This window comes from Enterobacter cloacae complex sp. HYC080_NIDB, from assembly GCF_056673325.1.
The window spans coordinates 858,978-916,648 of sequence record NZ_CP114212.1 but is presented as its reverse complement, the minus strand read 5'-3'; the positions used below and the strand labels follow the sequence as shown (position 1 = coordinate 916,648).

57 protein-coding genes, 1 tRNA gene and 1 pseudogene (2 of these 59 cut by a window edge) are annotated in these 57,671 nt (G+C 54.5%); 20 read left to right on the top strand and 39 right to left on the bottom strand.

The features are described 5' to 3' along the window. From recC to rppH, 9 genes are all read right to left on the bottom strand, one after another. A protein-coding gene (gene recC, locus O1723_RS04390) for an exodeoxyribonuclease V subunit gamma (protein WP_014885076.1) crosses the window boundary here: on the bottom strand, positions 1-1,165 show its 5' portion. Its footprint begins 2,210 nt before the window's first position; only the first 1,165 of its 3,375 coding nucleotides appear in the window; the start codon lies at positions 1,163-1,165; its stop codon lies beyond the left edge, outside the window. A 12-nt stretch (positions 1,166-1,177) separates the two neighbouring features. Beyond that, the gene (locus O1723_RS04385) at positions 1,178-1,501 is read right to left on the bottom strand and encodes a prepilin-type N-terminal cleavage/methylation domain-containing protein (protein ID WP_014885077.1); all 324 of its coding nucleotides are present in this window, start codon (positions 1,499-1,501) and stop codon (positions 1,178-1,180) included. Continuing rightward, positions 1,486-1,887, bottom strand: a complete 402-nt coding sequence (locus tag O1723_RS04380; protein WP_014885078.1) for a DUF2509 family protein — start codon at positions 1,885-1,887, stop codon at positions 1,486-1,488. Before O1723_RS04380 ends, O1723_RS04385 begins: the two co-directional genes overlap by 16 nt. Next, on the bottom strand, positions 1,884-2,444 hold the full coding sequence (locus tag O1723_RS04375; RefSeq protein ID WP_014885079.1) for a prepilin peptidase-dependent protein: 561 nt from the start codon (positions 2,442-2,444) through the stop codon (positions 1,884-1,886). Before O1723_RS04375 ends, O1723_RS04380 begins: the two co-directional genes overlap by 4 nt. After that, positions 2,438-2,899 (bottom strand): prepilin peptidase-dependent protein, encoded by a 462-nt coding sequence (locus tag O1723_RS04370; protein WP_248190689.1) that lies wholly within the window; start codon positions 2,897-2,899, stop codon positions 2,438-2,440. The genes O1723_RS04375 and O1723_RS04370 overlap by 7 nt, the downstream gene beginning before the upstream one ends. Positions 2,900-3,083: 184 nt before the next feature. Beyond that, positions 3,084-3,878, bottom strand: a complete 795-nt coding sequence (gene thyA / locus O1723_RS04365) for a thymidylate synthase (protein WP_014885081.1) — start codon at positions 3,876-3,878, stop codon at positions 3,084-3,086. 6 nt (positions 3,879-3,884) lie between these two features. Beyond that, the gene (gene lgt / locus O1723_RS04360; protein ID WP_014885082.1) at positions 3,885-4,760 is read right to left on the bottom strand and encodes a prolipoprotein diacylglyceryl transferase; all 876 of its coding nucleotides are present in this window, start codon (positions 4,758-4,760) and stop codon (positions 3,885-3,887) included. Positions 4,761-4,954: 194 nt separating this feature from the next. Beyond that, positions 4,955-7,201, bottom strand: a complete 2,247-nt coding sequence (ptsP, locus tag O1723_RS04355) for a phosphoenolpyruvate--protein phosphotransferase (RefSeq protein ID WP_023337714.1) — start codon at positions 7,199-7,201, stop codon at positions 4,955-4,957. Positions 7,202-7,213: 12 nt separating this feature from the next. Further along, positions 7,214-7,744 (bottom strand): RNA pyrophosphohydrolase, encoded by a 531-nt coding sequence (rppH, locus tag O1723_RS04350; protein WP_013098553.1) that lies wholly within the window; start codon positions 7,742-7,744, stop codon positions 7,214-7,216. 463 nt (positions 7,745-8,207) lie between these two features. Here rppH and O1723_RS04345 point away from each other — a divergent pair. The 4 genes and pseudogenes from O1723_RS04345 to O1723_RS04330 all read left to right on the top strand — a co-directional run. Then, a pseudogene (locus O1723_RS04345) lies at positions 8,208-8,273 on the top strand (hypothetical protein); the annotation flags it as partial. 154 nt (positions 8,274-8,427) lie between these two features. Continuing rightward, the gene (gene mutH / locus O1723_RS04340) at positions 8,428-9,120 is read left to right on the top strand and encodes a DNA mismatch repair endonuclease MutH (RefSeq protein ID WP_014885084.1); all 693 of its coding nucleotides are present in this window, start codon (positions 8,428-8,430) and stop codon (positions 9,118-9,120) included. Between the two features lie 128 nt (positions 9,121-9,248). Continuing rightward, entirely contained in the window at positions 9,249-9,467 is a 219-nt protein-coding gene (locus O1723_RS04335; RefSeq protein ID WP_014885085.1) for a YgdI/YgdR family lipoprotein, read from the top strand. Positions 9,468-9,598: 131 nt separating this feature from the next. Continuing rightward, positions 9,599-10,639 (top strand): NADP(H)-dependent aldo-keto reductase, encoded by a 1,041-nt coding sequence (locus O1723_RS04330; protein WP_014885086.1) that lies wholly within the window; start codon positions 9,599-9,601, stop codon positions 10,637-10,639. Between the two features lie 92 nt (positions 10,640-10,731). Here the strand turns inward: O1723_RS04330 and lplT are convergent, their stop codons facing one another. Continuing rightward, positions 10,732-11,925: a lysophospholipid transporter LplT gene (gene lplT / locus O1723_RS04325; RefSeq protein ID WP_023331222.1), complete on the bottom strand. Its 1,194-nt coding sequence runs from the start codon at positions 11,923-11,925 to the stop codon at positions 10,732-10,734. Continuing rightward, positions 11,918-14,077, bottom strand: a complete 2,160-nt coding sequence (aas, locus tag O1723_RS04320) for a bifunctional acyl-ACP--phospholipid O-acyltransferase/long-chain-fatty-acid--ACP ligase (protein ID WP_023331223.1) — start codon at positions 14,075-14,077, stop codon at positions 11,918-11,920. Before aas ends, lplT begins: the two co-directional genes overlap by 8 nt. A gap of 624 nt (positions 14,078-14,701) precedes the next feature. Between aas and galR the strand changes: the two genes are divergently transcribed. Further along, the gene (galR, locus tag O1723_RS04315) at positions 14,702-15,718 is read left to right on the top strand and encodes an HTH-type transcriptional regulator GalR (protein WP_014885089.1); all 1,017 of its coding nucleotides are present in this window, start codon (positions 14,702-14,704) and stop codon (positions 15,716-15,718) included. Here galR and O1723_RS04310 read toward each other — a convergent pair. Continuing rightward, complete coding sequence (locus O1723_RS04310; protein ID WP_014885090.1) at positions 15,679-16,164, bottom strand: GNAT family N-acetyltransferase; 486 nt, start codon at positions 16,162-16,164, stop codon at positions 15,679-15,681. The genes galR and O1723_RS04310 overlap by 40 nt on opposite strands. Before the next feature lie 221 nt (positions 16,165-16,385). Here O1723_RS04310 and O1723_RS04305 point away from each other — a divergent pair, with 221 nt between their 5' ends. Further along, the gene (locus tag O1723_RS04305; RefSeq protein WP_014885091.1) at positions 16,386-17,423 is read left to right on the top strand and encodes a LacI family DNA-binding transcriptional regulator; all 1,038 of its coding nucleotides are present in this window, start codon (positions 16,386-16,388) and stop codon (positions 17,421-17,423) included. Here the strand turns inward: O1723_RS04305 and lysA are convergent. Beyond that, entirely contained in the window at positions 17,393-18,655 is a 1,263-nt protein-coding gene (lysA, locus tag O1723_RS04300; RefSeq protein WP_014885092.1) for a diaminopimelate decarboxylase, read from the bottom strand. The two genes, O1723_RS04305 and lysA, sit on opposite strands and share 31 nt — an antisense overlap. Positions 18,656-18,777: 122 nt before the next feature. Between lysA and O1723_RS04295 the strand changes: the two genes are divergently transcribed. After that, positions 18,778-19,704, top strand: coding sequence for a LysR family transcriptional regulator (locus O1723_RS04295; RefSeq protein WP_014885093.1), 927 nt, complete (start codon positions 18,778-18,780; stop codon positions 19,702-19,704). On the opposite strand, the gene O1723_RS04290 is transcribed toward O1723_RS04295, so the two are convergent. The 7 genes from O1723_RS04290 to O1723_RS04260 form a co-directional block, all read right to left on the bottom strand. Beyond that, positions 19,699-20,391 carry an aspartate/glutamate racemase gene (locus tag O1723_RS04290; RefSeq protein WP_014885094.1) on the bottom strand — a complete coding sequence of 231 codons (693 nt, stop codon included), beginning with the start codon at positions 20,389-20,391 and terminating at the stop codon, positions 19,699-19,701. The two genes, O1723_RS04295 and O1723_RS04290, sit on opposite strands and share 6 nt — an antisense overlap. A gap of 88 nt (positions 20,392-20,479) precedes the next feature. Beyond that, positions 20,480-21,610 carry an LPS O-antigen length regulator Wzz(fepE) gene (gene wzz(fepE) / locus O1723_RS04285; RefSeq protein WP_248190690.1) on the bottom strand — a complete coding sequence of 377 codons (1,131 nt, stop codon included), beginning with the start codon at positions 21,608-21,610 and terminating at the stop codon, positions 20,480-20,482. Between the two features lie 249 nt (positions 21,611-21,859). Beyond that, positions 21,860-23,275, bottom strand: coding sequence for an arabinose-proton symporter AraE (gene araE, locus O1723_RS04280; protein WP_014885096.1), 1,416 nt, complete (start codon positions 23,273-23,275; stop codon positions 21,860-21,862). A 313-nt stretch (positions 23,276-23,588) separates the two neighbouring features. Continuing rightward, positions 23,589-24,350, bottom strand: coding sequence for a 2-dehydro-3-deoxy-D-gluconate 5-dehydrogenase KduD (kduD, locus tag O1723_RS04275; protein WP_014885097.1), 762 nt, complete (start codon positions 24,348-24,350; stop codon positions 23,589-23,591). Positions 24,351-24,412: 62 nt separating this feature from the next. Beyond that, positions 24,413-25,249 carry a 5-dehydro-4-deoxy-D-glucuronate isomerase gene (gene kduI / locus O1723_RS04270; RefSeq protein WP_014885098.1) on the bottom strand — a complete coding sequence of 279 codons (837 nt, stop codon included), beginning with the start codon at positions 25,247-25,249 and terminating at the stop codon, positions 24,413-24,415. 234 nt (positions 25,250-25,483) lie between these two features. Then, positions 25,484-26,662, bottom strand: a complete 1,179-nt coding sequence (locus O1723_RS04265) for an acetyl-CoA C-acetyltransferase (protein ID WP_014885099.1) — start codon at positions 26,660-26,662, stop codon at positions 25,484-25,486. 93 nt (positions 26,663-26,755) lie between these two features. Then, complete coding sequence (locus O1723_RS04260) at positions 26,756-27,622, bottom strand: LysR family transcriptional regulator (protein WP_014885100.1); 867 nt, start codon at positions 27,620-27,622, stop codon at positions 26,756-26,758. Positions 27,623-27,725: 103 nt separating this feature from the next. Here O1723_RS04260 and O1723_RS04255 point away from each other — a divergent pair, with 103 nt between their 5' ends. Together O1723_RS04255 and O1723_RS04250 are read left to right on the top strand one after the other, a co-directional pair. Continuing rightward, complete coding sequence (locus tag O1723_RS04255) at positions 27,726-28,187, top strand: multidrug/biocide efflux PACE transporter (protein ID WP_014885101.1); 462 nt, start codon at positions 27,726-27,728, stop codon at positions 28,185-28,187. Between the two features lie 119 nt (positions 28,188-28,306). Then, positions 28,307-29,536, top strand: coding sequence for an amino acid permease (locus O1723_RS04250; protein ID WP_014885102.1), 1,230 nt, complete (start codon positions 28,307-28,309; stop codon positions 29,534-29,536). A gap of 63 nt (positions 29,537-29,599) precedes the next feature. Here the strand turns inward: O1723_RS04250 and O1723_RS04245 are convergent, their stop codons facing one another. Together O1723_RS04245 and yjdI are read right to left on the bottom strand one after the other, a co-directional pair. Next, positions 29,600-29,872: a GNAT family N-acetyltransferase gene (locus tag O1723_RS04245; protein WP_014071634.1), complete on the bottom strand. Its 273-nt coding sequence runs from the start codon at positions 29,870-29,872 to the stop codon at positions 29,600-29,602. Positions 29,873-29,882: 10 nt separating this feature from the next. After that, positions 29,883-30,113 (bottom strand): 4Fe-4S mono-cluster protein YjdI, encoded by a 231-nt coding sequence (yjdI, locus tag O1723_RS04240; RefSeq protein WP_008499689.1) that lies wholly within the window; start codon positions 30,111-30,113, stop codon positions 29,883-29,885. A 177-nt stretch (positions 30,114-30,290) separates the two neighbouring features. On the opposite strand from yjdI, the gene O1723_RS04235 reads away from it, so the two are divergent. The 5 genes from O1723_RS04235 (at position 30,291) to O1723_RS04215 (ending at position 36,786) form a co-directional block, all read left to right on the top strand. Then, positions 30,291-31,931, top strand: coding sequence for an ATP-binding protein (locus O1723_RS04235; RefSeq protein WP_014885103.1), 1,641 nt, complete (start codon positions 30,291-30,293; stop codon positions 31,929-31,931). Further along, on the top strand, positions 31,915-32,610 hold the full coding sequence (locus O1723_RS04230; RefSeq protein WP_014885104.1) for a response regulator: 696 nt from the start codon (positions 31,915-31,917) through the stop codon (positions 32,608-32,610). The genes O1723_RS04235 and O1723_RS04230 overlap by 17 nt, the downstream gene beginning before the upstream one ends. Positions 32,611-32,778: 168 nt before the next feature. Further along, positions 32,779-33,867: an ABC transporter substrate-binding protein gene (locus O1723_RS04225; RefSeq protein ID WP_014885105.1), complete on the top strand. Its 1,089-nt coding sequence runs from the start codon at positions 32,779-32,781 to the stop codon at positions 33,865-33,867. 86 nt (positions 33,868-33,953) lie between these two features. After that, entirely contained in the window at positions 33,954-35,723 is a 1,770-nt protein-coding gene (locus tag O1723_RS04220; RefSeq protein WP_038421025.1) for an ABC transporter permease, read from the top strand. Then, positions 35,716-36,786, top strand: coding sequence for an ABC transporter ATP-binding protein (locus O1723_RS04215; protein WP_023337721.1), 1,071 nt, complete (start codon positions 35,716-35,718; stop codon positions 36,784-36,786). The genes O1723_RS04220 and O1723_RS04215 overlap by 8 nt, the downstream gene beginning before the upstream one ends. 75 nt (positions 36,787-36,861) lie before the next feature. Here the strand turns inward: O1723_RS04215 and arsC are convergent, their stop codons facing one another. From arsC to arsR, 5 genes are read right to left on the bottom strand one after another with little or no spacing between them, the layout of a single operon-like run. Further along, entirely contained in the window at positions 36,862-37,287 is a 426-nt protein-coding gene (arsC, locus tag O1723_RS04210; RefSeq protein WP_014885108.1) for a glutaredoxin-dependent arsenate reductase, read from the bottom strand. Positions 37,288-37,299: 12 nt separating this feature from the next. Beyond that, the gene (gene arsB, locus O1723_RS04205) at positions 37,300-38,589 is read right to left on the bottom strand and encodes an arsenite efflux transporter membrane subunit ArsB (protein ID WP_014885109.1); all 1,290 of its coding nucleotides are present in this window, start codon (positions 38,587-38,589) and stop codon (positions 37,300-37,302) included. Between the two features lie 47 nt (positions 38,590-38,636). Then, a complete protein-coding gene (gene arsA / locus O1723_RS04200; RefSeq protein WP_479983860.1) occupies positions 38,637-40,388 on the bottom strand; it encodes an arsenite efflux transporter ATPase subunit ArsA in 1,752 nt (583 codons plus the stop codon). 17 nt (positions 40,389-40,405) lie between these two features. After that, positions 40,406-40,768: an arsenite efflux transporter metallochaperone ArsD gene (gene arsD / locus O1723_RS04195; RefSeq protein WP_014885111.1), complete on the bottom strand. Its 363-nt coding sequence runs from the start codon at positions 40,766-40,768 to the stop codon at positions 40,406-40,408. Positions 40,769-40,817: 49 nt separating this feature from the next. After that, the gene (gene arsR, locus O1723_RS04190) at positions 40,818-41,168 is read right to left on the bottom strand and encodes an As(III)-sensing metalloregulatory transcriptional repressor ArsR (RefSeq protein WP_014885112.1); all 351 of its coding nucleotides are present in this window, start codon (positions 41,166-41,168) and stop codon (positions 40,818-40,820) included. Positions 41,169-41,996: 828 nt separating this feature from the next. Between arsR and yecR the strand changes: the two genes are divergently transcribed. Further along, on the top strand, positions 41,997-42,317 hold the full coding sequence (yecR, locus tag O1723_RS04185; protein ID WP_023338763.1) for a YecR family lipoprotein: 321 nt from the start codon (positions 41,997-41,999) through the stop codon (positions 42,315-42,317). 563 nt (positions 42,318-42,880) lie between these two features. Here the strand turns inward: yecR and O1723_RS04180 are convergent. Both O1723_RS04180 and actS read right to left on the bottom strand, forming a co-directional pair. After that, a tRNA-Gly gene (locus tag O1723_RS04180) sits at positions 42,881-42,954 on the bottom strand. Between the two features lie 80 nt (positions 42,955-43,034). Then, entirely contained in the window at positions 43,035-43,778 is a 744-nt protein-coding gene (gene actS, locus O1723_RS04175) for an amidase activator ActS (RefSeq protein WP_023338764.1), read from the bottom strand. 164 nt (positions 43,779-43,942) lie between these two features. Here actS and idi point away from each other — a divergent pair, with 164 nt between their 5' ends. After that, positions 43,943-44,485: an isopentenyl-diphosphate Delta-isomerase gene (idi, locus tag O1723_RS04170; RefSeq protein ID WP_248190694.1), complete on the top strand. Its 543-nt coding sequence runs from the start codon at positions 43,943-43,945 to the stop codon at positions 44,483-44,485. Between the two features lie 38 nt (positions 44,486-44,523). Here the strand turns inward: idi and lysS are convergent, their stop codons facing one another. The 5 genes from lysS to xerD form a co-directional block, all read right to left on the bottom strand. Then, complete coding sequence (lysS, locus tag O1723_RS04165) at positions 44,524-46,041, bottom strand: lysine--tRNA ligase (protein ID WP_014885130.1); 1,518 nt, start codon at positions 46,039-46,041, stop codon at positions 44,524-44,526. A gap of 9 nt (positions 46,042-46,050) precedes the next feature. After that, a protein-coding gene (gene prfB, locus O1723_RS04160; protein WP_096059326.1) for a peptide chain release factor 2 occupies positions 46,051-47,149 on the bottom strand; the annotation gives its coding sequence in 2 pieces (ribosomal slippage) (positions 46,051-47,073 and positions 47,075-47,149; 1,098 coding nt in all). A 90-nt stretch (positions 47,150-47,239) separates the two neighbouring features. After that, positions 47,240-48,973 (bottom strand): single-stranded-DNA-specific exonuclease RecJ, encoded by a 1,734-nt coding sequence (recJ, locus tag O1723_RS04155; RefSeq protein WP_248190696.1) that lies wholly within the window; start codon positions 48,971-48,973, stop codon positions 47,240-47,242. Between the two features lie 5 nt (positions 48,974-48,978). Further along, positions 48,979-49,692, bottom strand: coding sequence for a bifunctional protein-disulfide isomerase/oxidoreductase DsbC (gene dsbC / locus O1723_RS04150; RefSeq protein ID WP_014885133.1), 714 nt, complete (start codon positions 49,690-49,692; stop codon positions 48,979-48,981). 28 nt (positions 49,693-49,720) lie between these two features. Then, a complete protein-coding gene (gene xerD, locus O1723_RS04145) occupies positions 49,721-50,617 on the bottom strand; it encodes a site-specific tyrosine recombinase XerD (RefSeq protein ID WP_023337727.1) in 897 nt (298 codons plus the stop codon). 101 nt (positions 50,618-50,718) lie between these two features. Between xerD and fldB the strand changes: the two genes are divergently transcribed. Then, positions 50,719-51,240, top strand: coding sequence for a flavodoxin FldB (gene fldB, locus O1723_RS04140; RefSeq protein ID WP_014885135.1), 522 nt, complete (start codon positions 50,719-50,721; stop codon positions 51,238-51,240). Between the two features lie 5 nt (positions 51,241-51,245). Here fldB and O1723_RS04135 read toward each other — a convergent pair whose 3' ends face one another. Together O1723_RS04135 and sdhE are read right to left on the bottom strand one after the other, a co-directional pair. Beyond that, complete coding sequence (locus O1723_RS04135) at positions 51,246-51,656, bottom strand: protein YgfX (protein WP_014885136.1); 411 nt, start codon at positions 51,654-51,656, stop codon at positions 51,246-51,248. Continuing rightward, complete coding sequence (gene sdhE, locus O1723_RS04130; protein WP_010435322.1) at positions 51,637-51,903, bottom strand: FAD assembly factor SdhE; 267 nt, start codon at positions 51,901-51,903, stop codon at positions 51,637-51,639. The genes O1723_RS04135 and sdhE overlap by 20 nt, the downstream gene beginning before the upstream one ends. A 294-nt stretch (positions 51,904-52,197) precedes the next feature. Between sdhE and ygfZ the strand changes: the two genes are divergently transcribed. Beyond that, entirely contained in the window at positions 52,198-53,178 is a 981-nt protein-coding gene (ygfZ, locus tag O1723_RS04125) for a tRNA-modifying protein YgfZ (RefSeq protein ID WP_023337728.1), read from the top strand. Between the two features lie 84 nt (positions 53,179-53,262). On the opposite strand, the gene trhA is transcribed toward ygfZ, so the two are convergent. Next, positions 53,263-53,922 (bottom strand): PAQR family membrane homeostasis protein TrhA, encoded by a 660-nt coding sequence (gene trhA / locus O1723_RS04120; protein WP_023331242.1) that lies wholly within the window; start codon positions 53,920-53,922, stop codon positions 53,263-53,265. Between the two features lie 265 nt (positions 53,923-54,187). Between trhA and O1723_RS04115 the strand changes: the two genes are divergently transcribed. After that, positions 54,188-54,919, top strand: coding sequence for a MurR/RpiR family transcriptional regulator (locus O1723_RS04115; protein WP_248190706.1), 732 nt, complete (start codon positions 54,188-54,190; stop codon positions 54,917-54,919). Positions 54,920-55,035: 116 nt separating this feature from the next. Beyond that, complete coding sequence (gene bglA / locus O1723_RS04110) at positions 55,036-56,469, top strand: 6-phospho-beta-glucosidase BglA (RefSeq protein ID WP_038421024.1); 1,434 nt, start codon at positions 55,036-55,038, stop codon at positions 56,467-56,469. An 88-nt stretch (positions 56,470-56,557) separates the two neighbouring features. Here bglA and O1723_RS04105 read toward each other — a convergent pair whose 3' ends face one another. Both O1723_RS04105 and gcvP read right to left on the bottom strand, forming a co-directional pair. Beyond that, entirely contained in the window at positions 56,558-57,301 is a 744-nt protein-coding gene (locus O1723_RS04105) for an SDR family oxidoreductase (protein WP_023337730.1), read from the bottom strand. 70 nt (positions 57,302-57,371) lie between these two features. Then, positions 57,372-57,671: the final stretch of an aminomethyl-transferring glycine dehydrogenase gene (gene gcvP, locus O1723_RS04100; RefSeq protein ID WP_023331246.1), read on the bottom strand. 2,574 nt of this gene lie beyond the right edge of the window; only the last 300 of its 2,874 coding nucleotides appear in the window; its start codon lies beyond the right edge, outside the window — the gene reads right to left on this strand; it ends in the stop codon at positions 57,372-57,374.

Genomic DNA, 57,671 nt, shown 5'->3' with positions numbered 1-57,671 from the left:
CGACCTCACGCTGCGGGCTATGGCACACATGGATCGTGATACTACGATCGTCAGCATCCAGATTCCGCTTGCTGTCGCTGCGTTCAAACTCTTTCGCCGTCACACCCATAACGGCACGGTTTTCCAGATCAAGAATATCGAGCTGAATGTTATGCAGCAGGTTATCCGGGGCGATCTCGACAAAAGCATCCACATCGCCTTCACCCGATGAAGTGATATCAGAGAGCATGTGAATGTAATCACGTCCCAGCTTCCCCCATGAGGCAAGCAGCGGATTGGGCAGGTTCTGAATACCGTCTTCATCGAAAAGCTGCGCGGCGGTGGAGCCGTCTTTAAACAAAGGGACGGATCGCTCTTCAAAAAGGCGCTTTCTTTGGCGGGTTACCAGTCGTGAAAGCCAGCGTTCATCGAGGATATCCCCCCAATAGTGCCGGCAGGGGTTGGTAAACAAAATATGAATATCAATATGTTTACCCAGCGCATTCAGCGCCTTCAGATAGACAGGGGGTAATGCGGATATCCCACAGATAAAGACGCGTGACGGCAGACGGGCCGGGCGCTCCGACGCATTTTCGAGTATCGAGATAAACCGATCGTACAAATTGGCACGGTGCCACTTAGGCTGGCCCAGTTTCTCCGTATGCTCAACCAGCGCTTTCCACAGCGGCGCCTGCCAGATTTGCGCCTCCGGTAGCCCTTCAACCCGCTCACCCGCTTCCCAGCGAATTAACCAGTCAGCACGGTAAACCAGATATTGGTCGTAGAGATCGGCGGTACGGGACGCCAGCTGGAACAGCTTGCGCTTATCGGTATCGTCATTGAGATAGTGGCGCAGCATGGCGAATTCATCGTGCTGCAGCATTTCCGGCAGCAGCGCCATCAGCTTCCAGCTCATGCTCTGCTTGTTGAAGGCGCTCTGCTCGGGAATGTCTGGCAATACGCGAACAAACATTTCCCAGATAAAGCTCGCCGGCAGCGGAAAATCAATGTTCGCGGCAATGCCAAATTTACGGGAAAGCGACATTTGCAGCCACTGCGCCATACCGGTGCTTTGCACCAGCACCATTTCAGGCTCAAAAGGGTCGTCCAGCCGCTCGCGCTCAACGATAAATTCCATCAGCGCTTCCAGCACATCCAGACGATTTGAGTGGTAGACCCTTAACATAGACGCTCCCGACTACTGGCTAACAGGGCAATGCAGACGCGTTATCTCACCGCGCCGCCCCAGAGGCGAAAAAAGTGTAACCGTGATGCTGACACATCCTGAGTACGTTGTCTGCACCCGACTCACCTGCCAGCCTGCGGGCAGCGCAGTCGTTGAGAGCTGAGCCTGGTTCCAGGCATAATGCCAGAGCTGGCGGTACTGGTTAAACAGGGTAAACCGCGCCGCCAGTGCCCTGTGATAACCGGCCAGTGCGGTTACGATCATCACCAGCAGCATCATCGCCAGCAGAACCTCAACCATGCTAAATCCATTCTCTTTGTTTACGGTAGCTGGCATAACGCGCGCTCCTTAAGGGGACAAAAATCACTCCAGCCGTGGGGTGAAAAGTGAATTTTACCGTCGATTATCTCTCCTGAGCGCCAGAGCAGCAGGTCATTGCCTCCGGCAATCAGCAGCACACGCGTCTCACTCAGCCGCCGTAAACACACTCGCCACGCTGATGCCTGTTTGCACTGCGCCAGAGGCTCCGATGACCAACGCTGAACGCGTCCCCACTCAAGCGCAGATTGCACCGCGGCCTGCTGCTGAAATGAACGGCTTTCTCCGCCAACGAGCGCACTAAACGTAGTGAGTTGCTGGTTGAGACCGGTGAGGATCAGGGTACCAAGCACCAGTAAAAGCAGAACCAGCGCCAGGGAAGACATACCACGTTGACGGTTCACAAGTTGTACCCCGTGACCGTATACACCGCCTGATAAGGCTTCCCCTGATCGCCCTTGCGGATAGCGGCCAGTTCGATAGTGAACTCAGGCGCAAACCTGGCGTGTTCAACTTTACTCACCATAAAGTGCGTGATCACCAGCCTGTCCGGATCCGTGAGCTTTTCCCATCCTTTGCCTTCACACGAGGTTGCACCACGCAGGGTTTCCAGTGCACCCGACTCCAGACGAAAACCGGTGCTGTCGTTTTCTGATGCACTGTTATCCCAGCTGCCGTTACTGTTGGCATCCCATCGCACAATGACACAGCTACCTTGCCTGCCCGTTAACAACCCTTGTCCCGGGCAGTTACCCGCACAGTAGCCTGCCCGCTGGAGCTGTTTGCCGAGGGAAAACAGTCTCTGCCAGACCTCCTCTTCCTGTTCTCGCTGGCCGGATTGCAGCAACACCGCTCGCTGCAAACCGGGTAAAAAGCGCGATGCGCCGATCAATAACAGGCTGCTGATGGCCGTAGCAATCAGAACTTCAGTAAGGGAAAATCCCTGCTGACGCTTCAACATTGTCCCCCCTGCGAGACCTGACACATCCTGATGCGCCCTCCATCTGAGACAATAATCAGCCACGATCCTGCACGGCTTTGCACTCTTATCCGACCTGCCCATGCCGTATCCCTCAATCCATAGAACCCGAGTGACGGCGTTACCTCGCTGACCGCGACTTCTGGCCAGAGTGGAATCAGTGCAAAGGGGCTGCCCTGCTCATAGCCTTTTACGGCAGAACTCACCAGGCATGCCCTTTCCCCCACCTGCTGCAAGGTAATGCGGTGCTCGCGGTTGTACCGGTTGGCATGGTTGCGCAGAAACACCAGGTAGTCGCGCACCTGGCTGGCGGTTTGCCACAGCCGCTGCTGCCCCAGCCAACTGCTCCAGCCGTACAGGCCTGAAGCACTGAGAATGACGACCAGCGACACAGCCACCAGCGTTTCGATAAGCGTAAAACCGTTCTCTTTTTTCATACGGGGAGTGTGGCGATGCGCCGATAAAGTGGCGAGCAGCGAATTAACGTTTTACGAGGCGTTATCCAGGGGATTAAGCGAGTTGCAGCGCGTTGCACGCTTTCTGGATAACGCCTCGGGAAACGGGATAAAGACGAAAAAAAACCGGCGCTAAATAGCACCGGTTGTGTCACGCTTTACCGCATCAGATAGCGACGGGCGCTTTGATGCCAGGGTGCGGGTCGTAGCCCTCAATCTCAAAATCATCGAAGCGGTAGTCAAAGATTGACGCCGGTTTGCGCTTGATGATGAGCTTCGGCAGTGCGCGCGGTTCGCGGGTCAGCTGGAGATGGGTCTGCTCCATATGGTTGCTGTAGAGATGGGTGTCCCCACCGGTCCAGACAAAATCCCCCACTTCCAGGTCACACTGCTGCGCCATCATATGGACTAACAGCGCATAGCTGGCAATGTTAAACGGCAGGCCGAGGAACACGTCACAGGAACGCTGGTAGAGCTGGCAGGAGAGCTTTCCGTCAGCGACGTAGAACTGGAAGAACGCGTGGCACGGAGCCAGCGCCATTTTGTCCAGCTCGCCCACGTTCCAGGCGGAAACAATGATTCGGCGCGAGTCCGGATCGTTTTTCAGCTGGTTCATCACGGTGGTGATCTGGTCAATATGGCGGCCATCAGGCGTTGGCCATGCGCGCCACTGCTTGCCGTAAACCGGGCCCAGGTTGCCGTTTTCATCTGCCCATTCGTCCCAGATGGAGACGTTGTTTTCGTGCAGATACGCAACGTTGGTATCGCCTTGCAGGAACCAGAGCAGTTCATGAATGATCGAGCGCAGATGGCAGCGCTTGGTCGTCACCAGAGGGAAGCCTTCCTGTAAATTGAAGCGCATCTGGTGGCCAAAAATGGAGAGCGTACCGGTGCCGGTACGGTCGTTTTTCGGCGTGCCCTCATCGAGCACTTTTTTCATCAATTCAAGATACTGTTTCATGGTTCCTCAGGAAAGTTGTTGCTGTGGACGACGACGATACGCCCAAATCATCATAATGGCACCCGCGACAATCATCGGAATGGAGAGGATCTGCCCCATGCTGATGTACTGTACCCATTCACCGGTGAACTGTGCATCCGGCTGGCGGAAGAATTCAACAATGATGCGGAACGCGCCGTAGCCAATCAGGAACAGGCCGGAGACAGACCCCATCGGGCGCGGTTTGCGAATAAACAGGTTCAGGATGATGAACAGCACGACGCCTTCCAGTGCCAGCTCATAAAGCTGGGACATATGACGCGGCAGCACGCCGTAGGTATCGAAAATGGATTGCCACTCTGGATGCGACGGCAGCAACGCCATGTCTTCTGCACGCGAGCCGGGGAACAGCATGGTGAAAGAGACGCTCGGGTCAACACGCCCCCACAGCTCACCGTTGATAAAGTTGCCCAGACGGCCAGCCCCCAGCCCAAATGGGATCAGTGGTGCGATAAAATCTGATACCTGGAAGAAGTTGCGTTTGGTGCGTTTGGCAAAAATCACCATCACCAGGATCACCCCAATCAGGCCGCCGTGGAAGGACATGCCGCCGTCCCAGACGCGGAACAGGTAGAGGGGATCGTTCAGGAATACCGGGAGGTTATAGAACAGCACATACCCAATACGGCCACCGAGGAACACGCCGAGGAAGCCCGCGTACAGCAGGTTTTCCACTTCGTTTTTGGTCCAGCCGCTGCCAGGACGGCTGGCGCGACGACCAGCAAGCCACATGGCAAAAATGAAGCCCACCAGGTACATCAAACCGTACCAGTGAAGCGAAACAGGTCCTACTGAGAAAATGACCGGATCAAATTCCGGAAAATGCAGATAACCACTGTTCATCTGTCACCACAAGATGTTGTTATTCCGCTGAAAGTGGACAGCGGTAGAAATGCGATTCTGCCTTAAGCAGAGGCTCCAAAGTTGCGAATCATAGCATAAGGCGGGCGTGGAGGATGCGCCAGAGATGTAAAAGATGTGTATAGGGTTTTATCCGCACTGGTGCCCTCTCACCACAGGGAGAGGGAGTAAGAGGATTAGCGGCCGCCGCGAATCAGGCCACCCATACCGCGTCGTTCCATAAACGCCGCCACCTGGTGCCGTACCTCCGCGGACAGCTGCGCTTCAAGACTGCGCTCAGCCAGCTCGCGAGCATCACTGATGTCGATATGTCGCAACAAATACTTCACGCGTGCGACGGCACGGCCGTTCATCGACAGGTGGCGATAGCCCAGACCAATCAGGATCGCGACGCACATTGAATCCCCGGCCATTTCGCCGCACAGGCGTAAATCAATGCCGTACTGCTCCGCCTCACGGGCAATCATCGCTAACGCGCGAATGATCGCCGGATGCAGACTGTCGTAGATACTGGCGACGCGGGTGTTGTTACGATCGACGGCCAGAATATATTGCGTCAGGTCGTTCGTACCGACAGAGATAAAATCAACGCGGTTAGCCAGCTGCGGCAACATAAAGACCATCGACGGCACTTCGAGCATGACACCGATCCGTGGTTTAGGGATCGCATAGCCAATCATCTCTTCCACTTCCCGGCCAGCACGTTCAATCAGGCGCCGCGCTTCGTCGATCTCATCAATACTGGTCACCATCGGCAGTAAGATGCTGAGATTCCCCGTCGCCGCGTTGGCGCGCAGCATGGCGCGCACCTGAATCAGAAAGATCTCCGGCTGATCGAGCGTAATACGGATCCCGCGCCAGCCCAGGCATGGGTTCTCTTCGCTGATCGGCATATACGGCAGCTGTTTATCCGCCCCGACGTCCAGGGTACGCAGGGTGACGGGCTTATCGTTAAACATCTGCAACATGCCCTGATACTGCGCCACCTGCTCCTCTTCGGAGGGGAAACCACTTTGCAACATGAACGGGATTTCAGTGCGGTATAAACCGATGCCGTCGATGCGGCTGCCAAGCTTCTCCTCGTGCTCCGGGCTTAAGCCCGCGTTGAGCATGACTTTGATCCGCTCGCCGCTTTTGAGTTGCGCAGGCAGGTTAACGTCATCTTCCGCCAGCTTGCTTAATTCATTCTCTTCGCTGATGAGACGCTGATATTCCTGAAGCAGAACCGGCTCAGGATCGACCAGCAGTTCACCGCGGTAACCATCAACCACCAGCGTGCGTCGGTGCAGTACCGACGGCTGGATATCCGCCCCCATAACGGTAGGAATACCCAGCGCACGTACCATAATGGCGGCATGTGAGTTGGCGGCACCATCGCGCACCACGACGCCGGCCAGCCGGTCCTGAGGCAGTTCAGCCAGCGTGGTTGCCGAGAGTTCATCGGCAACCAGGACAAACCGTTTTGGCCAGGCATTTGGCCCTTGAATGGTGTCATCCAGATGGAACAGCAGACGTTGGCCCAGCGCGCGTAAATCTCCGGCGCGCTCCTTCAGATAACCGTCAGTTAATACTGCAAACTGTTCAGCAAACTTTTCGATAACCTTTTTAACGGCCCATTCTGCTACCGAACCTTTATCCACCTCGGCAAAAAGCTCACGACGCAAACGCGCGTCTGAGAGCAGGTGCGAATAGAGGTCAAAGATAGCCGCCGTCTCTTTTTGCGCACCCGCCGCAAAGCGTTTGCTGTAGCGACGAAATTCATTCGCCGCCTCTTCCAGGGCGGCGGTAAGACGCTCGCGCTCCAGCGCTTCATCAAGCGTGGAGGCTTCGTACACCTGCTCCATTAACGGCAGCGTGGCGTCCATCCAGCCTTCAGCAATCGCCACGCCTGGCGAGGCCGGAAGAGCACGGATACGCGTATGACGATACTGACCAAAAAGCGCAGCAAGCTGAGACTGTGAGAGGATCGCCGCCATCTGTGTGGCAAGCGTAACGAGGAATGACTCTTCGCTTTCATCGTACTGACGCAGCTCACGCTGCTGGACGACCAGAACGCCGAGCAGCTGACGACGCTGGATAATTGGCACACCAAGGAAAGCGCGGAAGCGCTCTTCTTTTACGGAAGGAATGTATTTAAAACTGGGGTGTTTTTGCGCATCGGCAAGGTTGATGGGTTCCGCCAGCCGTCCAACCAGACCGACAATCCCTTCATCGAATGCGAGCGTTACGGTTCGTCCCCGTGGTTTTTTCAAACCACGGGTCGCCATCAGGTAATAGCAGCGCCGATCGTGGTCGGCCAGATACACCGAACAGACCTCGGTCTCCATCGCAAGACAGATGTCAGTAACCAGAATATTCAACGCCTCGTTCAGACGCGGAGCACTGGCCACCTTCTCGACTATTTCTCGCAAGCGGGTGAGCATGATTTGCGTAGCTTAACCTCTTTTACGTCGCCAGGCAGGTGCGCTTTGCGGCTTAGGCGGGATCTCCTGAAGCTGCATAACCACACTTGCAAACTCTTTCATCACCCTACGGTAAACATCGCGTTTAAATGACACGACCTGACGAACAGGATACCAATAGCTTACCCAGCGCCAGCCATCGAACTCCGGCGTACTGCTGGTTTGCATATTGATGTCCGAATCGTTGCCCACCAACTGCAGAAGAAACCACTTCTGTTTCTGGCCGATACAAACCGGCTTTGTGTCCCAACGCACCAAACGTTTCGGTAACTTGTAACGCAACCAGTTGCGGGTCGAGGCCAGGATGCGAACATCTTTACGGCTTAAACCGACCTCTTCAAAAAGCTCCCGGTACATCGCTTGTTCTGGGGACTCTCCCGGATTAATCCCACCTTGCGGGAACTGCCAGGAGTGCTGACCATATCGCCTTGCCCACATGACCTGGCCCTGACGATTACAAATTACTATTCCTACGTTCGGGCGGTAGCCATCGTCATCAATCACCGGACTACCCCAATCTAAACCTTATATATGAATGATTGTTTCACACTACAGGGAGGCGGTAAACCACTCTCTTACAGGCCTGCAACCTAATAACATTTGAATAACTCACAAATAAGGGCAGAGTTATAAACAGAAGTGCAGCTGCGAAGGGAATTTTATTCACCTTTTCTGTGGATATAGTTGTGAAGAAGTGTCTGATTACCCATGAACAACCTGAATCACCGTCAGGCTCCCTTTTTTAATGAAATTATATAAGATTATTATTTTCATATAGTTAAGCATGAAACCATCAACAAAAAAGAGAATAGCGTGACGATCATCACATCAGGGATCATCGTGCTGATGAAAGATCGAACAGCGTCGGTTTTATCCACAGATTGTGCCAATAAGTTAAACACAATTTGTCTGAAATTTGGATTTTCGTCGCACGTCAAGGCTGTAAATTGAAACAGTAGTCAGGGTTATGCCCAGTTATCCCACTTTTCTGTGGATAACATGGTGTAAGATCCTGTTTATTGTCAGTGACCAGATTTGAACAACCCATTTTACGTTTCAGATCTGGTGCTAAATTTTCGATAAAAAAACCTATAAATCATAGACATGGAATATTGGTACAGAAAAAGTTAAACTCTATCCACAAGGGACAATTTCTTCGTTTGTTTTTTAATCAAAAGGTTACCTTCATGCATCCGCTTACCCCCTTGCTCACACCGCCGTCAAGCGAGCGTCAGTTGCTGCAGCAGGCTCAGCGTCTGGCGGGTTTCTCGCTGGGCGAACTGGCGGCGATGGCAGGGCTTCCGATCCCGAAGGATCTGAAACGAGATAAAGGCTGGATCGGCATGCTGCTGGAACTGTGGCTGGGTGCCAGCGCCGGGAGCAAACCAGAGCAAGATTTTGCCGCCCTTGGCGTAGAGTTAAAAACCATTCCCATCGACAGCCAGGGCAAGCCTCTGGAGACCACGTTTGTCTGCGTTGCGCCTTTGACCGGTAATACCGGCGTGACGTGGGAGACCAGCCACGTGCGCCATAAGCTGAAGCGCGTGCTGTGGGTTCCGGTTGAAGGTGAACGTCAGATCCCACTGGCTGAGCGTCGCGTTGGCGCGCCGCTGCTCTGGAGCCCGGATGAAGAGGAAGAGCATCAGCTGCGTCTGGACTGGGAAGAGCTGATGGACATGATCGTGCTCGGGCAGGTGGAGCGCATCACCGCCCGACACGGAGAAGTGTTACAGCTGCGCCCAAAGGCGGCTAACAGCAAAGCGCTGACCGAGGCGATCGGCGCAATGGGCGAGCCGATACTGACGTTGCCGCGCGGTTTTTATCTCAAAAAGAATTTCACCGGCGCACTGCTTGCTCGTCATTTCTTACTAAAAACATAGTTTTTTACTTATTTTGCGAGCTAACAAACATAATCGCCTGGTTTTTAAGATTTTACTGCTTCTCCCTGTTTTCATAACGGGTTAATACTACACTATGATTTGATACGAGCCAGATGAGGACGATAACGATGAAAAAATGGGCGGTGTTAATTTCAGCAGTCGGGTTGGCGTTTGCTGTATCGGGCTGTAGCAGCGATTACGTTATGGCGACAAAAGATGGCCGGATGATCCTGACCGACGGCAAACCCGAAGTCGACGACGATACCGGTCTGGTCAGCTACCACGACCAGGCAGGCAATAAAATGCAGATCAATCGCGACGAAGTTTCGCAAATTATTGAGCGATAACAGTCAGAGGTCAGTAGCGTACTGGCCTTTTTGATTTTTTTCTTCCCCTTTTGCTTCCCCTCTGCCATGTTTATCTTCCTTTGTCGGGAGGTTCCTGACGCGGTCTACATGTCTATTGAAGGAAGCCGGCTATGCATTATCACCGTATCCCCCACAGCGCTCTGGAGATAAGTCAACTGGGGTTGGGCACGATGACATTTGGTGAACAAAACAGCGAAGCCGATGCCCATGCACAACTCGATTATGCCGTCAGCCAGGGCATTAACCTGATTGATGTCGCAGAGATGTACCCTGTGCCGCCACGCCCTGAAACCCAGGGACTTACCGAAACCTACGTCGGTAACTGGCTGGCAAAACGCGGCAACCGTGAAAAGCTGGTTATCGCCTCGAAAGTCAGCGGCCCCTCGCGCAATAACGATGCCGGGATCCGCCCAAACCAAATCCTCGATCGCAAAAATATCCGCGCCGCGCTGGATGCCAGCCTGAAGCGCCTGCAAACCGACTATCTTGATCTGTACCAGGTCCACTGGCCACAGCGTCCAACCAACTGTTTCGGTAAGCTTGGCTACAGCTGGAATGAGAGCGCTCCCGCCGTTACGCTGCTGGAAACGCTGGAAGCGCTGACCGAATGCCAGCGCGCGGGGAAAATCCGCTACATTGGCGTGTCTAACGAAACGGCCTTTGGCGTGATGCGCTATCTGCACCTGGCGGATAAACACGATCTGCCGCGCATCGTCACCATTCAAAACCCCTACAGCCTGCTTAACCGCAGCTACGAAGTTGGCCTGGCGGAAGTGACACAATATGAAGAGGTGGAACTGCTCGCCTATTCCTGCCTCGGTTTTGGCACGCTGACGGGGAAATACCTGAACGGCGCAAAACCGGCTGGGGCGCGTAATACCCTCTTTAGCCGCTTTACCCGCTACAGCGGCGAGCAGACACAGAAAGCCGTTGCGGCCTATGTGGATATCGCAAAGCGTCACGGTCTTGACCCCGCACAGATGGCGCTGGCCTTCGTGCGCCGTCAGCCGTTTGTGGCCAGTACTCTGCTGGGGGCTACCACTCTGGAACAGCTGAAAACCAATATTGAGAGTTTCCATCTGGACCTGAGTGAAGAGGTATTAGCGGAGATTGAAGCGGTGCATCAGGTTTATACGTATCCTGCACCGTAATAAATGCAAAACGGCAACGCACGTTGCCGTTTTTAGTGTTCGCACCCTCTCCCGTGGGAGAGGGCCGGGGTGAGGGCATCAGACCGCATAAATCAACGGCGACGCTGCCAAAGCCATAATGCGGCAATCGCCAGCGCAAACAGCGCACCAAACCCGACGCCAATTCCCACCACTGGCACACCGACTTTCACCGCCAGCGAGTAGAGCCCCAGCATTAACAGCATCGCCAGGTTTTCACCCAGATTTTGCACCGCAATGGCATTTCCCGCCCCAACAGTCTGCTTGCCGCGCTCCTGCAGTAACGCGTTGAGCGGTACCACGAAGAAACCACCCAGAATACCAATCAGGATCAGTAGAGCATAAGCAGGCAATAACGCATGCTGTAGCGAGAAAAGGAGCACCGCGACGCCAATGAGGATCCCCGCAGGCATGCAGCGTGCCACCGTTTCGAGCGTCACCAGCTTCGCCGCCGCGCCCGCGCCAACAACAATGCCGATCGCCACCATCGCGTTAAGATAGGTCGGCGTCGCATTGTCGGTAATGCCCAGCGCCACCGGCACCCACAGCACCAGCAGGAAGCGCAGCGTGACGCCTGCGCCCCAGAACATACTAGTGCCCATCAGAGAGAAACGTGTTTCACCGTTACGCCAGAGCACGCGGCAGGCATTAAAGAAACTGCCGGTCATCGGTTTGAAGCGCCAGGATTGTCCCGGACGGGCTACCGGCAGCTTTGGAATGAACAGGTTAGCCACGACCGCACCGCCATACACCACCGCACAAACGCCCAGCGCCGCCAGGACATGCCAGTCGGCCAGTACACCGCCCGCGACGGAGCCGAGCAGGATAGCGGCGATAGTAGACGACTCCATCAGGCCGTTGGCTTTCACCAGCTTATCACCCGTGGTCAGCTCTCCGAGGATGCCATATTTCGCCGGTGAGTAGGCGGCAGCACCAATGCCCACCAGCGTGTAGCCAATAAACGGATTGAAACCAAAGCAAATGCTGGCGGCCCCCAGCAGCTTCAGACCGTTAGCAAACATCATCACCCGGCCTTTCGGGAAACTGTCCGCCACCTGCCCCACAAACGGCGCGAAGATAATGTAAGCGCCCACAAACACCATCTGCAGGATCGGCTGGCTCCAGTCAGGGTAAAACTCGGCCTTCAGCAGCGCCAGGGTGGCAAACAACAGCGCGTTATCGCCGAACGCAGAGAGAAACTGCGCAGCAATCACTGCCATCATGCCTTTTGACCTAAGCGATGTGTTAGTGTGCACTGACTCACGCATTTTGCTGTTCCGCCTCTTCAACCATGCCTTTCAGGGTCACAAAGTCAGGCTTACCGCTACCCAATACCGGAAGGTGTTTCAGGTAACGAATATCGCGCGGTACCGCCAGCTCGGGAATGCCATGCTCACGCGCATGGCTAAGTAACCTGTCGCGCTTCAGCTCACTGTCGGTGGTAAACAGGACCAGCGCCTCGCCTTTGCTGGCATCACTCTTCACCACCGTCGCGTGCATCTTATCCGCGGACACCGCCGTCGCCAGCTGTTCAACCATCTCCAGAGAGACCATTTCACCGGCGATTTTGGCGAAGCGTTTTGCACGCCCCTGAATCTGCACAAAGCCCTGCTCGTCGAAGCGAACGATATCACCGGTGTCGTACCAGCCGGTTTCAACCTCACCGTTCACGTTTTCCGCCGTTGGCGCTTCCAGCACGCCCGGGTTTTCCACGCGCAGGTAACCATTCATCACGTTTGGTCCTTTCAGCTGCAGGCGGCCACCGTCCTCAATGCCCGGTACCGCCAGCAGACGCGCATCCATTCCCGGCAGAATTCGGCCAACCGTACCCGGCTTCGCCGCCATCGGCACGTTGATGGAGACGACGGGTGCGCACTCCGTAACGCCATAGCCTTCAAGAATGCGCAGGCCAAACTTGTCCTGCCAGATCTGACGCGTGCTCTCCTGCAGTTTTTCCGCCCCCGCCACCACATAACGCACACGATAGAAATCATATGGATTAGCGAAACGCGCATAGTTACCCAGGAAGGTTGAGGTCCCAAACAGGACGGTGCAGTTACGGTCATACACCAGCTCCGGCACAATGCGGTAATGCAGCGGGCTGGGATAGAGGAACACTTCTGCGCCGGTCAGCAGCGGCGTAAACAGCCCCACCGTCAGACCAAAGGAGTGGAACAGCGGCAGCGCAGACATAAAACGGTCACTGGCGGTAAAGTCAGCAATGCTTTTGATCTGTTCAACGTTCGCGAGAATACTCTTGTGGCTGTGGACGACGCCTTTCGGGTTGCCTTCCGAACCGGAGGTAAAGAGGATAATCGCGTCATCTTCCGGCTGCTGTTTAACCTGTGCCAGATGGGGCATCAGCAGGTGAGCGAAAATCCACAGCTTGTCGCCCGTCGTCACGTCCGCCTTCAGATCTTCCAGGAAGACCCAGCGAACCTGAGTCAGCTGCTCCGGCAGATGCCACAGCTTGCCTTTATCCAGGAACTGGCGAGAGGTAAAAACGGTGTTGATTTGGGCCGCAGTGATGGCACTGGTCAGCCCTTTTACACCCGCCGTGTAGTTCATCATTGCCGGAATACGGCCGCGGGACACCGCACCAAAAATCACCGCTGCGCTGATGCCCGCGTTAGGCAGCATCAGGCCAATCTTTTCACCCTTCTTACTGTATTTTTCAAGAATGCGGCCCACAAACAGGGTCTTGGTCAGCAGTTTGCGATATGTGTCAGGCGTGAAATTGATGTCTTCAATACAGTTTTTCCTGGCACCATAGCGATACTGTGCCGAAAGCAGAGATTCATACAGCGTTTCGCGCGGACGAACGGCCATTCGCGCTTCCATCATAATCTGGTGCAGCATTTCTCCGGCAATTTTACGGCGATCGCGGGCACGCGGTGCATCGGGCATCGGTAACGACGTTGGCGGCAGAATATGCAGGGTAATTTTTGGGAACAGACGCTGCTTCACCAGCCCTTTCAGGCGGCTGAAGTGGCTCAGCTCTGCGCCTTCGATACGCAGTGGCACCACGGTCGCTTTTGACTTCGCCGCGACAAATCCCGCGCCGTCATAGATTTTCATTAGCGAGCCGGTCACTGAAATGCGCCCTTCCGGGAAAATGACCACCGGACGCCCCTGCTCAACCAGACGTACCAGATGTTTAATCATCATCGGTTTGGTGGGGTCGAGCGGCACGAAGTCAATCAGCGGCGTGAGCCAGCGCATATACCACTGCTGGCTGATGGAGGTATACACCGCAAACACCGGACGCACGGGCAAAAACAGCGCCAGCAGGATGCCATCGATAAAGGAAACATGATTTGGTGTGATGAGAACGCGTTCGCCGCGAAGCGCCTGGGCATCGCCAGTGACGCGGATGCGAAAAAGAATACGGAAAAGTGTACGGAAGAACCCAAATAGCATCTCAACTCCCTTTGCCAGACAGTGTGGAGGGTTGACAGTAAATGGTGGCAGATTACACGAGAAGTGGTATGGGAGCGACAGCAAAAGTGGGGGCAAAAAAAAACCTGCGCATCCGCGCAGGTTGGTGCAAGAGATGAGTACGAAAACGTACTAAGAATTCTCACCAATCAATACCTCTGGGATCTTGATTGTGGCCGTTGCCCCTGCGCTTCGCCAGCAGGAAAACGCAAGGGAATGAGCCGAAGTGCAACCAGGTGTGAATATTCTCTTTTGCTGTTACAGGTTGAACTATCAGGCAAAAAAAAACCTGCGTAAAAACGCAGGCTGGTGTAAGTCGTGTTAATCAACCGGAGTTGATTCCACCTATCAATACCTCTGGGATCTCGACTCTATCAACCTCTTTAACGTCATCGCCACCGGACAATCGCAACAGCCTGAGGCAAAGTGTAACCAAAGGTTCAGATTCACCGTCTTCAGACATGACTGCGCGTGTAACGATTACACGATCAGGGGTGTTCTGCGTCACGTTTGTAGTGAGGGGAAATCGGTGCCCCTTGAATGCACGCCACTTTTCCGCAACACTATTTGGTGTGTAAACGCTTACCCCTAATAAGAAGGTTATAAATGGCGACAATAAAGGATGTGGCTCGTCTGGCCGGTGTTTCGGTTGCCACCGTCTCCCGCGTGATTAATGATTCCCCCAAAGCCAGCGACGCATCACGCCAGGCGGTACAAAGCGCCATGGAAACCCTGAACTACCACCCCAACGCCAATGCTCGCGCGCTCGCCCAGCAGTCCACTGAAACCATTGGTCTGGTGGTGGGTGATGTATCCGACCCCTTTTTCGGCGCCATGGTGAAGGCGGTTGAACAGGTCTCTTATCAGACGGGTAACTTTTTACTGATCGGCAATGGCTATCATAATGAGCAAAAAGAGCGCCAGGCGATCGAACAGTTGATCCGCCACCGCTGCGCAGCTCTGGTGGTTCACGCCAAAATGATCCCGGATGCCGAACTGATTCACCTGATGAAGCAGATGCCCGGCATGGTCATCATCAACCGCATTATTCCTGGATTTGAAAAACGCTGCGTGGCTCTCGACGACCGCTACGGCGCCTGGCTTGCGACCCGTCATCTGATTCAACAGGGACATACGCGGATTGGCTATCTCTGTTCCAACCACCCTATTTCTGACGCAGAAGATCGTCTTCAGGGCTACTACGATGCCCTGCGCGAAAACGGTCTACCCTGTAATGACCGTCTGGTGGCCTATGGTGAACCGGATGAGAGCGGTGGCGAACAGGCTATGACGGAACTGCTGGGCCGCGGACGGAACTTCACGGCAGTGGCAAGCTATAACGACTCGATGGCCGCTGGCGCAATGGGGGTATTGAATGATAACGGAATTGAGGTCCCGGCAGAAATCTCGCTGATTGGCTTTGATGATGTGCTGGTCTCTCGCTATGTGCGCCCGCGCCTGACCACCGTGCGTTACCCTATCATCACGATGGCCACACAGGCTGCCGAGCTGGCGTTAGCGCTGGCCGAGCAACGCCAGCCACCGGAAATTACCCATCTCTTCAGCCCAACCTTAGTGCGCCGTCACTCCGTTGCGTCGCCTGCTGAAGCGCAAAGCGAATAACGGTACAGATGTACCGTTTTATCGGGATACTCCAGCCCATCGCCAATGTACTGCCAGCCGTAACGTTCATAGAAGTCACGGCAGGCAGACCAGAGATGGAGTTCGTCGTATCCGGCCTGTGCGGCAAAGGCGATAACGTGTTGCTGTAACTTACCTGCCAGTCCCTTACCGCGCGCCGCCTCATCAACGTAGAGCGCCGCCAGCCACGGACAGAGATCCTGTCGGGTAATCAAATCGCAGCGCCAGAGGCCCACCGTGCCGAGAAGCTGTTGGTCTTCTAAAGCGATAAACGTCAACGGCAGTGCCCCCGGCGCCTGGCTGTGCTCAACGATGCTGTGGAAAAATGCCCGTGGGAGCCCCTCGCCAAACGCCTGCCATATCCAGTCGGTAACCTGCTCCGCATACTGCGGGGCTTCATAAAGCGGGAGGATGACACTCTTTTTCACGTTTCACCTGGGTGTTCTTATTAATGGGCTAGCCTGACGCCTCCAGCCCGGTTTGTCGATTATTTTACCAGAGTCAGACTATTACGTTTTACTTCTGAGGGGCCAGGCGAATCGTTACCAAAAAGCGTGATCGTGGCAGAAGTTTTGCCCTTCCCGCATCGCTTATACGCCGTCAGGTCTGTGTTAAACTGCAGGGCATTACGTGGAAGCAGGAATGTAGAATGGCAACAATGCTGGATGTCTCACTGCGTGCGGGCGTGTCGAAGGCTACCGTCTCGCGCGTGCTGAACGGCACGGGTCAGGTTAAAGAGAGTACGCGTCAGCAGGTCTTTGCTGCGATGGAAGAGCTGGGCTACCGCCCCAACTTTCTCGCGCGCTCACTGGCTAACCAGACCAGCAACAGCATTGGTCTGGTCGTCTCCACCTTCGACGGCTTTTATTTTGGGCGCCTTCTGCAGCAGGCGTCGCGGCAGACCGAAACCCACGGCAAACAGCTGATTGTCACCGACGGTCACGACGCGCCGGAACAGGAAGAACAGGCGGTGCAAATGCTGGCCGATCGTCAGTGTGATGCCATTGTGCTTTACACGCGCTATATGAGCGAAAAAGCGATCATCAAACTGATGAATACCGTGCAAACGCCGCTGGTGGTCATCAACCGTGAAGTCAGTCAGGCTCCGGATCGCTGCGTGTTCTTCGAACAGCAGGATGCCGCGTTTAAGGCGGTGGATTACCTGATCAATCAGGGTCACCGGGAGATCGCCTGTATTACCGTCCCGATCCACACGCCCACGGGTAAAGCGCGGCTGATGGGCTATCGCAAGGCACTGGAAAAGCACGGTATTCGCCTGGACGAGCGTCGAATTAAGTACGGTGATGCCGGAATGACGAGAGGCTATGAGCTGTGCAAGGAGCTGATTGCCGACGGCGTGCCGTTTAGCGCCCTGTTTGCCTGTAACGATGATATGGCACTGGGTGCGTCCAAAGCGTTGCACCAGGCAGGACTCAAGATCCCGCAGGATATCTCCCTGTTCGGTTTTGACGATGCCCCAAGCGCGAAGTGGCTGGAGCCTGCGCTTTCATCGGTTTATCTGCCAATAGATAACATGATTATTACGGCCATCGATCAGGCGATCCGGCTGGCAAAAAACCAGCCGGTCGATGCGATCCCGCCGTTTACCGGCACGCTGGTATTACGCGATTCGGTCACCACCGGGCCGTACTTTACTCAGATGAGTTCTAAAGCCAGCAGTTCCTGAATGGTCTGACGACGACGGATCAACTGCGCTTTGCCGTTATCAAACAGTACTTCCGGCAGCAGCGGGCGGCTGTTGTAGTTCGAGGACATCGACGCCCCGTACGCCCCGGTGTCGTGCAGCACCAGGTAATCGCCCGGCTTCACCTCTGGCAGCGCGCGGGTTTCCACTTTTCCACCTTCCTGCTGAGTGAATACGTCCCCCGATTCACACAGCGGGCCTGCGACAACCGTCTCGCGGCGCGGCGCATGCGTTAAATCGCGGCCATCAGCGGCCAGCGCGGTAATGTGATGATAGCTGCCGTACATCGATGGACGCATCAGGTCGTTAAAGCCCGCGTCAATCAATACGAAGTGGCGGGAACCCATCTCTTTGACGCTGCGGACCTGCGCCACCAGCACACCGGCTTCGGCCACCAGGAAACGACCCGGCTCAATTTCCAGCTTCACGGCATGACCGAGGTGGGCGGCGATTTGGTCACGCGCGGCGCTCCACAGGCCGTAATAGTGATCGGTGTCGATCGCCTCCTCTCCTTCGCGGTAAGGAATGGAAAGCCCGCCCCCGGCGGAGATCGCCTCAAGATCCTGGCCAAAATCGACAACCTGGCGCACCATCGCTCCGCAAACCTGCTCCAGATGGCCGTAATCCACGCCAGAGCCAATGTGCATGTGAATACCCACCAGCTTCAGGTTGTAACGCTGCAACACGTCAAGCGCGGCTGGCATGTCGGCATACCAGATGCCGTGCTTGCTGTTTTCGCCGCCGGTGTTCGTTTTTTGGCTATGACCGTGACCGAAACCCGGATTCACACGCAGCCAGACGCGATGACCTGGTGAAACCTGACCCAGCTGCTCCAGCATATCCACCGAACCGGCATTCACCGGCACCTGGAGTTCATGCACGCGCGCCAGCGTGGCGTCGTCAATCAGATCCGCAGTAAAGACAATCGCGTCTGGATCGGTTTTCGGATCAAATCCGGCCGCCAGCGCACGTTCGATTTCACCCAGCGAGACAGAGTCAACCTTGACCCCCTGCTCACGCATCAGGCGCAGGATGTGAATATTGGAGCAGGCCTTCTGGGCAAAACGCACCACGTCAAACTGATGCAGGGCCGCGATCTTCTCGCGAACGATCTGCGCGTCGTAGACCCATACCGGGCAACCAAACTCGGCGGGCAGGCGGAGCAAGTTTTCGGCATTTAAATCGGTATCAGTTTGATTGAGCGGGCGTGGCATGGTCTTCTCCGGATAAATTCATTTTTCATGATTACGCCACAGCGGAAGGAGAATAAAAAATATCGTTTTATCGTGAGTCTATGCAAAAATGATATGGACAGTTCTATGCTTTCAGGTGCCCTATGCCCGCTGTGAATTTACGCCATATAGAGATTTTTCACGCTGTGATGACCACCGGCAATCTCACCGAAGCCGCGCAGATGCTGCATACGTCGCAGCCGACGGTCAGCCGCGAGCTGGCGCGCTTCGAAAAGGTACTGGAACTGAAACTGTTCGAGCGCACCCGGGGAAGACTTCACCCGACGGTGCAGGGGTTGCGCCTGTTTGAGGAAGTCCAGCGCTCCTGGTACGGGCTGGACAGAATTGTCAGTGCGGCGGAAAGTCTGCGCGAGTTTCGTCAGGGCGAGCTGTCGATTGTCTGTCTTCCGGTTTTCTCTCAGTCTTTTTTACCGACCCTGCTTCAGCCTTTTCTGGCCCGCTATCCGGAGGTCAATCTCACCATCGTGCCGCAGGAGTCCCCCCTGCTTGAAGAGTGGCTTTCAGCACAGCGTCATGATTTGGGTCTGACCGAAACGCTCTCCACGCCTGCGGGAACGGCACGCACGGAGTTACTTTCTTTAGATGAAGTGTGCGTTTTGCCCGCCGGGCACCGGCTCGCCGGTAAGACAGTGATTGCACCAGAGGATTTCCACGGGGAGAACTATATTAGCCTGTCGCAAACCGACAGCTACCGGCAGCTGCTGGATACGCTTTTTGCTGAGCATCAGGTGAAACGGCGGATGGTAGTGGAAACGCACAGCGCGGCGTCAATATGTGCAATGGTGCGGGCGGGCGTCGGCGTCGCGGTCGTTAACCCGCTCACGGCGCTGGATTATGCCGGGAGCGATATCGTGATTCGCCCGTTTAGCCTATCCGTTCCGTTCACCGTGAGCCTGATCCGCCCGCTACACCGTCCGGCCTCCGCGCTGGTGGACACATTCACCGAACACTTAATGGAGCACGCCCGCCAGGTGGCGCTTCGCTTACCTGAACGGCAAAACCCATTATGAGAGCATAAACTCCACGGCATCGGCGGCGTGAATGGCGGCGGTATCAAAGACCGGGACCGGGCTTCGCTCTGCAGGCACCAGCAGGCCGATCTCCGTGCAGCCGAAGATCACCCCTTCAGCCCCCTGCTGCGCCAGCTTTTCAATCACGCTGACGTAATACGCCCGGGAAGGCTCGCTGAAGGTACCCAGGCACAGTTCTTCGAAGATAATCTGATTGAGGCGCGCCCGGTCTTTCTCATCCGGTATCAGGCTTTCGATGCCGAATTCGCTGTGCAAACGCCCGCGATAGAAATCCTGCTCCATGGTGTAGCGCGTGCCGAGCAATGCCACGCGCGACATCCCCGACGAGCGAATCGCACGTCCTGTGGCATCGGCGATGTGCAGGAATGGCAGCGAACAGCGTGCTTCAATGTGCGATGCGACTTTGTGCATCGTATTGGTACACAGCAGAATGCCCTGCGCCCCCGCACGCTCCAGCCCCAGCGCGGCATCCGCCAGTATTTCACCGGCTTTATCCCACTCTCCGCTCGACTGACAGGCTTCAATTTCATGGAAATCAACGCTGTGCAGCAGCAGACTCGCAGAATGCAGTCCGCCCAGACGCTGCTTTACCCCTTCGTTAATCAGGCGGTAATAAGGGATTGTCGATTCCCAGCTCATCCCACCTATCAGGCCGATCGTTTTCATTATCTCTCCTTATCTCTGGTATCTCTTTTAACACAACCGACGCCCATAAAAAAAGGCGCTGTATTCAGCGCCTTTTTAAACCCTGCGTTTATTGTGTCAACGGCTCTGACAGCGGATGACGGGAGAGCATCGCTTCACGCAGCAACACGCTACCGCAGGCAAAGAGCCCGCCCAGGAGTGCCGCCAGAATTACAATCAGAGGTTTGCCCGGACCGTCTTTTTTCACCGGCAAAGACGGAGAAAGCTGATACCTGAAGGGTTCAAGCTTAACGTCTGCAAAGGAGAGATTTTTCAGCTGCGCCAGATAGTATTCCCGGTTCTGGAAGTCCGCGTTCAGCTCCGTCACATCTTTGAGATTTTTTTCAATCTGCAGCTTTTGCGCAATTCCGTCGGCACCGAGCGCAACGGAGTAATCCGGGTCATCTTTTACCGCCTGCCCGCTACTGTAGACTGGCTTCTTAATGCCCGCGGCATTCGCCACTTCCAGCGAATAATTCAGCCGCTGCAGGTTAGTATTGTGAATATTGGTCAGGCGAACACGGTCTAGCCTCAGCTGCTGCTCTACCTCATTCGTCCTGAGGGCGATCTGGTTACGGATATTTTGCACTGTCTCTTTTTCAACAACCGCCGCGATATAATTGATATACCCCTCCAGTACGGTTTGCGCATCACTGGCTTTCGGTGCCGTGAAGCTCAGTGTCCAGGAGACATAAGGCACTTTATCCGCATCTTTTACCTGCGCGTCATTCACCGCTTTCATTCTTTCCGCAATATTGACGACCGCACGGTGCAGTTCAAGCGCGTCAACCTCAACCTCAACCTCTTCAAGCTGTGACATGACGTAAGGGGAAGAGGTCAAATACTCTTTGAGCAATGACTGCGACTGGAATTTTTTGATAAACAGGTCAAAGATTTCCGAACGTGTCACCTGCGCCTTCACGTCAAGAACCTGCAGCGCAACCATCATCTGGCGCAGCGGGTTCCACTGCGTCTGCTCTGCCGGGGTGATCACCGCTTTACTGGTCCATTTTTGCGGCAACAGAAACGCAATAGCCAGGCCTGCCAGCGCAAAGATAAAGACGATGGTGACGATGCGTTTTTTCGCGGCCAGCAGAACATCTAACAGACCCAGAAGGTCGATCTCTTTTGGAGAGATTGCGGGGGTAGCATATGAAGGAAAATCGAGATCCGTATTTTTTTTGAAATCCATTGCTGACATAGCCGTTCTTCTATTGCGATTGCAGTAAAGTTCTGCCTGGTGAGTTCAGTTTTCAGATAATACTAGGAAATGAGAATAATCTGAACGCAAGAATCGGCTATGTGTGCGCTTGCTATCAAAGTTGGTAGTTATTTACAACATGGCTCTTGTTAAACATCGATCTAGAAAAAAGCCGGGTGGCGCTAGCGCTTACCCGGCGTACATTTTGCCCACGCAGGCCCAGTAAACGTAGGGCCCCCGGTATTCACATTACACGCCGATATTACGCAGTTTTTCCCCGGCCATCAGTTTGCGTTCAATATGTTCCAGCGTCACACCTTTGGTTTCCGGAATCAGCCAGAAGGTCACGCCAATAAACGCCACGTTCAGCACCGTGTAGAGCCAGAAGGTTCCCGCAGCGCCAATGGCATCCAGCAGCGTCAGGAAGGTCGCACCAATGATCATGTTCGACACCCAGTTGGTGGTGGTGGAACAGGTGATCCCAAAGTCACGGCATTTGAGCGGCTGAATTTCGGAGCACAGGATCCACACCACAGGTGCGGCGCTCATCGCGTAACCGGCAATACACATCATGGTCATCCCGACAGAAAGCCAGGAAAGACCGCTTGAGGCCGTGCCGTTATCAAACTGCATCAGGCAGTAGCCGAGGATCAGCGTGCCGAGAGCCATCACGCTAAAGCCAATTTTCAGCGCCGGTTTACGCCCGGCTTTATCGACGGTGAATACCGCAATAAAGGTGGCGAACATAAAGGTGAGCCCCACCACCAGCGTGGCAATCATCTGCTGCTCAGTGGTGGTAAAACCGGCCATTTTGAAGATGCGTGGCGCGTAGTACATGATGATGTTCATCCCGGTGAACTGCTGCATCGCCTGCAGCAACATGCCGAGGAACACCGCGCGGCGCACGTTGCGGTTGATCTTAAACAGCGCCCAGCCCCCCTGCTTCAGCTTCAGGCTTTCGCGGATTTCGTTCAGCTCTTCACGCGCTTTTTCAGAAGTATCGCGCAGCATCCGCAGCACCTCTTCCGCCTCGACGTGACGCCCTTTTTGCGCCAGCCAGCGCGGGCTATTGGGCAGGAAGATCACTAGTACAATCAGCACCACCGCAGGCAACGCCAGCACGCCGAGCATTGCGCGCCAGTTGCCGCTGTAGCTGAAGTACGTATCGGACAGGAACGCCAGCACGATGCCCAGCGTCACCATCAGCTGATACATACTGATCATCCTGCCGCGCACATTCTCACTTGCCATCTCAGAGAGATAAAGCGGTGCCGTGTAGGAGGCGATCCCCACTGCCACGCCGAGCAGCACGCGGGAAAGCAGCAGCACCTCTACGTTGGTCGCAAATGCAGAGCCAATCGACCCCGCAACAAACAGGACGGCGCCGGCCATCAGGCTGTATTTGCGCCCGAGGCGGAACGAAAGCCAGCCGTTAAACAGCGCACCGATAGCCGCACCAAGCATCATGCTGCTCACCACCCACTCCTGCAGGCGATTACTCAACGTAAAATGATCGGTAATAAACGGCAGCGCCCCGGCGATGACGCCGATATCCAGGCCGAACAGCAAACCTGCTACAGCTGCGGCAATGGAGACAAACTGGTTCATGCGTCGGGTATCGCGCAGCGCAGCGGGCATCAGGGTAGAGTCATTGATAGATGTCATATTTTTCCTGCCTCAACAGCAAAATTTGTTAAGTGAAATTACGAGAAAGCGCGGAAAAGTGTCAGGCTGGAATTCGCGAAGATATGGATGATTTCGCTATGGCATAGCGATCTGTGATGGACATTACAATTTCAACTAATCCTGATTAATCACAATATTTTACTAATGCGTTAATTTTTCAGGAATAAAAGTGTGATAGCGGTCATTTATCATTTTTCGGTATGGATTTTTCGTGTTTATCGATATGGATTTTGACAATTTTCAAGCAAAAAAAACCTCCGCTGAAGGGCAGAGGTTTTTGTCAGACGCGACGTTATCGTGCCAGCCAGCCGCCATCCACCGCAATGGTATAACCATTGATGTAGTCCGAGGCTGAGGAGGCCAGAAACACAACCGGCCCCATCAGGTCACTCGGCAGACCCCAGCGCCCGGCCGGGATACGCTCCAGAATGGCCGCACTGCGTTCTTCGTCCGCACGCAGCTGCTGGGTGTTATTGGTGGCCATGTAGCCCGGGGCAATCGCGTTGACGTTGATATTGTGCTGCGCCCACTCGTTCGCCAGCAGACGGGTCACGCCCATCACCGCGCTTTTTGACGCCGTATAAGACGGCACGCGGATGCCGCCCTGGAAGGAGAGCATCGAGGCGATGTTAATGATCTTGCCGCCTTTTCCCTGCGCGATGAAGTGCTTTGCCGCCGCCTGAGACATAAAGAATACGCTCTTAATATTCAGGTTCATGACGTCGTCCCAGTCAGTCTCGCTGAAGTTAATCGCGTCTTCACGACGGATCAGACCCGCGTTGTTGACCAGAATATCAATATGGCCCCATTCCGCCACCGCGCGCTCAAGCAGTTGCGGAATGCCGTCAATTTTACGCAGGTCGGCGGTCAGGCTGAGAAAACGACGCCCCAGCGCAGTCACGCGCTCAATCGTTTCTGTGGGTTCAACGATATTAATCCCGACGATGTCACAACCCGCTTCCGCCAGACCTAACGCCATCCCCTGACCCAGGCCGGTGTCGCAACCGGAAACCACCGCCACTTTGCCCTGCAGAGAAAATGCATCCAGAATCATGTTAGTTCCTTACTCTTCAGCGCCTGTCACCAACAGGCAGATAGATACTTAACTGCCCGCGACTAGCGCAGATCCTTAACAGCAACGTGGTCCATGTCATCGAAGACCTGATTTTCGCCGACCATACCCCAGATGAAGGTATAGGCTTTGGTCCCTACGCCAGAGTGAATAGACCAGCTTGGTGAAATCACCGCCTGCTCGTTATGCATGACGATATGGCGCGTCTCCTGCGGCTGCCCCATCATGTGGAACACGCAGGCATCGTCGTCCATGTTGAAGTAGAAGTAGACTTCCATGCGGCGTTCATGGGTATGGCACGGCATGGTATTCCACAGGTTGCCCGGAGCCAGTTCAGTCAGCCCCATGCTGAGCTGGCAGGTTTCCAGCACATCCGGAACGAAATATTTATTGATGGTGCGACGGTTGCTGGTGAGGTTATCGCCCAGCGTTACGGGCGCTGCGTCCTCAGGCGTCACTTTTTTTGTCGGGTATGAGGTATGCGCAGGGGCGCAGTTATAGTAAAACTTCGCGGGCTTACCGCCGTCGATGCTGGCAAAGACCACCTCTTTCGCCCCTTTACCGACGTACAGCGCATCGCGGTGACCAATCTCGAAGCACTGGCCGTCCACGGTAATCGTGCCCGGCCCGCCGATATTAATCACCCCCAGCTCACGACGCTCCAGAAAATAGCTCACGCCCAGCTGTTTACCCACTTCCCCGCCCACGGAGACGGTTTTTGCCACCGGCATAATGCCGCCGACAATAATGCGGTCGATATGGCTGTAGACCATGGTGTACTTGTCGGCCTCGAACACCTGCTCAACTAAAAACTCACTGCGCAGCCCCTGCGTATCCAGCGTTTTGGCGTGCGCACTGTGAATGCTTTGTCTGACGTCCACGGTAACCTCCAGATGTGGTCATGCCCAAAAGAAGAAAATAAACGAAACAACGTTCCGTTTTCATGATGAACACATACTATCGGCATAAAATAGGCTTTTCAATTAAATTCAAAACAACGTTTCATTTTTTATTTTGTTTATAACGAAAATGACACCCGGATCACGGTTAAGAGGTATGGGAATGAAGGGAGGATAAAAAAACCTCCCGGAGGAGGTTTCATTAATCAGGAAAGATTAGCGTTCGATGGCCAGCGCCACCCCTTGCCCGCCGCCTATACAGAGCGTTGCTATCCCTTTGCGGGCATTGCGTTTTTTCATTTCGTGGACCAGTGAAACCAGTATCCGGCAACCGGACGCCCCGATAGGGTGACCCAGCGCAATGGCTCCACCGTTTACGTTGACCCGCAGCGGATCCCACTCCAGCATTTTGCCGACCGAGATCGCCTGCGCGGCAAACGCTTCGTTCACTTCAATCAGATCCACATCGGAGAGTTGCCACCCTGCGCGATCCAGACAGCGACGGGTAGCGTAGACGGGTGCGATCCCCATCAGTGCAGGATCAACACCCACGCTGGCAAAAGCCTTGATGCGGGCCAGGACAGGGAGATCCAGCTCCAGGGCTTTACTTTCACTCATCATCATAACGGCTGCGGCGCCGTCGTTAATGGAAGAGGCATTGCCCGCCGTGACCGAGCCCTGGGTTTCAAACGCAGGATTGAGTCTTGCCAGGCCTTCAGCACTGGCGTCAGTGCGCGGCTGTTCGTCAGTATCCACGACAACCACCTCGCCGTTCTGACGCTGCGTGCTGACCGGGACAATCTCGTCGCGAAAACGACCAGAATCAATCGCAGCACGCGCCTTTTGCTGGGAACTGAGCGCGTAAGCATCCTGCAATTCACGGCTGATACCGTACTCGCGCGCCAGGTTTTCCGCCGTCACGCCCATATGATAGTCATTGAACGCATCCCACAGCCCGTCATGCACCAGGCTGTCGAGCAACTGACTGTTACCTAACTGCGCACCGGTACGACTGTCGGTGAGAACGTGCGGCGCACGGCTCATATTCTCTTGTCCGCCAGCAATAACCACATCCGCTTCACCGCATTGAATGGCTTGCGTAGCGAGATGAAGCGCTTTGAGTCCTGAACCACAGACGTCGTTGATGGTGATGGCGGATACGGTGTTGGGCAGACCGCCTTTCAGGGCCGCCTGGCGCGCAGGGTTTTGCCCGGCTCCGGCAGTGAGAACCTGCCCCAGGATCACCTCATCAATTTCGTGTGCGGCGACCCCGCTACGTTCCACCAGCGCTTTGACCACCACGCTGCCCAGGTCAACCGCCGAGTGACGCGCGAGCGCTCCCTGAAAACAGCCGATAGCTGTACGCAACGCACCCACTATGACGACATCTTTCATCACGACCTCTGTGTTAAATGACATGACGATAGTAGAGGATTGTTACTGGCAATTATCTTAATTGTTTAAAAATAGTGAGTTTAATCACAAGGATTAACGGACATCCTGCAGATACTGCCGCAGCCAGCTTCCGGCAACGCCGGGAGGGGAGCGTTTATTCCACAGCAGATCGATGCCGATCGCCCTTGGCCAGCCAGGCACATTGAGCTGAACCAGGGATTTCGCGGCGGCAAATTCATCCACCAGCGCGCACGGCAACACGCACCAGCCGAATCCCTGCACTGCCATACTCAAGAGTAACAGGTAATTCGGTGCTGACCAGACGGGCCCTCGCGCAATTTCAGCCTCGCGTTCCAGATAGGTGCTAAGCCGCAGTTCGCGCCAGCCGTGCAGCTCGTCACTCTGCACTTCGGGTTGGCCCGCCAGGGGATGCGTGGTCGCAACATAAATTGCCATACGGGTCTGCATCGGCAGGCGGGTAACGCCAATATCGGTGGGGTAACTGTCCCGCGCTTCCGTCAGCCCCACCTGCGCTCGCGCCTTTTGCAGCAGATCGATCACATCCTCTTCCTCGCCAATCAGACATTCGAACGCCGTATGGGGAAAACGAGCGTCAAACTGCTTCATCATCTCTTCCAGCACGTCCGGGTTCAGGGTATCGGAGAGGACAAATGTCAGACGCGCCTCCGTTTGTGCCGTTAGCGACACCGCCAGTTCATCCAGCCGCGTGCTGGCGGCAAGGATGGCCTGCACATAACCCAGCACCTGTTCACCCTGAGCCGTTAACACAGGCTGACGCGCCGAGCGGTCAAACAGCTCAAAACCGAGATCGGCTTCAAGATGGGCAATGGAGGTGCTGATCGTCGACTGACTCTTACGCAACCGGCGTGCGGCAGCAGAGAACGAGCCAGCCGCAACGGCCTCAACAAACGCGGTAAGGGCTTCAGGTGAATAGCGCATGACCTATCTACTTTATCGATGGATACCATCTTTAATATATCAGCTTTAACGATAAAAATAGGCCGCATTACGCCCATACCGGCGAATTAATGAGGTCTACACTATGCAACATCAGGATGCACTCCAACGTAAACTGCCGGAGCGGATCTTCCATGCTGTCTGTTTCGAAGGGATGGCCACGGCGATCCTCGCCCCTACGGCCGCGTGGCTCATGCAGCGCTCTGTAGTGGAAATGGGGGGATTGACCGTTATTCTGGCCACTACCGCCATGCTCTGGAACATTATTTATAACTTCGGTTTCGACCGTTTCTGGCCAGTCCAGCGGGTAACACGCACGGCAAAAGTGCGTGCGCTGCACGCCCTGGGGTTCGAATGTGGGTTTATTGTGATTGGCGTGTCGATTGTCGCTGCCGTGCTGGGCGTCACCTTGCTTCAGGCATTCACACTGGAAATAGGTTTCTTCCTGTTCTTCCTGCCCTACACCATGTTCTATAACTGGGCATACGATAACCTGCGTGAGAAATTCCTTAAGCGTCGCCAGCAACGACGCGCCCTGGCAGGCTAAATGCTCTCTGGCCGGACGCCTGTTCCGGCCAAATGCCAACGAAGCAACTGCGCTCTACGAACATAATTATGGTAAATTGCACGCCATTCTGATGGTTTGATAGTTGAAACGTTGCTCTAATGTCGAAAATTTGGTCAAAAGATGAGACTCTCTGGAGTTTCGCTCTCTATGGCACGGCCGTGGGCGCAGGAACGCTGTTCTTGCCCATTCAGCTGGGCTCTGCAGGCGCTATTGTTCTGTTTATTACCGCCCTTGTGGCCTACCCGTTAACCTACTGGCCGCATCGCGCGCTGGCGCAATTTATTCTCTCTTCAAAAACAAAAGGCAATGAAGGGATCACCGGTGCCGTCTCGCACTATTACGGCAAGAAGATTGGCAATCTGATCACCACACTCTATTTCATCGCCTTCTTTGTGGTGGTGCAGATTTACGCGGTGGCCATCACCAACTCGTTAACCGAGCAACTGGCAAAACACCTGACGGTGGATACCGCCGTGCGCGTGCTGGTCAGTTTAGGTGTGGTGCTGGTGCTGAATCTGATCTTCCTGATGGGACGGCATATCACGATAAAAGTGATGGGCTTCCTGGTATTCCCGCTGATTGCCTACTTCCTGTTTGTCTCGATCTACCTGACCGGGAGCTGGCAACCCTCGCTACTTACCAGCCAGATGGCCGTTGATCGCCATACGCTGCATCAGGTATGGATTTCCATTCCGGTGATGGTGTTTGCCTTCAGCCATACCCCGATTATCTCGACATTTGCCGTGGATCGTCGCGAGAAGTTTGCTGACGCCGCCATGGATAAATGCAGGAAAATCATGAAGGTGGCGTACCTGATTATCTGCCTGAGCGTGCTGTTCTTTGTCTTCAGCTGCCTGCTCTCGATTCCGCCGTCCTACATTGTGGCCGCCAAAGAGCAAGGGGTAACCATCCTGTCAGCACTGTCGATGATGCCCTCTTCTCCCGCATGGCTCGGCATTTCCGGGATAATCGTGGCGATTGTTGCGATGTCGAAATCGTTCCTCGGCACCTATTTTGGGGTCATTGAGGGGGCGACGGAGATCGTGAAGTCGTCGCTCAATCAGGTGGGTGTGAAAAAGAGCCGCGCCTTTAACCGCGCGATTTCCATTATGGGTGTGTCGTTAATTACCTTCGCGGTCTGCTGCATCAACCCGAACGCGATTTCGATGATTTACGCCATCAGCGGCCCGCTTATCGCCATGATTTTGTTTATCATGCCGACGCTGTCAACGTACCTGATCCCTTCGCTGAAGCCTTACCGCTCCCCTGGCAGCCTGCTGACGCTGATCGTCGGCGTGCTGTGCGTGTCGGTGATGTTTGTTGGCTAAGGTTCCTGCCATACATTGTGCCGGGTAGCGCTCCGCTTACCCGGCCTACATTCCTACAGAGAATCACGCCCGGATATCGTCATATTCCCGCGTATTATCAAACTCATGTTTCGCAAACGGACACAGCGGAATAATTTTACGGTTCTCACCGCGCATCTTCTCGACCACTTTCGCCACCAGCTGTTTGCCAACGCCCTGCCCTTTCAGGCTCGGATCGACATCAGTATGCTCAATAATGCTCAGGTGCTCGCCGGTCGGCACGAAGACAATCTCCGCCACCTGATTTCCGTCTGCATCATTCACGTAAAACTTGTTATGGCCTTCCAGAATATCCATGGTTCCTCGCTTATTTTTGGCGATACTTCAGCGCACCGCTCGGGCAGGTATCAATTACGCGTACAACCGTTTCGACGTCCACTTCATCAGGAATAATCCACGGTTTACGTTTCAGATTAAACAGCTTTGCGCTCCCACGCACGCAGTTACCTGAGTGTTTGCAGATCCCGGTGTTGAAGTACACGTCAATTTTCTCGCCGGTATAGGCCCTGTAACCCGCATCCAGTAGTTCTTTATCCATGACATTGCCTCTGTAATTATTCTCGTGCTGAATGAAGCATAGCCTTACGGGATCCCGATGGCTATCACGCTGAAAACGAAAAGCCAGCTCACAACTCTTTTCTTACCGGATTGCGTCCACTATTTGCACATGTCAGGCTCCATAAATATCCCCTTTTCCAAGGCTAGCGCGGGTTGAATGAAACGCAGACTCTCTTTTCAGGTAAAGCTGTTTTTAGCGCTGGTGTGCTTCTCCTGCCTGCTGTTGGTGCTGCTGGGTACGATCCTGTTTCATTTTATTGACCGGCAGCTCCATCACGATCTCGGCCAGCGCGCCCGGGTTCAGGCCAGTGAGATTGCGCTGATGCCGGGTCTGGCGGAAAAGGTGGCGGCCAGAGATATCCCCGGCATCGCCCGGTTAATTCAGCCGCTGCGTGCCGAAAGTGACGCCAGCTATATTGTGATTGGCGATACCCACGAGCAGCATCTTTATCATTCAGAATCCCCGGAGCGCATTAATTTACCGATGATCGGCGGCGATAATGCCGAAGTACTCAAGGGCAAAACCATTATTTCCGTGCGTCAGGGCGGGATTGGGGTTTCGCTGCGCAGCAAAGCGCCCATCTTCAATGCACAGCATCAGGTGATTGGCATTGTCTCGGTCGGCTATCTGACTTCGTATATTGCCAACATTAACGCCCGCATTCTCTGGCAGGCCGGTTTATACGGGATTGCCCTTCTGCTGCTGCTGTTTATTTTCTCCTGGCTGTTTACCCGCAACCTTAAAAAACAGATGTTCAGACTTGAGCCGAAAGATATTGCCCAGCTGGTTTTGCAGCAAAGGGCGCTGTTAGAAGCCATGTATGAAGGGGTATTTGCCGTCAATGAAGAGAAGCAGCTGATTTTAATTAACCGCGCGGCACGAGAAATGCTGGATATTCATCGTAGTGAAAAAGATCTTATCGGCAAGCCGCTGGACGAGGTTCTGCAAACCTCGCCGGGGTTTTTAACACAGCGCTACGCCTCGGTGAGCAGCGGCCGCCACGACCAGATTGCGGTACTTAACCAGCGCGAGGTCATCGTCAACCGCGTGGCGATTGAGGTCGAGCCCGGCGTTGAAAGCGGCTGGGTATACAGCTTTCGCGACAAAAACGACATTAATACCCTCAGCAGCCAGCTCAGCCAGATCAAACGCTATGCCGACAACCTGCGCATTATGCGCCACGAACAGCTGAACTGGACCGCGACGCTGGTGGGGTTGTTGCAGATGAAACACTATGACGAAGCGATCCGCTATATCCAGGTGCAGTCGGAAGGAGCACAGCGCGTGCTGGACTTCGTGTCGGCCCATTTTGCCTCTCCGGCCTTATGCGGGCTGCTGCTCGGGAAATATGTCAGCGCACGTGAAAAAGGGGTTGAGCTACAGTTTGATCCCGCATGCCAGCTCACCCGCATGCCGTCCCGCCTCAGTGAAACGGAGCTGATGTCCATTATTGGTAATTTGCTGGATAACGCCGTGGATGCGACCCTCACCGCACCGGTCCCCGCGCCGGTAGAACTCTATATTTCCGATCGCAACCAGGAGCTGCTGATTGAGGTGGCCGACCGGGGCTGCGGGGTGGATGATGCGCTGAAGCCGCATATCTTTCGACAGGGATTCAGCAGCAAGCCGGACAGTGAAAACGACATTGTGGGTACCGAGCACGGTATCGGCCTGTTTCTGGTGGCAGGCTATATCAACAAAGCGGGCGGCAGCATTGAGATTGCCGACAATACGCCGCAGGGCACGATTTTCTCTGTATTTATTCCGAATGGGCTAAAGCATGACCCAAGCACTTGATGTTGTGATCGTTGAGGATGAGCCGCACCTGGCGGAGCTGCATCGCGAGTATATTGAGCAGAACTTTCATCTGCACGTGGTGGGCATCGCCGCGTCGATTGAGCAGGCATGCAGCCTGATTCGCCAGCATCAGCCGCGGCTTATTCTGCTGGATAACTATCTCCCGGACGGCAAAGGCGTGGAGTTAATCGACACTCCCCTGTTGAAAAGCTATGAGTGCTCGGTGATTTTCATCACCGCCGCCAGCGATATGCAGACCTGCAGCCATGCCATGCGCAGCGGCGCGTTTGATTACCTGATTAAACCGGTCTTTTTCCAGCGCCTGCACGCCTCGCTGGAGCGTTTTATGCGCTTCATCCACACCGTGCAGCAGGTAAAAGTCGTTGACCAGCATGCGCTGGATCGCCTGTTTAACCTGCCTGCTGCGGAATCCCCGCACACGCCGTCGACGAAGGGCATTGAGCCTCAGACCCTGGAGCGGATCAAACGGCTGTTCGCCGATCGTCCCGACAGCGCAATGTCGGTGGAGGAGGTCGTGGAAAACGTCGGGGTCAGCAAAACCACGGGGCGTCGCTATCTTGAATACTGCGTGGAGAGTGGGTTAATCAGCGTCGAAATGCTGTACGGCAATATCGGTCATCCGCGAAGGCTATACCGTAAAGCCCCCGATAAAACGTAATCCGCGAACATTAGCCAGCAAACGTTCGCGGATTCTATGGTGTTAATTGCTGAAACGACGTTGACAATCACACTTCGGAATCATCGCCCGCTTCCCCCTATTGTGGGTGGAGGCTGATAGGCTATGTTGACAATTAGTTCCTCAAATGTAACTAAAAGGTTAACTATAATGTCGAACACATTCCGAATTTCTCTGATTACCGCTACCGTCCTGTTCTCCGCTTCTGCGCTGTCTGCCCTGCCGCAGGGCTATCCGGCTGAGTATCAAAAGGTTGTCGATGCCGCCACGAAAGAGGGCAAAGTTGTCATCTACTCCACCACCGACACCAAAGCCGCCGGGCCGCTGATCGAAGGCTTCGAAAAAACGTATCCAGGCATCAAAGTTGAATATAACGACATGAACAGCACGGAACTGTACAACCGTTTTATCAGCGAACAGGCCTCCGGTGGCGGGAGCGGTGATGTGGTCTGGAGCTCGTCCATGGACACCGGACTGAAGCTCGCCGCTGACTACGCTATGGAGTACAAATCGCCGGAGCAGAGCCAGCTGCCGAAATGGGCGGTCTGGAAAGATAAGGCGTACGGCACCACCTATGAGCCGGTGGTCTTTATCTACAACAAACGCCTGATCCCGGCCGGTGACGTGCCGGATTCACACGCCGCGCTGGCGAAGCTGATTGCCAGCCAGACGGATAAATTCAAGAGTAAAGTCACCACCTATGACATTGAGAAATCGGGTCTTGGTTTTATGCTCTCAGTGCAGGATCACAAGGCCGATCCAAATTACTTTAAAACCCTGGCCGACGTTGCCAAAGGTGGCTTAGCGGTGCAGTCGTCTACCGGCACCATGATGGAGAGGGTCTCCTCCGGTGAAAACCTGATCGGCTTCAATATCCTTGGTTCTTACGCTGAAGCGCGTGCGAAGAACGACCCGTCGCTCGGCATATCCTATCCAAAAGATTACACCCTGGTGCTGTCGCGCGTGTCGTTCATCAGCCAGCAGGCGCAAAACAGCAATGCGGCAAAACTGTGGCTGGACTATGTGCTGTCTGAAAAAGGCCAAAGCATCCTGGCAAATCAGGCGGACATTCCATCCATTCGTAACGATATCGAAGGCAAAAACGATATCGACGGCCTGACCAAAATCCTCGGCAATGCGCTGAAGCCGATCCCGGTTGATGAATCGCTGCTGGAGTATCTGCAACCGAAGAAACGCCTGGAGTACATCAAAGAGTGGCGTGCAGCCGCCGCCAAATAAGCGTCCTGGCGCGGCGGCGTGCGCCGTCGCGCGTCTGTTCATCTGACTGAGTTCATTTTTCCGGGCTGCAACACCAGGGATACCCCATGAATACATTACGCAGAAAGTGGCAAAGCCTGCCGCGCGGTATTGTCGTGTTGATAACCGCCCTGGTTATCTATACGCCACTGTCGTTTATCGTGATACAGAGCTTCCTGTCCGCTCCGTTCTTTTCCCCGGCAAAAGAGTGGAGCCTTGAATCATTTGGTTTTATCTTCACCGACCCTGATTTCTACAAGGCCCTGAGAAGCGGCTTTCTTCTCGCGTTCGGGCTGGTCATCATTGCCATTCCGCTGGGTGGCGTGCTGGCGTTTCTGATAGTGCGTACCGATCTGCCAGGCCGACGCCTGATCGAACCGCTGATCCTGGTCCCGATTTTCGTTTCACCGATGGTGCTGGGTTTTGGCTATGTGGTGGCTGCCGGTCCGGTGGGCTTCCTGTCCCTGTGGGCACAGGCGCTGATCGGCTTTGTGCCGTGGAACATCTATGACATGTCGAGCATCGTGGTCATTGCCGGCCTGACGCATGTTCCGCATGCCTATCTCTATATTTCCTCCGCGCTGCGTAGCGTGGGCTCCGATGTGGAAGAAGCCGCGCGCACCGCGGGCGCCTCTCCACTGCAGGTGATGACCTCCGTCAGCCTGCCGATGGTGCGGCCATCCATCCTGTACGCCATCGTGCTGCTGTTCTTCCTCGGGCTGGAAGTGTTTGGTCTGATGCTGGTACTTGGCGATCCGGAAGGCAACATGGTGCTGGCGACCTATCTGTACCAACTGACGAACAAGCTCGGAACGCCTTCCTATCATCTGATGGCGGCGGTCGCCGTGGTGCTGATTTGCATCACTATCCCGCTGGTCATGCTCCAGCGTCGCCTGATGCGCACCGCCAACCGCTTTGTCACCATGAAAGGGAAAGCCTCTCAGGCTCGCGCGTTACCACTGGGTAAATGGCGCTGGGTGGCCGGGGCGGTGGTCGCCTTCTGGCTGACTGTCACCATCGGTGTTCCCCTGCTTGGCGTGGTGCTGCGCGCGTTCATCTCCAACTGGGGGGTGGGCGTTTCACTGTGGGATGAGCTTTCGCTGAGTACCTTTCACACCATCTGGGCGCAGCCTAACCTGCTGCGCGCCATCGTCAACTCGATGTCGATTGGCGTGATTGGCGGCGCACTGGCCGTCGCGTGCTACCTGTTTGTTGGTATTGCCATGCACCGTAAACCGGACAACACCACGCGGTTCCTGGATTACAGCGTGCTGGTGCCGCGCGCCGTGCCGGGATTGCTGGCGGGTCTGGCCTTTTTGTGGGTGTTTCTCTTCCTGCCGATGTGGCTGGATAACGCCCTGAAATCCGGCTGGCTTTCCGGATTCGTCTGGACCGACTGGATGCGCGAAAACGTCATCGTCTGGCTGCGCTCGCTGCGCAGCACCATTTTCAGCGTCTGGCTGGCTTATACCGTGGTGTGGATGGCTTACGGACTGAGGCTCATCTCTTCCACGCTGTTGCAGGTGGGGCCGGAGCTTGAAGAGGCGGCGCGCAGCACCGGCGCGACGCGCGGCCAGATCACCCGCCATGTCACCATTCCGCTCTCCCGCTACGGGCTTATCGGCTCATGGCTGCTGATGTTCCTGATCTTTGAGCGCGAATATTCAACCGGTGTGTACCTGCTCTCCCCCGGCACGGAAACCATCGGCTCGATGCTGGTTTCCCTGTGGGCCGCGGGTGCAATTGATATCGTGGCGGCGCTCTCTTTCATTAATATCCTGCTGGTCGTGGTAGGTCTGGGCATTGCCCTTCGTTTCGGAGTGAAATTACATGATTGAATTAGCGGTTGACGATCTGCACTTAACCTACGGCGACAATCCTGTTTTAAAAGGGGTCTCCATGAACCTGAAACGCGGCGAAGTGATCTCCCTGCTGGGCCCTTCCGGCAGCGGCAAAACCACCCTGCTGCGCGCCGTCGCGGGTCTGGAAAAACCGACCCAGGGGTCGATTGTCATTGGCCAAAATAAAGTTTACGACGGTACGCCGCGCAGCGAGGTTCCGGCGGAGGAGCGTAACCTGGGGCTGGTGTTCCAGTCCTACGCCTTGTGGCCGCACAAAACCGTGTTTGAAAACGTGGCCTATCCGCTCAAGTTGCGTAAAGTCCCGGCTAAAGAGATCCAGCAGCGCGTACAGGATGTGCTGGACCAGCTGGGTCTCGGCCATCTTGGTAAACGTCACCCGCACCAGCTCTCCGGCGGGCAGCAGCAGCGCGTGGCGATTGGCCGGGCGCTGGTCTATAACCCGCCGGTGATTTTGCTGGACGAGCCGCTGTCCAACCTCGATGCCAAACTGCGCGAAGAGGCCCGCGTATTTCTTCGCGAGCTGATCATTAAGCTCGGGTTATCCGCGCTGATGGTGACGCACGACCAGAACGAAGCGATGTCGATTTCTGACCGCATCCTGCTGCTCAACAACGGTAAAATTGAGCAACAGGGTACACCGCAGGAGATGTACGGTTCGCCGAAAACGCTGTTTACGGCCGAGTTTATGGGCAGTAATAACCGCCTGCATGGCAAAATCACCGAAGTACGCGACGGCAAAGCACGCATTGAAGGAAAAGACTGGGTGCTCTGGGGCCAGGCGGGTGAAGGAGTACAGAGCGGTAATGAGGCTACGGCGGTGATCCGCGTCGAGCGCGTGGCGGTGGTCGAGGGGCCGGGGGAAAATCAGCTTGCGCTGCCGCTCCTCACCAGCATGTATCTTGGCGACCGCTGGGAGTACCTGTTCCGCACGGCGGGGGATGATTATGTGATCCGCGCTTACGAGAATGAGCTTCGCGACCCGCAGCATTGTCATCTATCGCTGCCAGAGAAGCATGTCTGGATATTCCCGAAAAACTAGAGAAATCGGCCTGCCATTCAGTGGCTAAACGGGATGGCAGGCCGACATTCAAAGCGCGAATGCGCTCCTCCATACTTATTTCAATCGCTTACCTGTTTCATCAACGACTTTCTCGCCGTCTTCCTTCGCGAAAGCCGCTTTCTGCGCATCCGGAAGAATATCCAGAACCACTTCTGAAGGACGGCACAGTTTGGTTCCCAGCGGCGTCACGACAATAGGCCGGTTAATCAGGATCGGATGCTGCAGCATAAAGTCGATTAACCGATCGTCAGTAAACTTATCTTCCGCCAGCCCCAGTTCTTCATAAGGCTCGACATTTTTACGCAGCAGTGCCCGTACCGTGATCCCCATATCTGCAATGAGTTTGACCAGTTCATCGCGAGACGGCGGATTCTCCAGGTAATGAATGACGGTCGGCTCATTTCCGCTGTTGCGGATCATCTCCAGCGTATTACGGGACGTACCGCAGGCCGGGTTGTGATAAATAGTGATGTTGCTCATAACAGTATCTCATTACAAAGTGAAAGAGAGACGTAGCGCCAGCGCGGCCAGCGTTACAAATAGCACAGGCAGAGTCATAACGATCCCGGTGCGGAAATAATATCCCCAGGTAATCGTCATGTTCTTCTGTGAAAGGACATGCAGCCAGAGCAGCGTTGCCAGGCTCCCAATAGGGGTGATTTTTGGCCCCAGGTCGCAGCCAATCACGTTGGCGTAGATCATCGCCTCTTTGATAACACCGGTTGCGGTGCTGCCATCAATAGAGAGCGCCCCAACCAGCACGGTCGGCATGTTATTCATGATGGAAGACAGGAAAGCCGTCAGGAAGCCGGTACCCAGCGTCGCGGCCCAGAGTCCTTTATCCGCCAGCACGTTCAGCACACCTGAAAGGTATTCGGTAAGCCCGGCGTTGCGCAGACCGTAGACCACCAGGTACATCCCCAGCGAGAAGATGACGATCTGCCAGGGTGCGCCATGCAGCACTTTGCCCGTGTTAATGGCATGGCCGCGTTTCGCCACGGCAAACAGGATGACGGCCCCCACCGCCGCAATCGCGCTCACCGGAATACCGAGCGGCTCAAGGACGAAAAAACCTACCAGCAACAGAATTAAAACGACCCAGCCGGTACGAAACGTCGCCGGATCTTTAATCGCTTTTGCCGGTGTCTTAAGAAGAGACAGCTCGTAAGTCGGCGGGATATCTTTGCGAAAGAACAGATGCAGCATCACAAGCGTGGTGACAATGGCTGCAATATCGACCGGAACCATCACCGACGCGTATTCGGTGAACCCCAGACCGAAGAAGTCTGCCGAAACAATATTCACCAGGTTTGACACAATAAGCGGCAGGCTGGCGGTATCGGCAATAAAGCCGGCGGCCATCACGAATGCCAGCGTGGTGCCTTTGCTGAACCCTAATGCCAGCAGCATGGCAATCACGATCGGTGTCAGAATAAGAGCAGCACCGTCGTTGGCAAACAGTGCAGCCACCGCTGCGCCGAGCAGAACGATATAGGTAAAGAGCAAACGGCCCCGACCGTTTCCCCAACGCGAAACATGCAGCGCTGCCCATTCGAAAAAGCCGGATTCATCAAGCAGCAGGCTAATAATAATGACGGCAATAAACGTTGCCGTCGCGTTCCAGACGATATTCCACACCACCGGAATATCGCCTAAATGCACAACGCCTGAAATTAAAGCCAGGGCTGCGCCCAGCGTCGCGCTCCAGCCAATTCCCACCCCCTTCGGCTGCCAGATAACCAAAACAAGGGTCAGGACAAAAATAGCGCCTGCCAGTAACATAAAACCTCCTGACAGGGCGGCTCTTCCGCCCTGTATTAACCAATAAATTAACGCATCAACGCTCTGAGCTTTTCGATACCGGCAGGCTCTGACGCCAGTAACGGAATAAGCGCTATACGGTCAGCATGCTGATGCTTAACCGCCTCAATCTGCGGCAATTCCTGCCGGGCGCGCTGGCAAAGCAATGGAGAATGCGTATCCGCAATAGAAAGGCTGTTATTGATAATCCAGCCCCACGGATGAATCCCCGCGCGTTCAAGATCGGCCTGCAAATTCGCTGCCTCCAGCACTGGAGTGGTTTCCGGAAGCGTAACCAGCAGCACTTTGGTTCGCTCCGGGTCCTGAAGCTGCATCATCGGGGTAGTAAAATGGCCTTTGTCGCCCATTTTTTTGGCAATTTCGCGGTGATAAGCCCCGGTTGCATCCAGCAGCAACAGCGTATGCCCCGTGGGAGCCGTATCCATCACCACAAACCGCTTACCTGCTTCGCGGATCACGCGAGAAAATGCCTGGAAGACGGCGATCTCTTCAGTACAGGGGGAACGTAAATCTTCTTCCAGTAGCCGTTTCCCTGCTTCGTCCAGATCTTTTCCCTTCGTCTCAAGGACATGCCGGCGATAGCGTTCGGTTTCCTCGTGTGGGTTGATCCGGCTGACCTGCAGGTTATTCAGGCTGCCATTTAGCGTTGTGCTGAGATGTGCGGCGGGATCGGAGGTGGCGAGATGGACATCAAACCCCATGTCTGCCAGCCTGACGGCGACGGCAGCCGCCATCGTGGTTTTACCCACGCCACCTTTGCCCATCAGCATAATCAGGCCGTGTTCGTTACGGGCGATATCCTCTACCAGGCCAGAGAGCGATGCGTTTTCAGGCGTATCCAGGGCGTTCGTTGCAGGGAGCGGTAATGCCTCAGAACGGCTGTCCAGCAGGCCCTTTAATGCCGACACGCCAACCATGTTGACGGGTTGCAGTAATAAGGTATCTGTCGGCAGCCCGGATAAACCGGCAGGAAGATTTGCCAGGGCCTCTTGCTCCCGTTGCCATATCGCAGCAGCCAGTGCGTCATGTTCCGCTTCGGCTGCAGGCAAAATGCCATTAATCACCAGATACTGGTTTTTCAGGCCAATCGCAGCCAGTTCTTCATGGGTGCGGGCGACTTCCTGCAAAGTGGATTTCTGCAGTCGTGCAACCAGAACCAGACGGGTACGCGCAGGGTCGGATAACGCCTCTACCGCGTGTGCGTACTGCTCACGCTGTTTTTCCAGCCCGGCCATCGGGCCGAGACAGGAAGCACCGTCCGGGTTACTTTCAATGAAGCTACTCCATGCACCGGGAAGCTGGAGCAGGCGGATCGTGTGGCCCGTCGGCGCTGTATCAAAAATGATGTGATCGAAGCGGGTCAGCAGGGAAGCGTCTGTCAATAAACCGGTGAACTCATCGAACGCCGCAATCTCAGTCGTACAGGCGCCGGAAAGCTGCTCGCTGATGCTGTTAACGACGTCATCAGGCAAAAGCCCCTTAACAGGATCAACGATTCTGGCGCGATACTGCTGGGCAGCTTCCTGTGGGTCAATCTCCAGAGCGGAAAGCCCGGGAACGGCATTAACAGAGTGGATCGTGTTACCGATAGTTTGATCAAAGACCTGGCCGACATTGGAAGCGGGATCGGTACTCACCAGCAATACCCGCTTACCCCGTCCCGCCAGGCGGATAGCCGTCGCGCAGGAAATGGAGGTTTTGCCCACACCGCCCTTTCCGGTAAAAAACAGGTAAGGCGGGATATTCTGTAAGAATTTCATATGTCCTCCCGACATACTTAGCAACAGGAAGTCTTCCCACCACAGCAGCCGGTGGGCGCCAGGCCCACTTTTTCCAGCGGGATCCCAAACCAGCGAGCCAGCTCAGCGCGTTTTGGATATCGCCCGGCCATTACCGTTTCACCGTCCAGCAACAGCAGCGGAAGCCCTTCTGCTCCCGAGGCTTCAAGGAAGGCTTTCGCTTTTTCGTTCTGAACGAAGCTCATGGGCTGCTGCGCCAGGTTGTAACGTTCCACCTGTACGCCGCGTCCTTTCAACCACTGCACATCCGCAGAAAAATCAACCAGAACCTGATCGACATCTGAACCACATACGCCGGTACTGCAGCACAATGCCGGGTCAAACACCGTTAACGTTTTCATTCTGAACACCTCACATTTGAAAAATCATATATGTTCAGGCAAATTTTTTTTAGAGACAAATAGCCTTACCGCTACCAGAGCAATTTGCCGTTGCCAGCTTACGGGCGATGGCCTGTACGTCGTCCTGCTGGCTTAACCAGGCTTGCTCAATCACCTGAGCAGCCCATGACGGAATATGCGGGGAAAGACGATAGTGAACCCACTTGCCCTGCTTACGATCCTGCAATAGCCCACTTTCCCGTAGCATTGCCAGATGACGGGAGATCTTGGGCTGCGACTGATCCAGTGCCGTGCAGAGATCGCATACGCACAACTCTCCCATCTCTCTGAGCAGCAGTACGATGCCCAGACGGGTTTCATCGGAGAGGTATTTGAAGAGTTGTAAGGATGTTAGTGACATCAAACCTCCTGAGTATTTACCAACAGGATACCCGGCATGAACGAAAACTCAATACACATTCGGAAAAACACATATGTTTTTAATAATGGGTTTGAATCACGACGGATGCTTTACGTCTTATAAGGGGGAGGAAATTATTAGAATCACTAATACCCGATTAAAATTAGTTACTTGCCCCATCCGATCTCACCAGTAATAATACCGCCCAGAAACGTTACCAGGATAATAATCACTCACCAAAACAAAATGAAAATCTTTTTAGAAATAGTGGCGCTGTCAGTGCTATGGCTCGTCATCGGCTGGATCTTCTGTCGAGCATGGATGCGAGGCTGCAACGGGGAAGATAAATGATCAGATTGTCGCTTGAGGAAGTATTAGAAGGACTTGAACGTCATAGCTTTATCTTTGAAGACGAACAACAGCATTCTCTGATCGTATTTATACTCTCCAGCATTTACGCCCAGGCATCACAAAACACCGGAGGTCAGCCTACCTAATGAAATGGCTAATCGGTAGCGGTGTTGTGTTAATAATCCTGTGGTTGGTTTTAGTGACACTGCTACTGCGTAGAACCAAACACGACAGTATGAAAACCATCCTTAGCTACGTGAAAGACGATGACCAACTCCCGTAAAGCCACAGCCTGGACAATGACCACAACAGATTACCCGCGTTACCAATCATGATATTACAGGGATTAATTTTCCTTAAAGAGAAAAATAAGACGCACGGAGAAAAGTCATAATAAGAAAACACAAATAGCACACAAACAATTCAATATAAAAATATCATTCAAACATATATAAAAATAATTTCATAGGATCAACTATGCGTAATAATATATTGGTGTTATTGGTTTCTACATTGGTTTTGTCTGGTTGTGCCACCCAAAAACAAATGGTGCCGATGGGAGGTTCAAAAGCTGATGGTACTGTGAGGATGGGCTTTGATTATGGTTTGTTTGAAAAGCCTGTGCTCGATAAGAATCAGGCAATCGCAGCAGCGGAACAACGATGTAAAGCATGGGGTTACTCTGGGACTGAACCTTTCGGGGGTACAACTCAAACCTGTAATCAACCCTCTTCCAGCGGGTGCGTGGGTTGGCATGTTGAAACTGAATTCCAGTGTATCGGTGAAATCAAGAAGTAAAAACCAATCATGTATATGCTCAAGGCCAGTAAATCTGGCCTTTTTCATTGGTTACATTATATCCTAAACTTTCATTCTCTGATTTTAAACAATAGCAGTCGTTTAGCGCCGTCCAACATAAAGCGCCGTAGGCGTATCAGCAGTTTGTCAATTAACCGTTTTCTTATCGAGTACCGAATATTTATGGCTCGGTGAACATCACGGCAGAGCCTGACCCTTTCCCGGTCTGGTTAGGCTTCCCAACATTCGCTCGTTTATCCGTGGCGTATCATCACGACAGGCCGTAACGGGACACCGCGCTATGTGTGGAACGGTTAAAAGTTTATGAGAAAGTGCGATCCGTCGCTGCCTGGTATAGGCTTTGCGTTCATTGTTGGGCTATCGAGGTAAGAACTTGAAACCACCGCCGACGACTGGCTTCACTCTCATTTCACCGAGTAACCATTCATGACAAGTCTCAAAGTAGTGAACTATGGTAGAACGCCTAAGCATGATAGTAAGCACTACTGCATAACATGCTGAAAGAACAGGATATTTTCGAACGGTTCAGTATGGGGAAATTCTGGAGCGGGCGAAGGGAATCGAACCCTCGTATAGAGCTTGGGAAGCTCTCGTTCTACCATTGAACTACGCCCGCTTTGAGGTGCGTAAGGCATTATAGACCTTACGCCTCTTCATACAAGCCTCTTCACCACTAAGTGGCGATAAAATAATCACTTAGCACTTCGGTTTGCTGCCGGGTGCCGGAAGATAACGCTGCGGATCGATGGCCGTCGCCTTATAACGAATCTGGAAGTGCAGCTTCACCGAATCCGTTCCCGTGCTGCCCATGGTGGCAATCTTCTGCCCTGCTTTGACGTTTTGCCCGTTATTGACCAGCATCGTGTCGTTGTGCGCATAGGCCGTGATGTAGTCTTCGCCATGCTTAATCATGATCAGGTTGCCGTAGCCGCGTAGCTGGTTACCGACATAAACCACCTTACCTGCGCCTGAGGCATAAACCGGCGTACCGCGTGCAGCGGCGATATCAATGCCTTTGTTCCCCCCTTCAGACAGGGAGTACGGCAGCACCACTTTACCGCTGGCTGGCCAAATCCAGCAGCGTTGACCGACCGGTGGCCAGGAGGACTGCGGCACCGCATAGGATGGCGTCACTTTAGCGGTTTTGCCTTTTGCAGAGGATTTTTTACCCGAGGTCGAACTGCCGTTAATCTTCAGCTTCTGCCCCACTTCGATGGTATACGGTGGAGAGATGTTATTCAGACGCGCCAGATCCTTCACGCTGGTCCCCGTCGCGCGCGAAATCCGATACAGCGTGTCACCGCGCTTAACGGTGTAGACCGAACCGGAATAGCTGCCCATATCCGAAGATTTACTCCCCGAACAGCCGGCCAGTAATAATGTCAGCGTCAGGCAAAAAATGGCGATGATGGGGTTTCTCGTCAGGCTTCCTGCAAACAAAACAGATCCTCGGTCAGCGTGAATGGCGCCCTATGATACCAGCCCTGGCAGAAATGGGTCAGCCCTTTTCCGCTCTGTGGGTCAAACCGTTCGTATAAGAATGCCGTATAATACTGCTCTGCTGATGGTGCAGAACCATCCGCATCGTTGGCACTGGAGCACGAATGAGTATTCAAGAACACGTTATTTTGGTAAACGACCAGGGAATGGTGATTGGCACTCAGGAAAAGTACGCCGCACACACCACCCAAACCCCTCTGCATCTGGCCTTCTCCTCCTGGCTGTTTAACGCCGAAGGGGAGTGTCTGGTCACCCGACGCGCGCTAAGCAAAAAAGCCTGGCCGGGCGTCTGGACGAATTCCGTCTGCGGGCACCCTCAAACCGGTGAAAAGACAGAAGAGGCGATTATCCGCCGCTGCCGCTATGAGGTTGGCACTGAAATCACGGCGATTACCCCCGTGGCCGCCGAGTTTCGCTACCGCGAAACCGATCCTTCCGGGATTGTGGAAAATGAGATTTGCCCGGTATTCGCGGCACGTATTACCAGCGAACTGCGTATTAATCACGAAGAAGTGATGGAATTTGAATGGGTTGAGCTGGAATCGTTGTTCCAGGCCCTAAACGCCGCGCCCTGGGGGTTCAGCCCGTGGATGGTGCTGGAAGCAACGGTCGCACGAGACGCTTTGAGAGCGTTTGCCGCGCAATAAAAAAGCCCCTAACGGGGCTTTTTTTACATCTTAATGCCTTATTTCACCGGACGCATCGCCGGGAACAGGATCACATCACGGATGGTGTGGCTGTTGGTGAACAGCATGACCATACGGTCGATACCAATACCCAGACCCGCCGTTGGTGGCAGGCCGTGCTCCAGCGCGGTCACGTAGTCTTCGTCGAAGAACATCGCTTCGTCATCGCCCGCTGCTTTCGCATCAACCTGATCCTGGAAGCGCTGCGCCTGATCTTCCGCATCGTTCAGCTCGCTAAAGCCGTTGCCGATTTCACGGCCGCCAATGAAGAATTCGAAACGGTCAGTGATTTCTGGGTTCTCGTCATTACGACGCGCCAGCGGAGACACTTCAGCAGGGTATTCGGTGATGAAGGTCGGCTGAATCAGATGCGCTTCGGCCACTTCTTCGAAGATCTCGGTCACGATACGGCCCAGACCCCAACTCTTCTCTACCTTGATACCGATGCTTTCCGCGATCGCTTTCGCAGAGTCGAAGTTATCCAGATCCGCCATGTTGGTTTCAGGACGGTATTTCTTGATTGCTTCGCGCATGGTCAGTTTTTCGAACGGCTTGCCGAAGTCGAACACTTCTTCACCGTAAGGGACCTGGGTGGTGCCCAGAATGTCCTGCGCCAGGGTACGGAACAGGGATTCGGTCAGCTCGATCAGATCTTTGTAATCTGCATACGCCATATAGAGTTCCATCATGGTGAACTCTGGGTTATGACGAACGGAGATACCTTCGTTACGGAAGTTACGGTTGATCTCGAATACGCGATCAAAGCCACCTACCACCAGACGCTTCAGGTACAGTTCCGGCGCGATACGCAGGTACATGTCCAGGTCCAGGGCGTTATGATGGGTGATGAATGGACGGGCAGACGCACCGCCTGGAATCACCTGCATCATCGGGGTTTCCACTTCCATAAAGTCGCGGTTCACCATGAACTGGCGAATACCGGCCATGATCTGGGAGCGAATTTTGAAGGTCTTGCGGGATTCATCGTTAGAGATGAGATCCAGATAACGCTGACGATAGCGCGCTTCCTGATCCTGCAGGCCGTGGAATTTGTCCGGCAGCGGACGCAGCGCTTTGGTCAGCAGACGCAGCTCGGTACAGTGGATAGACAGTTCACCGGTTTTGGTTTTGAACAGTTTACCTTTCGCGCCAAGGATATCGCCCAGATCCCACTTCTTGAACTGCTCGTTGTAGATGCCTTCCGGCAGATCGTCACGGGAAACATACAGCTGAATACGGCCACCCACGTCCTGCAAAGTCACGAAGGAGGCTTTACCCATAATACGACGGGTCATCATACGGCCAGCAACGGCCACTTCGATGTTCAGCGCTTCCAGCTCTTCGTTCTCTTTACCGTCGAAGTCAGCGTGCAGTTGGTCTGAGGTGTGGTCACGACGAAAATCGTTCGGGAACGGCACGCCCTGCTCACGCAGCGCTGCCAGCTTCTCGCGGCGGGTTTTCAGTTCGTTGTTAAGATCGACTACCGCGTCAGCGCCCTGTGCTTGTTGTTCAGACATGTTGGTTCCTCATAACCCTGCTTTCAAACTTGCTTCGATAAATTGGTCCAGGCTGCCGTCCAGCACCGCCTGCGTGTTACGGGTTTCAACCCCGGTACGCAGGTCTTTGATGCGGGAGTCATCAAGGACGTAAGAACGGATCTGGCTGCCCCAACCGATGTCGGACTTGTTATCTTCCATTGCCTGTTTCTCAGCATTTTTCTTCTGCATCTCCAGCTCATAAAGCTTCGCTTTCATCTGCTTCATGGCCTGGTCTTTGTTCTTATGCTGGGAACGGTCGTTCTGGCATTGTGTTACCAGCCCGGTTGGAATGTGGGTAATACGCACCGCCGATTCCGTACGGTTAACGTGCTGACCACCCGCACCGGAGGCGCGATAAACGTCAATACGCAGGTCCGCCGGGTTAATTTCGATATCAATATCTTCGTCAACTTCCGGGTAAACAAACGCCGAGCTGAAGGAGGTATGGCGACGGCCACCGGAGTCGAACGGGCTCTTACGCACCAGACGGTGAACGCCGGTCTCGGTACGCAGCCAGCCGTAGGCGTAGTCGCCAATGATCTTGATGGTGACGGATTTAATACCGGCCACTTCACCTTCAGACTCTTCGATGATTTCGGTTTTGAAGCCGCGCGCTTCTGCCCAACGCAGGTACATACGCGTCAGCATGCTGGCCCAGTCCTGCGCTTCGGTACCGCCAGAACCTGCCTGAATATCGAGGTAACAGTCAGCGCTGTCGTATTCGCCGGAGAACATACGACGGAATTCCAGCTGCGCCAGCTTCTCTTCCAGCACGTCGAGTTCTGCCACGGCTTCGTTAAAGGTTTCTTCGTCGTCGGCTTCGACGGCCAGCTCGAGCAAACCGGAAACATCTTCCAGCCCCTGAGCCATTTGATCCAGCGTATCTACGATAGCTTCGAGAGAGGAACGCTCTTTACCCAACGCCTGTGCGCGTTCAGGTTCGTTCCAGACGTCCGGCTGTTCCAGCTCGGCGTTTACTTCTTCAAGACGCTCTTTCTTGGCATCGTAGTCAAAGATACCCCCTAAGAACGTCAGAGCGCTCCGTGAGGTCCTGAATACGGTTTTTTACCGGATTAATTTCAAACATGGTCTGTTTTCTTTTATGGACTTGTCAAAATGCGGTGATAAGAGCGGGATTGTACCGAATCCACGCCCTTTTTTATAGAGATTACTGCCGCTAAATTGGCCAGATATTGTCGATGATGATCTGAAGGGTGCGGTTTCCGCGAAACTCGTTGATATCCAGTTTGTATGCCAGTTCGACCTCGAGCACGCCGTTGTCCGGCCAGATGGCCGTATCGACGTTGAAGGCGATGCCGTCCAGCAGCGGTCCGCCGCCAACGGGCTCAACCATGACTTTCAGATGACGCTCGCCGACGATACGTTGCTGAAGCAGGCGGAAACGGCCGTCGAACAGCGGTTCAGGGAACATCTGTCCCCACGGACCGGCATCGCGCAGCATCTGCGCCACGTCCATTGTCATCTCATGCGGTGAGAGCTCGCCGTCGGACACCACTTCTCCCTGCAACAAGGCAGGGTCAATCCAGTCGGTGACCAGTTCACCAAATAGCCGCTGAAATTCGTCAAATTTCGCCTCTTCCAGCGACAGACCCGCCGCCATCGCATGGCCGCCAAATTTGATCATCAGGCCCGGGTACAGCGTATCCAGACGCTCCAGTGCATCACGCATGTGAAGACCCTGAATCGAACGGCCAGAGCCTTTCAGCGTGCCGTCACCAGCGGGGGCAAACGCGATCACCGGGCGGTGGAAGCGCTCTTTAATGCGCGAGGCCAGAATGCCAACCACACCCTGATGCCACTCAGGATGATACATCGCCAGCCCGCCCGGCAGCGTTTCACCGCTGCGTTCGAGTTTTTCGCAAAGGGTCAGCGCTTCGACCTGCATTCCCTGCTCTATCTCTTTACGGGTCTGGTTCAACGCGTCGAGCTCATTGGCCAGGACGCGCGCTTCGCCGATGTTATCGCACAGCAGCAGCGCCACACCGACGGACATATCGTCCAGCCTTCCGGCAGCGTTCAGACGCGGCCCGAGGGCAAAACCCAGATCACTTGCCGCCAGCTTGAGCGGATCGCGGTTGGCAATTTCCAGCAGCGCCTTAATCCCCGGACGGCACTTGCCCGCGCGAATGCGGCTTAAGCCCTGCCAGGTCAAAATACGGTTATTGGTATCGAGCGGCACGACGTCCGCGACGGTACCCAGCGCCACCAGGTCGAGATATTCGGCCAGGTTTGGTATGGCGATACCGCGTGATTCGAACCAGCCCTTATCACGAAGCAGGGTCCGCAGCGCCAGCATCAGATAAAACGCTACCCCCACACCGGCGAGAGATTTTGACGGGAAATCGCAGTCGCGCAGGTTGGGATTGATGATCGCTTCAGCGTCCGGCAATGTTTCACCCGGCAAGTGGTGATCGGTGACCAACACCGGGATCCCCAGCGCGTGCGCATGATCGACACCTGCATGGGAAGAGATCCCGTTATCAACGGTCATGATCATCTGTGCCCCGCGGGCGTGAGCCTGATCGACCACTTCCGGGCTGAGGCCGTAACCGTCTTCAAAGCGGTTCGGCACAAGGTAAGTAACGTTATCGCAGCCCAGCGCGCGCAGACTCAAAACGCTCAAGGCCGTACTGGTTGCGCCATCTGCATCGAAATCCCCTACCACCACAATACGCGTTCCCTCACGGAGCGCGTTGTAGAGCATTTCGATGGCTTTTTCGATGCCGTTGAGCTGCTGCCAGGGCAGCATCCCTTTGACGCTGCGTTCAAGATCCTCAGCACTGCGCACGCCGCGGCTGGCGTAGAGACGCTTCAGCAGGGGTGGGAGATCGTCTGGCAAATCAACCGGTTCAACCGCCTCGCGGCGGCGCAATTTTATCGGGGCTTTCACGCGGATTATTTACCACCAAACTGTTTCTGGTGCGCGTCGAGGAACTCTTTCATCTCTTTTGGTCCCTGGTAACCCGGCACAACATAGCCATTGCTCAGGACAATCGCTGGCGTACCGCTTACGCCAAACTGCACGCCCAGCGCGTAGTGGTTAGCAATATCGATATCGCAGGACGCAGGCTTAACCTCTTTACCGCTCATCGCATCGTCAAACGCTTTGTTGCGATCTTTCGCACACCAAATCGCTTTCATGTCTTGCTCTGGCTGGCTCTGCACGCCTGCACGCGGGAAGGCCAGGTAACGCACGGTAATGCCCAGCGCGTTATAGTCTTTCATCTGCTCATGGAGCTTGTGGCAGTAGCCACAGGTGATGTCGGTGAAGACGGTAATCACATGTTTTTCCTGCGCCGCTTTATAGACGATCATCTCTTTTTCGAGCGCATTCAGGTTTTTCATCAGCAGCTGGTTGGTGACATTGACCGGCTGCGCGCCGCTCACGTCATACATTGGCCCCTGAATAATATGTTTGCCGTCTTCGGTGACATACAGCACGCCGCTGTTAGTCAGTACCGTTTTCATCCCGGCAACCGGTGCAGACTGGATGTCGCTGCTGGTAACGCCCAGTTTAGCCAGTGACTGTTTAATAGCGGCGTCATCCGCATGGGCGAACCCGGTAAAAGAGGCTGCCAGCAGGGTGAACAGCGCGAAAGACTTTTTCATAGTTGATCCCGTTACAATTTGTCGGCACTCACGCACGAGGGTGGTGCTGTTGGTGTAGCTGCCGCAGGCGTTCCGTCGCGACATGGGTGTAAATTTGCGTCGTAGAAAGATCGCTGTGTCCCAGTAGCATCTGCACCACGCGTAAATCTGCGCCGTGGTTTAACAGATGCGTCGCGAAAGCGTGACGCAATACGTGCGGCGAAAGCTTTTCACTGTCGATACCCGCCAGTGTGGCGTAATGCTTGATGCGATGCCAGAACGTTTGTCGTGTCATCTGCTGTGCGCGCTGGCTCGGAAACAGGACGTCGATAGACACGCCATTGAGCAACCATGGACGGCCATGCTCAAGATACGTTTCCAGCCAGTAAACCGCTTCTTCTCCCAGCGGCACCAGCCTTTCCTTATTTCCTTTACCGATGACGCGCACCACGCCCTGACGCAGGCTGATGTCGCTCATCGTCAGGCCAACCAGTTCAGAGACACGCAAACCGGTAGCATACAATAGCTCAAGCATGGCTTTATCGCGTAACTCCAGCGGCAGGTCAACAGCAGGTGACTGTAATAATCTCTCAACTTGTGCTTCGCTGAGATCTTTCGGCAGCCGCTGCGGGAGTTTAGGGGACGCCAGAAGCGCACTCGGCTCGTCTTCCCGAATCTTCTCACGGTAGAGATGCTGGAACAGCCGACGCATCGCGCTGAGCAAGCGTGCAGAACTGGTGGCCTTATAGCCCCCTTCAACCCGTTCCGCGAGCAGCGCCTGAAGGTCGTCGCTTTGCGCACTCGCCAGCGATAATTCGCGACGCGCCAGCCACTCCACCAGCATGGTGAGATCGCGCCGATAGGCACTGAGCGTGTTCTCGGCCAGATTTTTCTCCAGCCACAGCGCATCGAGAAACTGTTCAACGAGTGCGAGATCCTTTTCCACATCGGCCCCTTTGATTCTGCAGTCAGGCCATTATGCCTGATTGCGACCGGTTTCTGGTACACTACGCACAAAGTCAAAGCATGAATTGAGATAGTTACGCGATGAATATTGGTCTTTTCTATGGTTCCAGCACCTGCTACACCGAAATGGCGGCAGAGAAAATTCGCGACATCATTGGCCCCGAACTGGTGACGTTGCATAACCTGAAAGATGACGCGGTCGCGCTGATGGAACAGTACGATGTACTGATCCTCGGCATCCCAACCTGGGATTTTGGTGAGATACAGGAAGACTGGGAAGCTATCTGGGATCAGCTCGATTCAGTCAATCTCGACGGCAAAATCATTGCGATGTACGGCATGGGCGATCAGTTGGGCTACGGCGAATGGTTTCTTGATGCACTTGGCATGCTGCATGACAAACTGGTACCGAAAGGGGCGACGTTTATCGGCTACTGGCCAACCGAAGGATACGAGTTCACCAGTCAAAAACCGATCATTGCCGACGGCCAGCTGTTTGTCGGACTCGCGCTGGATGAAACCAATCAGTACGATCTCAGCGACGAGCGCCTGCAGGCCTGGTGCGAACAGATACTTGGCGAAATGGCAGAAAAATTTAGCTAAGTGGGTTACTCCTGCGTCGGCTGTTGCAACAACATCCGGCGCAGATCTCGCCATTCTGAGGCATCCATACTGTCAGCCGCCAGCCACAGGTGCTGGCAACGCCCGCCGTCCACATTGCGTAACCGTAACATCATGCCGGAGTTGAGCATCCATGGCATGCCCAGAATATCCCACTCTTTTCCCTGCCAGCGCAGGCGGGAATCCATCAGTAACTTGATCTCACCCTGACGAGCATTAATGCGACGCTGGCTGCGTACGCTGTCAAAAACGACAAACGAAAGTAACAGCAGCCACAGCGGCGTATAGCTCAGGGGCCATGGCATGAGTAACACGATGGCCGCAACCAGGCCGTGGAGCATTAACGACATCCACTGCGAGCGCCACGAGACGCGAAGATCAGATTGCCACAGGACCACGTTCCCGATTCCGTGTTTGAATTAATTGCACCATCCGTTGCAACTCGGTGTCGGCGGGTTTGCCGTGGTTCATCAGCCAGTTGAATAAATCTGGATCGTCAGACTCAAGCAGGCGAACAAACAGCCGCTTATCATCATCGCTTAAGCTGTCATACTCATATTCGAAGAAAGGCATGATGGAAATATCAAGTTCACGCATGCCGCGACGGCATGCCCAGTGAATACGGGCCTTGTTGTTAATATCCATGTTCAGTTTCCTGCATTACGTTTGGCACAGTCGGGCCCCCGTTCAGTGTTCTTTATTTCTCTACGGGGACACCAGCTAGTGTAACGTGTTTTTGACCGTTTCATTACTGGAATATTGCGATCAACGAGCAGGCTTCCAGAATAACACCTACAAAGACAGCGGATTACACTATTTTGCGTAGCGCTACGCATAACCGGTTTATGGCACAAATGGTCTGCTGAAAGCGCTTGCATTGCCAGCAGGCTCTTTTACCATTAGGCATTATCAAAGCGTTAAGCAATTCAGGATATCGTTATGGCATTTACACCATTTTCTCCTCGCCAGCCCGCCGCCTCTGCGCGTCTGCCGCTGACGCTTATTTCTCTTGATGACTGGGCGCTGGCGACGCTCGCCGGCGCCGACGCCGAAAAATACCTCCAGGGCCAGGTCACCGCCGACGTCAGCCAGATGACCGAACACCAGCACCTGCTGGCGGCGCATTGTGACCCCAAAGGCAAAATGTGGAGCAATCTGCGTCTTTTCCGCCGTCAGGACGGTTTTGCCTTTATTGAACGCCGCAGCCTGCGAGATGCGCAGCTCAAAGAGCTGAAAAAGTATGCAGTCTTTTCCAAAGTCACTATCGTCCCGGACGACGAACATGTTCTGCTGGGCGTGGCGGGCTTCCAGGCACGTGCCGCGCTGAAAAATCTGTTTGCTGAGCTGCCGGATGCAGAAAAACAGGTCGTCAGCGAGGGGGCCACCTCCATCCTGTGGTTTGAACATCCGGCGGAGCGCTTCCTGCTTGTCACGGATGCCGCAACCGCCGAACGCGTCACCGAAGCACTGCGCGGCGAAGCGCAGCTCAACAACAGCCAGCAGTGGCTGGCGCTGAATATTGAAGCCGGTCTGCCGGTCATTGACGCCGCCAACAGCGCGCAGTTTATTCCACAAGCCACTAACCTGCAGGCGCTGGGCGGCATCAGCTTTAAAAAAGGCTGTTACACCGGCCAGGAGATGGTGGCGCGTGCAAAATTCCGTGGGGCAAATAAACGTGCACTGTGGACACTGGCAGGTCATGCCAGCCGCGTACCGGAAGCGGGTGAAGATTTAGAGCTGAAAATGGGCGATAACTGGCGCCGTACCGGCACCGTGTTAGCCGCCGTACAGCTGGATGATGGTCGTCTTTTAGTCCAGGCCGTCATGAACAACGACATGGAAGCCGACAGCGTGTTCCGCGTGCGTGATGATGCGAATACGTTGAGTATTGAGCCGTTACCGTATTCGCTGGAAGAGTGATGCTGTATCGCCCGGTGGCGCTGCGCTTACCGGGCCTACCGATCCCGTAGGTCGGGTAAGGCGAAGCCGCCACCCGACAACAAACTACACCTGCCCGACATACAAATAAATCGCCAAAAAATGGCACACGCTGCCGCCCAGTACAAAACCATGCCAGATGGCATGATTGTATGGAATGCGCTTGCAGACGTAGAAAATGACGCCCAGCGAGTACACTACGCCTCCCACTGCCAGCAACGTAACCCCGCCAACCGCCAGCTTAATCGCCAGTTGATACACCACAATCAGCGACAGCCACCCCATGGTCAGATAGGTCACCAGTGACAACACTTTAAACCGGTGTGCAATGGTTAGCTTGAAGAGGATCCCCAGCAGCGCCAGGCTCCAGATGACAATCATCAGTCCGCGCGACAGCGGCGAGTTGAGCCCCACCAGCAGAAAAGGCGTATAGGTTCCTGCAATAAGCAGATAGATAGCACAGTGGTCAAATTTCTTGAGCCATATCTTGGCCCGTTGATGCGGAATCGCGTGATAGAGCGTCGACGCCAGGAATAACAGGATCATGCTTCCGCCATATAGGCTATAGCTGGTAATCGCCATCGCGCTGGCATTGGTATCAACCGCCTGTACCAGCAATAACACTAAACCGACTATCCCAAACACCAGGCCAATGCCATGGCTGATGCTGTTGGCTACTTCCTCCGCCAGTGAATATCCCTGTGCGATTAATGGTCTGCTCGCCATACAAAACTCCGGGAAACTAAAGATGATTATTCATCGCATGACTATGCTAACTGAGAATGATTCCAGTGAACACCTGTTAGCTAAAATATTTTCAATGTGATTTTTTTACAATAAAAATCAAAAACATAGATATATTTTTCACCTGACATTTGTTCACATTAAAATTTATACTTTACGAATCAATAGCATAAAATTAGATCCTGCCGTCTGGCTGCATGTTATGATGGTTAAACGAGGTCTGAATGAGAGTTTTGCCACTGTGAGTATGTTCACCCACTCCGCCATTGCCAGTCTCAATAACCTGGAGATGATGGTCTACAACTATGTCATTAAAAACCGTGACAAAGTGATGTACATGACCATCCGCGAACTGGCGGATGCGGCGGGCGTCTCAACCACCACCATCCTGCGCTTTTGCCGTAAGCTCAACTGTGAAGGGTATTCTGAGTTTCGCGTGCGCTTTAAGCTCTATCTTGAACAGAACGAACCTCAGCAGGCGAATTTCGGCGCCAGCGAAATTATCAGTTTCTTTAAAAGCGTGAATAATGAAGAGTTCGACGCTTTACTGGATGACGCGGTAAATATCATTCTCTCTTCGGAGCGAATTATATTTGTCGGCGCAGGGACATCAGGATCGCTGGCAAAATACGGTGCCCGTTTCTTTTCGAATATCGGAAAATTCAGCAACCATATTGATGACCCTTATTTCCCGGTCACCAATGATATGGCGAAAAATGCACTGGCAATTGTGCTCTCTGTGTCGGGCGATACCGAGGAGATCCTGCGCTTCGCCAGCCAGTTCAGCCTGCATCACTGCAAGGTTCTCTCCATTACCAGCCATGAACACTCGCGCCTGGCAAAACTGGCGGACTTTAATCTCTTCTGGCACGTTCCCCAGACGCGTATTGCAGGCGTCTACGACATCACCACACAAATCCCCGTTATCTATATTCTGGAATCTCTCGGACGCAAACTGGCGAAGAAACTGGCGGAATAAAACATCCTGTTTTTTTGATGTGACAAATCACAATTTCCGCGAATTGTTATATCGTGACATTCAATTTCGCTTTGCTAGACTCAAAACCAATACGTCATTTATTGAGAATAGCAGCGATGAAAAAATTGACCTTACCGAAAGATTTTCTATGGGGCGGTGCCGTTGCGGCGCATCAGGTTGAAGGCGGCTGGGACAAAGGCGGCAAGGGGCCGAGCATCTGCGACGTACTGACCGGCGGGGCGCACGGCGTGCCGCGCGAAATCACGCAGGACGTAGTGCCGGGTAAATACTACCCAAATCACGAGGCCATCGACTTCCACGGCCACTACAAAGAAGATATCAAGCTGTTTGCCGAGATGGGCTTCAAATGTTTCCGCACCTCGATTGCCTGGACGCGCATCTTCCCGAAAGGTGACGAAACGCAGCCAAACGAGGAAGGGCTGAAGTTCTATGACGACATGTTCGATGAGCTGCTGAAATACAACATCGAGCCGGTGATCACCCTCTCCCACTTCGAAATGCCGCTGCACCTGGTGCAGGAGTACGGCAGCTGGACCAACCGTAAAGTGGTCGATTTCTTTGTACGCTTCGCGGAAGTGGTTTTTGAGCGCTACAAGCACAAGGTCAAATACTGGATGACCTTCAATGAAATCAACAACCAGCGTAACTGGCGTGCGCCGCTCTTTGGTTATTGCTGCTCAGGCGTGGTCTATACCGAACATGAAAATCCGGAAGAGACCATGTATCAGGTGCTGCACCACCAGTTTGTGGCGAGTGCCCTGGCGGTGAAAGCCGCGCGCCGTATCAATCCGGAGATGAAAGTCGGCTGCATGCTGGCCATGGTGGCGCTCTATCCATTCTCCTGCAAACCGGAAGACGTGATGTTCGCCCAGGAATCCATGCGCGAGCGCTATGTCTTTACCGATGTTCAGCTGCGTGGCTACTATCCGTCTTACGTACTGAATGAATGGGAGCGCCGCGGTTTCTCCATCAAAATGGACGCAGGCGATGAGCAGATCCTCCGCGAAGGTACCTGCGACTACCTGGGCTTCAGCTACTACATGACCAATGCGGTGAAAGCGGAAGGTGGCACCGGTGACGCGATTTCTGGCTTCGAGGGCAGCGTACCTAATCCGCACGTCAAGGCGTCCGACTGGGGCTGGCAGATTGACCCGGTGGGCCTGCGTTATTCCCTGTGCGAACTGTACGAACGCTATCAGAAGCCGTTGTTTATCGTGGAAAACGGCTTCGGTGCCTACGATAAGGTGGAAGAGGATGGCAGCATCAACGATGACTATCGTATCGACTACCTGCGCGCCCACGTTGAAGAGATGATCAAAGCCGTCACCCACGATGGCGTGGATCTGATGGGCTATACGCCATGGAGCTGCATTGACTGCGTGTCATTCACTACCGGCCAGTACAGCAAGCGCTACGGTTTTATCTACGTCAATAAACACGACGACGGCACCGGCGACATGTCGCGTTCCCGTAAGAAAAGCTTCGAATGGTATAAAGGCGTAATTGCCAGCAACGGCGAGCAACTTTAACGCCGTAACGCCGGGCGGCGCTACGCTTGCACCGGCCTACAAAACCTGCGAATCGTAGGCCGGGTAAGGCGAAGCCGCCACCCGGCGTTTATTTCCCGCCCGCCAGTTCAATAAAACTGCCCGTCACGTATGACGCCTTCTCGCTCAGCAGCCAAACTATCGCCTGCGCGACCTCTTCCGGCTGGCCGCCGCGCTGCATCGGCAGTAACGATTTCACGCGATCCACCCGCCCCGGTTCCCCACCCGACGCGTGAATATCGGTATAAATCAGCCCGGGCCGCACGCAGTTTACGCGGATACCCTGCGCCGCTACCTCCAGCGATAATCCGGTAGTCAGGGAATCTACCGCGCCTTTGGAGGCCGCGTAATCGACATACTCCCCCGGCGCGCCCAGACGAGACGCGGCAGAGGAGACATTGACAATCGCGCCACCCTTGCCGCCATGTTTGCGCGACATGCGCTTTACCGCCTCACGGCAGCAGAGAAAATAGCCCGTGACGTTGGTGCTCAGCACGCGATTAATGCGTTCAGCGGACAGATTTTCAATAGTGGATTGCTCAAACAGAATGCCTGCATTGTTGACCAGCGCGGTAAGGGGCTCACCTTCGCGATCGAGGCTGTCAAACATGGCCATGACCTGCGCTTCATCGCTAATGTCTGCACGCAGGGCAAATGCTTTTCCACCCGCCTCAACGATCTGATTGATGACGTCCTTTGCGGCTTTGATATTGTGGTGATAGTTCACCGCCACGGTATAACCTTCGCGAGCCAGTTGCAGCGCGGTGGCTTTGCCAATGCCGCGGCTGGCGCCGGTGACCAGTGCAATTGCCATTGTCTTCTCCCAATAAAAAAGCCGGGTGGCGGCTTCGCCTTACCCGGCCTACGTTACTACAGCAAAAAAATTACTGGTATTCGCTCATCGGCACACAGGAGCAGAACAGGTTACGGTCGCCGTATACGTCATCAAGACGCTTCACGGTCGGCCAGTATTTATTCGCCACGCCTGCCGGGAAGACAGCCAGTTCACGGGAATAACCGTGATTCCACTCGGCCACCATCTCGTGCTGGGTGTGCGGAGCGTTAACCAACGGGTTATCTTCCAGCGTCCATTCGCCGTCCTGCACGCGGTCTATCTCCATGCGGATGGCCAGCATCGCGTCGATAAAGCGGTCCAGCTCGGCTTTGCTTTCAGACTCCGTTGG

Bases quoted from the DNA above. Each gene is read 5' to 3' on its own strand.
- O1723_RS04385 (WP_014885077.1), bottom strand. From the start codon at position 1,501: ATGCCAGCTACCGTAAACAAAGAGAATGGATTTAGCATGGTTGAGGTT.
- O1723_RS04375 (WP_014885079.1), bottom strand. From the start codon at position 2,444: ATGTTGAAGCGTCAGCAGGGATTTTCCCTTACTGAAGTTCTGATTGCT.
- O1723_RS04370 (WP_248190689.1), bottom strand. From the start codon at position 2,899: ATGAAAAAAGAGAACGGTTTTACGCTTATCGAAACGCTGGTGGCTGTG.
- thyA (WP_014885081.1), bottom strand. From the start codon at position 3,878: ATGAAACAGTATCTTGAATTGATGAAAAAAGTGCTCGATGAGGGCACG.
- lgt (WP_014885082.1), bottom strand. From the start codon at position 4,760: ATGAACAGTGGTTATCTGCATTTTCCGGAATTTGATCCGGTCATTTTC.
- ptsP (WP_023337714.1), bottom strand. From the start codon at position 7,201: ATGCTCACCCGCTTGCGAGAAATAGTCGAGAAGGTGGCCAGTGCTCCG.
- mutH (WP_014885084.1), top strand. From the start codon at position 8,428: ATGCATCCGCTTACCCCCTTGCTCACACCGCCGTCAAGCGAGCGTCAG.
- O1723_RS04335 (WP_014885085.1), top strand. From the start codon at position 9,249: ATGAAAAAATGGGCGGTGTTAATTTCAGCAGTCGGGTTGGCGTTTGCT.
- O1723_RS04330 (WP_014885086.1), top strand. From the start codon at position 9,599: ATGCATTATCACCGTATCCCCCACAGCGCTCTGGAGATAAGTCAACTG.
- lplT (WP_023331222.1), bottom strand. From the start codon at position 11,925: ATGCGTGAGTCAGTGCACACTAACACATCGCTTAGGTCAAAAGGCATG.
- aas (WP_023331223.1), bottom strand. From the start codon at position 14,077: ATGCTATTTGGGTTCTTCCGTACACTTTTCCGTATTCTTTTTCGCATC.
- galR (WP_014885089.1), top strand. From the start codon at position 14,702: ATGGCGACAATAAAGGATGTGGCTCGTCTGGCCGGTGTTTCGGTTGCC.
- O1723_RS04305 (WP_014885091.1), top strand. From the start codon at position 16,386: ATGGCAACAATGCTGGATGTCTCACTGCGTGCGGGCGTGTCGAAGGCT.
- lysA (WP_014885092.1), bottom strand. From the start codon at position 18,655: ATGCCACGCCCGCTCAATCAAACTGATACCGATTTAAATGCCGAAAAC.
- O1723_RS04295 (WP_014885093.1), top strand. From the start codon at position 18,778: ATGCCCGCTGTGAATTTACGCCATATAGAGATTTTTCACGCTGTGATG.
- O1723_RS04290 (WP_014885094.1), bottom strand. From the start codon at position 20,391: ATGAAAACGATCGGCCTGATAGGTGGGATGAGCTGGGAATCGACAATC.
- araE (WP_014885096.1), bottom strand. From the start codon at position 23,275: ATGACATCTATCAATGACTCTACCCTGATGCCCGCTGCGCTGCGCGAT.
- kduD (WP_014885097.1), bottom strand. From the start codon at position 24,350: ATGATTCTGGATGCATTTTCTCTGCAGGGCAAAGTGGCGGTGGTTTCC.
- O1723_RS04265 (WP_014885099.1), bottom strand. From the start codon at position 26,662: ATGAAAGATGTCGTCATAGTGGGTGCGTTGCGTACAGCTATCGGCTGT.
- O1723_RS04260 (WP_014885100.1), bottom strand. From the start codon at position 27,622: ATGCGCTATTCACCTGAAGCCCTTACCGCGTTTGTTGAGGCCGTTGCG.
- O1723_RS04255 (WP_014885101.1), top strand. From the start codon at position 27,726: ATGCAACATCAGGATGCACTCCAACGTAAACTGCCGGAGCGGATCTTC.
- O1723_RS04250 (WP_014885102.1), top strand. From the start codon at position 28,307: ATGTCGAAAATTTGGTCAAAAGATGAGACTCTCTGGAGTTTCGCTCTC.
- O1723_RS04245 (WP_014071634.1), bottom strand. From the start codon at position 29,872: ATGGATATTCTGGAAGGCCATAACAAGTTTTACGTGAATGATGCAGAC.
- yjdI (WP_008499689.1), bottom strand. From the start codon at position 30,113: ATGGATAAAGAACTACTGGATGCGGGTTACAGGGCCTATACCGGCGAG.
- O1723_RS04235 (WP_014885103.1), top strand. From the start codon at position 30,291: ATGAAACGCAGACTCTCTTTTCAGGTAAAGCTGTTTTTAGCGCTGGTG.
- O1723_RS04230 (WP_014885104.1), top strand. From the start codon at position 31,915: ATGACCCAAGCACTTGATGTTGTGATCGTTGAGGATGAGCCGCACCTG.
- O1723_RS04225 (WP_014885105.1), top strand. From the start codon at position 32,779: ATGTCGAACACATTCCGAATTTCTCTGATTACCGCTACCGTCCTGTTC.
- O1723_RS04220 (WP_038421025.1), top strand. From the start codon at position 33,954: ATGAATACATTACGCAGAAAGTGGCAAAGCCTGCCGCGCGGTATTGTC.
- O1723_RS04215 (WP_023337721.1), top strand. From the start codon at position 35,716: ATGATTGAATTAGCGGTTGACGATCTGCACTTAACCTACGGCGACAAT.
- arsC (WP_014885108.1), bottom strand. From the start codon at position 37,287: ATGAGCAACATCACTATTTATCACAACCCGGCCTGCGGTACGTCCCGT.
- arsB (WP_014885109.1), bottom strand. From the start codon at position 38,589: ATGTTACTGGCAGGCGCTATTTTTGTCCTGACCCTTGTTTTGGTTATC.
- arsA (WP_479983860.1), bottom strand. From the start codon at position 40,388: ATGAAATTCTTACAGAATATCCCGCCTTACCTGTTTTTTACCGGAAAG.
- arsD (WP_014885111.1), bottom strand. From the start codon at position 40,768: ATGAAAACGTTAACGGTGTTTGACCCGGCATTGTGCTGCAGTACCGGC.
- arsR (WP_014885112.1), bottom strand. From the start codon at position 41,168: ATGTCACTAACATCCTTACAACTCTTCAAATACCTCTCCGATGAAACC.
- yecR (WP_023338763.1), top strand. From the start codon at position 41,997: ATGCGTAATAATATATTGGTGTTATTGGTTTCTACATTGGTTTTGTCT.
- idi (WP_248190694.1), top strand. From the start codon at position 43,943: ATGAGTATTCAAGAACACGTTATTTTGGTAAACGACCAGGGAATGGTG.
- lysS (WP_014885130.1), bottom strand. From the start codon at position 46,041: ATGTCTGAACAACAAGCACAGGGCGCTGACGCGGTAGTCGATCTTAAC.
- dsbC (WP_014885133.1), bottom strand. From the start codon at position 49,692: ATGAAAAAGTCTTTCGCGCTGTTCACCCTGCTGGCAGCCTCTTTTACC.
- fldB (WP_014885135.1), top strand. From the start codon at position 50,719: ATGAATATTGGTCTTTTCTATGGTTCCAGCACCTGCTACACCGAAATG.
- sdhE (WP_010435322.1), bottom strand. From the start codon at position 51,903: ATGGATATTAACAACAAGGCCCGTATTCACTGGGCATGCCGTCGCGGC.
- ygfZ (WP_023337728.1), top strand. From the start codon at position 52,198: ATGGCATTTACACCATTTTCTCCTCGCCAGCCCGCCGCCTCTGCGCGT.
- trhA (WP_023331242.1), bottom strand. From the start codon at position 53,922: ATGGCGAGCAGACCATTAATCGCACAGGGATATTCACTGGCGGAGGAA.
- O1723_RS04115 (WP_248190706.1), top strand. From the start codon at position 54,188: ATGTTCACCCACTCCGCCATTGCCAGTCTCAATAACCTGGAGATGATG.
- bglA (WP_038421024.1), top strand. From the start codon at position 55,036: ATGAAAAAATTGACCTTACCGAAAGATTTTCTATGGGGCGGTGCCGTT.
- O1723_RS04105 (WP_023337730.1), bottom strand. From the start codon at position 57,301: ATGGCAATTGCACTGGTCACCGGCGCCAGCCGCGGCATTGGCAAAGCC.